52 protein-coding genes and 1 pseudogene (1 of these 53 running past the window's edge) are annotated in these 57671 nt (G+C 68.5%); 32 read left to right on the forward strand and 21 right to left on the reverse strand.

Features of this window, described 5'->3' with window-relative positions:
- Positions 1–228, reverse strand: a 228-nt coding sequence (locus NG1_RS19115) for a cyclodeaminase/cyclohydrolase family protein (protein WP_174554915.1), incomplete at its 3' end; no start/stop codon positions are given.
- Between the two features lie 147 nt (positions 229–375).
- Here NG1_RS19115 and NG1_RS19120 point away from each other — a divergent pair.
- A complete protein-coding gene (locus NG1_RS19120) occupies positions 376–1413 on the forward strand; it encodes an LLM class F420-dependent oxidoreductase (RefSeq protein ID WP_040867281.1) in 1038 nt (345 codons plus the stop codon).
- Between the two features lie 48 nt (positions 1414–1461).
- On the opposite strand, the gene NG1_RS19125 is transcribed toward NG1_RS19120, so the two are convergent.
- On the reverse strand, positions 1462–1800 hold the full coding sequence (locus NG1_RS19125; protein ID WP_062972869.1) for an STAS domain-containing protein: 339 nt from the start codon (positions 1798–1800) through the stop codon (positions 1462–1464).
- Between the two features lie 458 nt (positions 1801–2258).
- Here NG1_RS19125 and NG1_RS19135 point away from each other — a divergent pair, with 458 nt between their 5' ends.
- Positions 2259–2852, forward strand: a complete 594-nt coding sequence (locus tag NG1_RS19135; RefSeq protein WP_157114125.1) for a hypothetical protein — start codon at positions 2259–2261, stop codon at positions 2850–2852.
- A 202-nt stretch (positions 2853–3054) separates the two neighbouring features.
- Here the strand turns inward: NG1_RS19135 and NG1_RS19140 are convergent, their stop codons facing one another.
- A complete protein-coding gene (locus NG1_RS19140; protein WP_062972698.1) occupies positions 3055–4716 on the reverse strand; it encodes an FAD/NAD(P)-binding protein in 1662 nt (553 codons plus the stop codon).
- Between the two features lie 207 nt (positions 4717–4923).
- Here NG1_RS19140 and NG1_RS19145 point away from each other — a divergent pair, with 207 nt between their 5' ends.
- The gene (locus NG1_RS19145; protein WP_062972871.1) at positions 4924–6042 is read left to right on the forward strand and encodes a LuxR C-terminal-related transcriptional regulator; all 1119 of its coding nucleotides are present in this window, start codon (positions 4924–4926) and stop codon (positions 6040–6042) included.
- Between the two features lie 76 nt (positions 6043–6118).
- Positions 6119–6793 carry a PAS and ANTAR domain-containing protein gene (locus tag NG1_RS19150; protein ID WP_062972700.1) on the forward strand — a complete coding sequence of 225 codons (675 nt, stop codon included), beginning with the start codon at positions 6119–6121 and terminating at the stop codon, positions 6791–6793.
- 94 nt (positions 6794–6887) lie between these two features.
- On the opposite strand, the gene NG1_RS19155 is transcribed toward NG1_RS19150, so the two are convergent.
- Complete coding sequence (locus NG1_RS19155; RefSeq protein WP_062972702.1) at positions 6888–7886, reverse strand: helix-turn-helix transcriptional regulator; 999 nt, start codon at positions 7884–7886, stop codon at positions 6888–6890.
- 62 nt (positions 7887–7948) lie between these two features.
- Here NG1_RS19155 and NG1_RS38400 point away from each other — a divergent pair.
- Both NG1_RS38400 and NG1_RS38405 read left to right on the forward strand, forming a co-directional pair.
- A pseudogene (locus NG1_RS38400) lies at positions 7949–8533 on the forward strand (DinB family protein); the annotation flags it as partial.
- Entirely contained in the window at positions 8519–8917 is a 399-nt protein-coding gene (locus NG1_RS38405) for a RidA family protein (protein ID WP_084499039.1), read from the forward strand. The pseudogene NG1_RS38400 and the gene NG1_RS38405, both read left to right, overlap by 15 nt.
- A gap of 67 nt (positions 8918–8984) precedes the next feature.
- Here the strand turns inward: NG1_RS38405 and NG1_RS19165 are convergent, their stop codons facing one another.
- On the reverse strand, positions 8985–10163 hold the full coding sequence (locus NG1_RS19165; protein ID WP_062972704.1) for a DUF3089 domain-containing protein: 1179 nt from the start codon (positions 10161–10163) through the stop codon (positions 8985–8987).
- A gap of 560 nt (positions 10164–10723) precedes the next feature.
- Here NG1_RS19165 and NG1_RS19170 point away from each other — a divergent pair.
- From NG1_RS19170 to NG1_RS19225, 12 genes are all read left to right on the forward strand, one after another.
- On the forward strand, positions 10724–10948 hold the full coding sequence (locus NG1_RS19170) for a hypothetical protein (RefSeq protein WP_040867268.1): 225 nt from the start codon (positions 10724–10726) through the stop codon (positions 10946–10948).
- Entirely contained in the window at positions 10948–11136 is a 189-nt protein-coding gene (locus NG1_RS19175; protein ID WP_062972706.1) for a hypothetical protein, read from the forward strand. Before NG1_RS19170 ends, NG1_RS19175 begins: the two co-directional genes overlap by 1 nt.
- 345 nt (positions 11137–11481) lie before the next feature.
- Entirely contained in the window at positions 11482–12315 is an 834-nt protein-coding gene (locus tag NG1_RS19180) for an MlaE family ABC transporter permease (protein WP_040867357.1), read from the forward strand.
- Between the two features lie 2 nt (positions 12316–12317).
- Positions 12318–13181 (forward strand): ABC transporter permease, encoded by an 864-nt coding sequence (locus NG1_RS19185; protein WP_040867264.1) that lies wholly within the window; start codon positions 12318–12320, stop codon positions 13179–13181.
- Positions 13182–13189: 8 nt separating this feature from the next.
- Positions 13190–14641, forward strand: coding sequence for an MlaD family protein (locus NG1_RS19190; protein ID WP_062972708.1), 1452 nt, complete (start codon positions 13190–13192; stop codon positions 14639–14641).
- Positions 14638–15660, forward strand: a complete 1023-nt coding sequence (locus tag NG1_RS19195; protein WP_062972710.1) for an MCE family protein — start codon at positions 14638–14640, stop codon at positions 15658–15660. The genes NG1_RS19190 and NG1_RS19195 overlap by 4 nt, the downstream gene beginning before the upstream one ends.
- Complete coding sequence (locus tag NG1_RS19200) at positions 15657–16670, forward strand: MlaD family protein (protein ID WP_062972873.1); 1014 nt, start codon at positions 15657–15659, stop codon at positions 16668–16670. Before NG1_RS19195 ends, NG1_RS19200 begins: the two co-directional genes overlap by 4 nt.
- Complete coding sequence (locus tag NG1_RS19205; RefSeq protein ID WP_062972712.1) at positions 16670–17770, forward strand: MCE family protein; 1101 nt, start codon at positions 16670–16672, stop codon at positions 17768–17770. Before NG1_RS19200 ends, NG1_RS19205 begins: the two co-directional genes overlap by 1 nt.
- The gene (locus tag NG1_RS19210; protein ID WP_062972714.1) at positions 17767–18888 is read left to right on the forward strand and encodes an MCE family protein; all 1122 of its coding nucleotides are present in this window, start codon (positions 17767–17769) and stop codon (positions 18886–18888) included. The genes NG1_RS19205 and NG1_RS19210 overlap by 4 nt, the downstream gene beginning before the upstream one ends.
- A complete protein-coding gene (locus NG1_RS19215) occupies positions 18885–20063 on the forward strand; it encodes an MCE family protein (protein ID WP_062972716.1) in 1179 nt (392 codons plus the stop codon). The genes NG1_RS19210 and NG1_RS19215 overlap by 4 nt, the downstream gene beginning before the upstream one ends.
- Positions 20064–20072: 9 nt before the next feature.
- Positions 20073–20771 (forward strand): hypothetical protein, encoded by a 699-nt coding sequence (locus tag NG1_RS19220; RefSeq protein ID WP_062972718.1) that lies wholly within the window; start codon positions 20073–20075, stop codon positions 20769–20771.
- A gap of 280 nt (positions 20772–21051) precedes the next feature.
- Positions 21052–21960 (forward strand): oxygenase MpaB family protein, encoded by a 909-nt coding sequence (locus NG1_RS19225; RefSeq protein WP_062972720.1) that lies wholly within the window; start codon positions 21052–21054, stop codon positions 21958–21960.
- 262 nt (positions 21961–22222) lie between these two features.
- On the opposite strand, the gene NG1_RS19230 is transcribed toward NG1_RS19225, so the two are convergent.
- Positions 22223–23125 carry a PAS and ANTAR domain-containing protein gene (locus NG1_RS19230; RefSeq protein ID WP_084499040.1) on the reverse strand — a complete coding sequence of 301 codons (903 nt, stop codon included), beginning with the start codon at positions 23123–23125 and terminating at the stop codon, positions 22223–22225.
- Between the two features lie 356 nt (positions 23126–23481).
- On the opposite strand from NG1_RS19230, the gene NG1_RS19235 reads away from it, so the two are divergent.
- From NG1_RS19235 to NG1_RS19255, 5 genes are all read left to right on the forward strand, one after another.
- Complete coding sequence (locus NG1_RS19235) at positions 23482–24810, forward strand: APC family permease (RefSeq protein WP_157114126.1); 1329 nt, start codon at positions 23482–23484, stop codon at positions 24808–24810.
- 207 nt (positions 24811–25017) lie between these two features.
- On the forward strand, positions 25018–25563 hold the full coding sequence (locus NG1_RS19240) for a hypothetical protein (protein ID WP_062972724.1): 546 nt from the start codon (positions 25018–25020) through the stop codon (positions 25561–25563).
- Positions 25564–25781: 218 nt separating this feature from the next.
- A complete protein-coding gene (locus NG1_RS19245; protein WP_062972726.1) occupies positions 25782–26798 on the forward strand; it encodes a TIGR03617 family F420-dependent LLM class oxidoreductase in 1017 nt (338 codons plus the stop codon).
- A gap of 373 nt (positions 26799–27171) precedes the next feature.
- Positions 27172–27549: a PepSY domain-containing protein gene (locus NG1_RS19250; RefSeq protein ID WP_084499031.1), complete on the forward strand. Its 378-nt coding sequence runs from the start codon at positions 27172–27174 to the stop codon at positions 27547–27549.
- A 33-nt stretch (positions 27550–27582) separates the two neighbouring features.
- Positions 27583–28293 carry a DUF8020 domain-containing protein gene (locus NG1_RS19255; RefSeq protein ID WP_062972728.1) on the forward strand — a complete coding sequence of 237 codons (711 nt, stop codon included), beginning with the start codon at positions 27583–27585 and terminating at the stop codon, positions 28291–28293.
- A gap of 69 nt (positions 28294–28362) precedes the next feature.
- On the opposite strand, the gene NG1_RS19260 is transcribed toward NG1_RS19255, so the two are convergent.
- Positions 28363–29565: an AI-2E family transporter gene (locus NG1_RS19260; RefSeq protein ID WP_084499032.1), complete on the reverse strand. Its 1203-nt coding sequence runs from the start codon at positions 29563–29565 to the stop codon at positions 28363–28365.
- Positions 29566–30098: 533 nt separating this feature from the next.
- Between NG1_RS19260 and NG1_RS19265 the strand changes: the two genes are divergently transcribed.
- Positions 30099–31166, forward strand: coding sequence for a DUF4185 domain-containing protein (locus NG1_RS19265; protein ID WP_084499033.1), 1068 nt, complete (start codon positions 30099–30101; stop codon positions 31164–31166).
- Here the strand turns inward: NG1_RS19265 and NG1_RS19270 are convergent.
- The 6 genes from NG1_RS19270 to mftR all read right to left on the reverse strand — a co-directional run bounded on the left by NG1_RS19270 (position 31111) and on the right by mftR (position 36470).
- Positions 31111–33405: a SpoIIE family protein phosphatase gene (locus NG1_RS19270; RefSeq protein WP_062972730.1), complete on the reverse strand. Its 2295-nt coding sequence runs from the start codon at positions 33403–33405 to the stop codon at positions 31111–31113. The two genes, NG1_RS19265 and NG1_RS19270, sit on opposite strands and share 56 nt — an antisense overlap.
- Positions 33402–34031, reverse strand: coding sequence for a SpoIIE family protein phosphatase (locus NG1_RS19275; RefSeq protein ID WP_062972732.1), 630 nt, complete (start codon positions 34029–34031; stop codon positions 33402–33404). The genes NG1_RS19270 and NG1_RS19275 overlap by 4 nt, the downstream gene beginning before the upstream one ends.
- Positions 34024–34437 carry an ATP-binding protein gene (locus NG1_RS19280; protein ID WP_051020806.1) on the reverse strand — a complete coding sequence of 138 codons (414 nt, stop codon included), beginning with the start codon at positions 34435–34437 and terminating at the stop codon, positions 34024–34026. Before NG1_RS19280 ends, NG1_RS19275 begins: the two co-directional genes overlap by 8 nt.
- Positions 34427–34816 (reverse strand): STAS domain-containing protein, encoded by a 390-nt coding sequence (locus NG1_RS19285; RefSeq protein WP_039798459.1) that lies wholly within the window; start codon positions 34814–34816, stop codon positions 34427–34429. The genes NG1_RS19280 and NG1_RS19285 overlap by 11 nt, the downstream gene beginning before the upstream one ends.
- A gap of 12 nt (positions 34817–34828) precedes the next feature.
- Positions 34829–35734 carry an STAS domain-containing protein gene (locus NG1_RS19290; RefSeq protein WP_039798458.1) on the reverse strand — a complete coding sequence of 302 codons (906 nt, stop codon included), beginning with the start codon at positions 35732–35734 and terminating at the stop codon, positions 34829–34831.
- Between the two features lie 139 nt (positions 35735–35873).
- On the reverse strand, positions 35874–36470 hold the full coding sequence (gene mftR / locus NG1_RS19295; RefSeq protein ID WP_062972733.1) for a mycofactocin system transcriptional regulator MftR: 597 nt from the start codon (positions 36468–36470) through the stop codon (positions 35874–35876).
- A gap of 65 nt (positions 36471–36535) precedes the next feature.
- Between mftR and mftE the strand changes: the two genes are divergently transcribed.
- Together mftE and mftD are read left to right on the forward strand one after the other, a co-directional pair.
- Positions 36536–37237: a mycofactocin biosynthesis peptidyl-dipeptidase MftE gene (gene mftE / locus NG1_RS19300; protein ID WP_062972735.1), complete on the forward strand. Its 702-nt coding sequence runs from the start codon at positions 36536–36538 to the stop codon at positions 37235–37237.
- Positions 37234–38466, forward strand: coding sequence for a pre-mycofactocin synthase MftD (gene mftD / locus NG1_RS19305; protein ID WP_062972737.1), 1233 nt, complete (start codon positions 37234–37236; stop codon positions 38464–38466). The genes mftE and mftD overlap by 4 nt, the downstream gene beginning before the upstream one ends.
- A 4-nt stretch (positions 38467–38470) precedes the next feature.
- On the opposite strand, the gene NG1_RS19310 is transcribed toward mftD, so the two are convergent.
- Positions 38471–38941, reverse strand: a complete 471-nt coding sequence (locus NG1_RS19310; RefSeq protein ID WP_040867239.1) for a MarR family winged helix-turn-helix transcriptional regulator — start codon at positions 38939–38941, stop codon at positions 38471–38473.
- Between the two features lie 277 nt (positions 38942–39218).
- Between NG1_RS19310 and NG1_RS19315 the strand changes: the two genes are divergently transcribed.
- The 3 genes from NG1_RS19315 (at position 39219) to NG1_RS19325 (ending at position 42781) form a co-directional block, all read left to right on the forward strand.
- Positions 39219–40895 carry a fumarate hydratase gene (locus NG1_RS19315; protein ID WP_062972881.1) on the forward strand — a complete coding sequence of 559 codons (1677 nt, stop codon included), beginning with the start codon at positions 39219–39221 and terminating at the stop codon, positions 40893–40895.
- Positions 40896–41033: 138 nt separating this feature from the next.
- On the forward strand, positions 41034–41498 hold the full coding sequence (locus NG1_RS19320) for a hypothetical protein (RefSeq protein ID WP_062972740.1): 465 nt from the start codon (positions 41034–41036) through the stop codon (positions 41496–41498).
- Positions 41499–42286: 788 nt separating this feature from the next.
- Entirely contained in the window at positions 42287–42781 is a 495-nt protein-coding gene (locus NG1_RS19325) for a M15 family metallopeptidase (RefSeq protein ID WP_245659957.1), read from the forward strand.
- Positions 42782–42872: 91 nt separating this feature from the next.
- Here the strand turns inward: NG1_RS19325 and NG1_RS19330 are convergent, their stop codons facing one another.
- Positions 42873–43643, reverse strand: coding sequence for an SDR family NAD(P)-dependent oxidoreductase (locus NG1_RS19330; protein ID WP_062972742.1), 771 nt, complete (start codon positions 43641–43643; stop codon positions 42873–42875).
- A gap of 84 nt (positions 43644–43727) precedes the next feature.
- Between NG1_RS19330 and NG1_RS19335 the strand changes: the two genes are divergently transcribed.
- Positions 43728–44042 carry an ArsR/SmtB family transcription factor gene (locus NG1_RS19335; RefSeq protein ID WP_062972744.1) on the forward strand — a complete coding sequence of 105 codons (315 nt, stop codon included), beginning with the start codon at positions 43728–43730 and terminating at the stop codon, positions 44040–44042.
- Positions 44043–44069: 27 nt separating this feature from the next.
- Here NG1_RS19335 and NG1_RS19340 read toward each other — a convergent pair whose 3' ends face one another.
- The 4 genes from NG1_RS19340 to NG1_RS19355 form a co-directional block, all read right to left on the reverse strand.
- Positions 44070–48260 (reverse strand): TIGR02680 family protein, encoded by a 4191-nt coding sequence (locus NG1_RS19340; RefSeq protein ID WP_062972746.1) that lies wholly within the window; start codon positions 48258–48260, stop codon positions 44070–44072.
- Between the two features lie 3 nt (positions 48261–48263).
- Positions 48264–49685 carry a TIGR02678 family protein gene (locus tag NG1_RS19345; RefSeq protein WP_062972748.1) on the reverse strand — a complete coding sequence of 474 codons (1422 nt, stop codon included), beginning with the start codon at positions 49683–49685 and terminating at the stop codon, positions 48264–48266.
- Entirely contained in the window at positions 49685–51397 is a 1713-nt protein-coding gene (locus NG1_RS19350) for a TIGR02677 family protein (protein WP_245659958.1), read from the reverse strand. Before NG1_RS19350 ends, NG1_RS19345 begins: the two co-directional genes overlap by 1 nt.
- Positions 51398–51504: 107 nt before the next feature.
- Positions 51505–52644, reverse strand: coding sequence for an NsdA family TPR-like regulatory protein (locus NG1_RS19355; RefSeq protein WP_062972750.1), 1140 nt, complete (start codon positions 52642–52644; stop codon positions 51505–51507).
- 331 nt (positions 52645–52975) lie between these two features.
- Between NG1_RS19355 and NG1_RS35790 the strand changes: the two genes are divergently transcribed.
- Positions 52976–53281, forward strand: a complete 306-nt coding sequence (locus NG1_RS35790) for a hypothetical protein (protein ID WP_083887588.1) — start codon at positions 52976–52978, stop codon at positions 53279–53281.
- Here the strand turns inward: NG1_RS35790 and NG1_RS19365 are convergent.
- Positions 53183–55771, reverse strand: a complete 2589-nt coding sequence (locus NG1_RS19365) for an AMP-binding protein (RefSeq protein ID WP_063910377.1) — start codon at positions 55769–55771, stop codon at positions 53183–53185. The two genes, NG1_RS35790 and NG1_RS19365, sit on opposite strands and share 99 nt — an antisense overlap.
- 102 nt (positions 55772–55873) lie before the next feature.
- Positions 55874–56758 (reverse strand): PAC2 family protein, encoded by an 885-nt coding sequence (locus NG1_RS19370; protein ID WP_062972754.1) that lies wholly within the window; start codon positions 56756–56758, stop codon positions 55874–55876.
- Between the two features lie 167 nt (positions 56759–56925).
- On the opposite strand from NG1_RS19370, the gene metH reads away from it, so the two are divergent.
- Positions 56926–57671 carry the 5' end (the start) of a methionine synthase gene (metH, locus tag NG1_RS19375; protein WP_157114128.1) on the forward strand. The gene runs 2851 nt beyond the window's last position, so only the first 746 of its 3597 coding nucleotides appear in the window; it begins with the start codon at positions 56926–56928; the stop codon falls past the right edge of the window.

Below are 57671 nucleotides of genomic sequence, written 5' to 3' on the forward strand. Positions count from 1 at the left end.
GGCTTCGATGATCCGGTCGATCACCGGCCGGTTCTCGGCGTCCTTGGCGCGAGTGGTGTAGCGCGCGACCATCGCGACGAGCGCGGCGCCCTGCGCGGCGTGCAACGCCGCCACCGCGCCGCCGCCCGGTGCGGGAATCTTGGCGGCCAGATCGCCCAGGTACTGCGCGAGGGTGACCTCGCCGGAGGACGGCGCAGTTTCCGTGGACGACGAGCTGGGCTGCGACACGTGCGTATTGCCTTTCGTTCTACGGCGAGGAAGGACTACGAGTAGACGCTACCCCGTGGCGCCGCCGCCTCGGGCGTGACCACGCCTTGCCGGGCTCGCACCCGGCCGGTGCGCGGCCGGGACGTACCCGCCGTTATGTTGAGTGCTATGCGGATCGGATTGAGCATCAACTACTCGGGGGGCTTCAAAGAGGCGGCGGCCGAAGTCGCCGACCTCGAGCGGGCGGGCCTGGATATCGTGTTCGTGCCCGAGGCGTACTCGTTCGACGCGGTGAGCGCGCTCGGCTACCTGGCCGCCAAGACCACCACCCTGCAGCTGGCCTCCGGCATCCTGCAGCTCTACACGCGCACACCGAGCCTGACCGCCATGACCGCGGCGGGCCTGGACTTCGTCTCCGACGGACGCTACGTGCTCGGGCTGGGCGCGTCGGGCCCGCAGGTGATCGAGGGCTTCCACGGCGTGCCCTACGACGCGCCGATCGGCCGCACCCGCGAACTGGTGGAGATCTGCCGGAAGGTCTGGCGGCGCGAGCGCCTGGAATATCAGGGCAAGTACTACCAGATCCCGCTGCCCGCCGACCGGGGCACCGGCCTCGGTAAGCCGCTCAAGCTGATCAACCACCCGGTGCGCGAGCGCATTCCGGTGCTGCTGGCCGCGCTCGGCCCGAAGAACGTGGAACTGGCCGCCGAGATCGCCGAGGGTTGGCAGCCGATCTTCTTCCTGCCGGAGAAGGCCAAGGAGGTGTGGGCGGACTCGCTCACCGCCGGTCTCGCCAAGCGCGATCCGGTCCTCGGTGACCTGGACGTCTACGCGGGCCCGGCGCTGGCCATCGGGGACAACGTCGACCCGCTGCTGGAGTTCGTGAAGCCGCATCTGGCGCTCTACATCGGCGGCATGGGCGCCAAGGGCAAGAACTTCTACCACACCTTGGCCACGAAATACGGCTACGGCGCCGAGGCCGACCGCATCCAGGAGCTGTACCTGGCGGGGGAGAAGGAGGCCGCGACCAAGGCGGTGCCGGACCAGCTTGTCCGGGACATCTCCCTGGTCGGCCCGGCCGGCTATGTCAAGGAGCGGGTCGCGGCCTTCAGGGAGGCGGGCGTCACGGTCCTCAACGTGGTCCCGATGGCGGCCACCGCCGCCGAGCGCGTCAAGCTGATCGAACAGTTGCGCGAACTGGTCTGAGACAAGACGCTGCCGCCGTCGCGGGTGCGACGGCGGCAGCGGCGGGGGTCATCTCTGGCGGAGCGCCGCCAGCGCGGCGTCCAGCGTCGAATGCAGGGCGAACACCTGATCCAGGCTGGTCATCTTCAGCTGCCTGCTGGTCGCCGGGCCCTCCGCGACGACCGCGATCGAGGTGGTCGAGCCCGCGCGCTGGTGGGCTGCCACGAGCGTCGCCATGCCCGCCGAGGCGAGGAAGCTGACCGAGGTGAGGTCGATGATCAGGGCCGCGGGCTTGCCGCTGAGAATGGCATCGATCGCGTTCTCCAGCGCGGGAGCTGTCGCCAGATCGACTTCGCCGGCCACCGTCAGCACCGTCGCGCCGTCGTGCGCCGCGACCGTGGTGGTCATCGTGTCCGCGAGGGGATACGCGTCTCCGGAAGTGTTGGTCACAACATCACAACACACAAATCGCGGCAGATTCGCAACCTTTGAGTGTTCATAGAGCTAACCATACCCCGTTGGCCGACCGGCTCGCCCGAGCAGGAGTCGGCCCCGCAACGGCCGTCGATGGCCGTGCGCGAGCGGATGAGCCGACCGGTGAACGGCGGCCCCGCCTCGGCCCTCGATGCCCTGACGTCGATGCAGTCGGCCGAACCACGGCTGGAGCTGCCGTCGATGTGCCCGGCGGTGGGCAACCGCGACGCCGAACTCCCGTCCGATCGAGGTCGGCGTGGTGCGCCCGATCCAGAATGCACTCACTCCCAGAGCGGCACCACATGATGTATTCGCTACGACGGATGGACGTGCTTCCTCGTACACGACATCGACGGGCCGACAACGAGAACGTCACCGACTCCGAGCAGGCCGTGGAGTTTCGCGACGCCCCGCTCGGCACTTCTGCGCACCGTCTGATCCCCCGGTTCGAACAGATCGCACGAGGATCAATTCTCGGGTCGGTGATCAGCCTCGGCCACTGCGGGCTATTCCTCTCAGTAGTGCTCACCGGCAGCAGTGTGGTTCTGATCGGCCAGGCCGGGGGCGTCAGCGCGCGGCTGCCGATCTTCGGCATCATGGTGGCCGCGCTCCTCACCGTCGACGCTGTCGTGCTCACGTTGCGGGCGGTGCGCCTTCGCACCGCGAAGCGTAAACGGCACGGGCGCTATCGCGGTCAAGCCCTGTTGTCCTTCGTCCAATTCATCGGCGGATCTGCTGTGCTGTTCGGGTCCGCGGTATTCGTGTGCCGCACCCACCAGTTGTCGCTGCGCCATGCTGGAACCGCCGGGGTAGCTGTCGCGCTCCTGTTCATGGTGGTCACCAGTTCCTCGGGCAGCTATTTCGATCAGCAGCAAGCCACCCTCCGGATCGACGGCCTCCTGAAGGACATCCGTGCCGCACCGGGGCGAATGCGCCGGAAGATCTTCGACACGACTGATGCATCGGCAGCCGCCACCGCTGCCTGAACGACCAGCGGGCAGGGCTGCCGAGCTGCCGACCGAAATCAGTTCGTAGACGAGTCGTTTGCCATCCGCATGGTCGATCTCGCTTCGGAGTCCGGCAAGGGGCGGCTCCGGCTCGAGTCCACGAGCCCGGTGTAGACGCCGCCACCGCTCCGCAGTCGGTTCGCCAGGGTCCGTCCCGCATTCGAGGCTCGGGCACGGCTGATCACTTGACGGAGGGAATCGTCAGGTGGTTTGCGAGGCTCGCGGCTTCGGCGGCGAGGCCGGGGGGATTGGTGGCGATGAACATCGAGTCCGCGGCCAGGTTGCCGAGGGCGTGCCAAGTGGGGTCGGGGTGGTCGCCGACGAGGAGGCGGCGGGTGCCGGACTCGATGCGCAGACCGCCGGTCGGCGCGAGTTCCGCTGCGCCGGTGGCGATCAGTGCGCCGAGGAGCGGTTCGGTCTCCTGCGGTGTGGTGTAGGCGGGTGGGTTGACGGCGTTGAAGACCATGTCGGCGGGCCGGTCGGCGCCGTCGAACACCGTGAAACCACCGCCGGGCCGGGCCGCCAGCTTCCTGACACCCGGTCGCAGCCGTAACTGCCCGGAGTCCAGCAGGCGCAGGATGATTCGCGCGTTGTGCGGCACCATCGGGGAGCTGAGGCTGCTGATGGTCCGGAAATACCTCTCGCGCAGCATCGTCCGGTCGTGCTCGGCGAGCGCTGGCCAGAGGATCGGACCCATGGTCCGGATCGCCATGGTCAGCAGGCGGCGGCCCTGGTGAGGTGAATCGACCGCGTCCAATTGGCGGCGCAGACGGGTGGCCGGTTCCTCGGTCTCGGTTTCCATGATCTCCGTGGCGAAGGATTCGAAATCCTGCCCCAGTTCCGCCAGTTCGGCGCGCATGAGTTCGACCAGCCGGGTGACGGGGACCGTGCCCTGCCCGGCCAGTTCCAGCGCCCGGGATGGGGTGAGGTGCTTCGGCGCCAGGGGCAACGGCCGCTGCTGGACGTACGGCAGCACGCCGCTGCGGGAAAGGAAGCTGATCGGCCCGGTATGGCCGTGGGCCGTCAGTGCCGCGGCGATGTCGACCGCGGTCAGTCCGCTGCCGATGATCGCGACGTGCGCGCTGGAGGCCACATCGGCCGTTGTGGTCGCCAGCGGGTAGGGCTCGTTCACATATCCGGGTGCGCCGGCCAAGCCGTAATGGTCGCGGGGACGGCCGCTTCCGACACACAGGACGGCGCGGTCCACCCGATGGCTGCCGCCGTCGTCGGTGTGCAGCACAGCGCCGCTCTCGCGGGTGAAGCCGGTAACCCGGGCGTTCACCACGCTCACTCGCCCGCCGCGGGCGCGCAACCGCGAGATCGCGGCGTGCGCGGTCTGCTCCAGATACGCGCCGTAGACACCACGCGGGACGAGGGGAACGCCCAGACCTTCATCGAGGTACTGCTCCAGATCGTCACCGCGCCACCTCCGCTCGACGACGCGGGCCGCGGATGCCTGGACCAGGCCGTCACCGACGCGTCGGCCGGTGTCCTCGTTCGGGTCGAACCGCGAGGTGGCGGTGCGCGCGGTCCGTTCCGGGTGTTCGCGGGGCGGCTCCTCCCCGACGAGGGGCGCGCCGGGACGTTCGTCGAGGCGCCCTGCCCCGTTGCCGCGGTCGCGCAGCCAGCGCTCGTAGTGGCCGCGGTCGTCGGCGCGTGCCGACATCAGGGCGGGCGGGGCGTTCACCCGCACCGCCTCCAGGTCCGGCTGGTACGGGCGGCCGCGCCATACGGCGGGGGAGCCGTCGAACACGGTGATACTGCCGGGCGCCCGGTCGGCGGCGGTGAGCGCGTCGAGCAACGCGACCGCCGCGGCGCCCGCGCCGATGATGCCGATACGCATGGTTGTGCCTTCTTTCGTCGAGGTGCGCAGTGCGCACGGCTGCGGCGTAGTGGCCTTTCCGTTCCGCCTCTGCCGTGCGCTGACCAGCCTCGGCGGCCCCCGGCCCGTACCGGCATCCCGCGATCGAGGGAATTTCGCCTCGAGCCTGCGGCTTATCCCTCATATGCGGGATGGCGGGTGAACGGGCGCGACAGCAGGATGACGAAGATGACCACCCCAACTCGGCGCGCCGTCGACGCGCTGTGCACCGGCATCGCGCAAGCGCCCGACGCGCACGCGCTGTTCGCCGAGACCTCCGACCGGTTGCGTCGGATCACGCCGTTCGATGCCGCTGTCTGGGTGGCCACCGATCCGATCAACGGGTTGACCACCGCGCCGGTGCGGGTGGAGAACCTGCACGAGGGCGGCTGCGGAACCTATTGGGAATCAGAGCTTTTCGCCGAGCATGTGAACCTCTTCCGCGATCTGGCGCTGGCTTCGGTGCCGGTGGCGGGGTTGCGGGAGGTGACCGGCGACCGGCCTACCCTCAGCCCGCTGTATCGAAGCTTCATGTGCCCGCGCGGTTTCGAGGACGAACTGCGTGCCGTGCTGCGAGTAGACGGGCAGCCGTGGGGGCAGCTGAGCCTGTTCCGGGAGCGCGGCCGCAACCCGTTCCGGGCCGCCGATATCGAGGTGGTCAACGCGCTGTCGACACCGATGGCCCGGCGGCTGCGCAGCTTCGCGCGGTCGTCTGAGCTGTCGGCCACGCACCTCGCCGACGCGCCCGGCATGCTGCTGTTCGACCAGACCGGCGGGCTGGTGTCACTGAACGACGAGGCTCGTCACCTGCTCGCCCAGATGCCGCCCGGGCCGACGACGCCGACCGCCACCGGCATCGCGCTCCCGCTGCCGGTCTGGATCCTCAGCACCGCGGGCCGGGCCCGATCGACCGGTGAGAACTCTCGCATCCGCATCCGCTCCAGCACCGGCCGCTGGCTGGTCTGCCACGCCTCTTGCCTGCACGGCGCCGACGGGCGTCCCGGGATGACCGCGATGGTGATCGCACCGGCCAAACCCTCCGAGGTCATGTCCCTGGTGGTCGCCGCCTACGAGTTGACCCCACGCGAACTGGAGGTCACCGAACTGATCGCCCGTGGCCTGGCCACCAGCGATATCGCCGCCCAGCTCTTCCTTTCCGCGCACACCGTCCGCGACCACGTGAAGGCCGTCTTCGAGAAGGTGGGGGTCGCCAGCCGCGGCGAACTCGTCGCCAAACTCTTCACCGACCACTACGAACCCCTCGCCGCCCGCGACACAGTTCGTGTGCTGGACGCTGGGGCGAGGTAGACGTGCCTCAGCGTTCGCCCCGACCGGCGCGCGATATTTCTCATCCCCGGTGCCCGAGGGAGGGAATGATCGAGTGGTGACGAAGACGGCGCATCTTGGCAGCGAAAGCCCGGCGGAGACCGCCGACGGTGAGCGGCAGGAGTTGGAGACCATCGGAAGCTTCCGATTCTGGTTCGCCGACCACCGTTGGGAGTGGTCGGACCAGGTCGCGAGGTTGCACGGGTACGCGCCGGGGACGGTGGAGCCGACCACAGAACTGCTGCTGGCGCACAAGCATCCGGACGACCGCGCCACGGTCGCGGAGACGCTGGCCACGGCGGTGCGGACCGGTGAGCCGTTCTGCAGCAGGCACCGCATCATCGATGTGGCAGGCCGGGTGCATCACGTGCTGGTGGTGGGGGATCGATTGCACGACTCGACCGGCGCGACCGTGGGCACCACCGGCTATTACGTGGATCTGACCGGTCGGCTGGACCAGAACCGGCAGGAAGTGCTGAAGGAGACGCTGCCGGAGGTCGTGGCCGCACGGGAAGTCATCGAGCAGGCCAAAGGCATCCTGATGTTCATCTACGGGATCAACGCCGAGCAGGCGTTCGGGGTGTTGCAGTGGCGCTCGCAGGAGACCAACACCAAACTGCGCGATCTGGCGGCCAAACTCGTCGCCGCGGTCGTCGCGCAGGGCGGCGGGCCGGTTCAGCAGCGCACCCGGTTCGATCATCTGTTGCTGACCGTCCACGAACGACCCGACTGAATCCGTCCGGCTGAACTCCGGCGCGGCGCTTCATCCGCGGTGGCTCGGCTGCAGCCCGACCAGCGCACGCGGCGCCGCGATCCCGCGAGCCGGTTCACGACTCCTCGACCTCCGGCGGTGCGATCGCCGCCCCGGCCGAGAGCAGCCGCTGCGCCAGCGCGTGACTGCGCCGCCCGAGTTCGGGAGGGTCGAGGATCTCGAAGTCGTGCCCCAGCAACAGCATGTGCACGAGCACGATGTCGAGGCTGTCATCGGCGCCGCTGAGCACTTCACAGCGCTCGCTGCCGCGTGGTCGCACCACCGCCGCCGACGCGGGGATCTGCGCGCGCACGGTGTCGGCGCAGGCGTGCACCAGGAAGCGGGCGCGATGCGGGTAGACCCGGCTCGCCACCCCTTCCTGCACGTACGCCGCCGCCTCGGGCGCCGTGCGGGGGCGGAAACGCCACGTCCGTGCGGACACATCGGTCATCCGGTCCACGCGAAAGCTGCGCCAGTCGTCGCGATCGAGGTCGAAGGCCAGCAGGTACCAGCGGCGGTCGGAGGCGACGAGGCGGTAGGGCTCCACCCGCCGCCGTCGCACCTCGCTCCCGGCGGGGTAGTCGAAGCCCGCCTCCACCTCGTCGCGACAGGCTCTGGCCAGGGTCATGAGCACGCCGGGGTCGACCGGGGCGCGGCCTCCGCCGAAGGACTCCACCGCGCCGGAGAGCGCGCGCACCTCGTGCCGCAACCGGGTGGGCAGGACCCGGTCGAGTTTGGCCAGCGCTCGGAGTGCGGCGGCGCCGGCGCCCGCGACCGCGCCACCCGCGCCGACCAGCAGTGACACCGCCGTGACGATCGCTTCCTCGTCGTCGAGAAGCAGCGGCGGGAGGTCCTGCCCCCGGCCGAGCCGGTAACCGCCGCCGACACCTTGGTCGGCATGCACCAGGTAGCCGAGCGTGCGCAAGCGCTCGACATCGCGCCGGATCGTGCGCGCTGTGACGCCGAGCCGGTCGGCGAGTTCGGGCCCGGTCCAGACCTCGCGTTGCTGGAGCAACCCGAGCAGCGTCAGCACCCGCTCGGTCGTGCCCCGCTCGCCAGCGCTCGCCGCCTCCATGTCGCTCAGCCTGCCAGAAATAGCGGACCGATTCTGTCCGCTGGGCATGTCAGGGTGGCGGCATGGACGCAGACGAACTCGACTGGAACAAGACGTTGCGCGAACAGTGGGAGTTCCACTGGACCCGGCAGCTCCGGCCCCGGCTCCACGGCCTCACCGACGACGAGTACTTCTGGTCGCCGGTGCCGGACGCCTGGAACGTGCGGCCGCGCGGCACTTCGACGGCGCCCGTGCAGGCCGGTGCGGGCGATTTCACGATCGACTTCGCCCTTCCCGAGCCGGTTCCCGCACCGTTCACCACCATCGCCTGGCGACTCGGTCACGTCATCGTCGGCGTGCTCGCCGCACGCAACGCGGCCCACTTCGGCGCGCCGGCGGCGTCGTACGAGACATGGGAGTACGCAGGCGACGCGGCCACCGCGCTCGACCAGCTCGAGGCCCAGATCGACACCTGGCTGGCCGGGGTGAGCGGTCTCGGACCGGCCGCCCTCCGGGAGCCGATCGGCGCGAAGGAGCCCTTTCCCGAGTTGCCCATGGCCGACCTGGTGCTGCACATCCACCGCGAGCTGATCCACCACCTGTCCGAGGTCTGCCTGCTGCGCGACCTCTACACGCATACCGGCCCCGCCACCATGAGGAGACCCGTGACCACGACGCATCTCGACCCCGAGGAACTGCACCGGAACCCGGCCTTCACGCAGGGCGTGATCGCACCCGCCGCCCGGACGCTGTACGTCGGCGGCCAGCTCGGCACCGACAGCACCGGAGAACTGCTCGACGGCATCGAAGCGCAAACCGTCCAGGCGATGCGCAACGTGCTGACCGTGCTCGCCGCCGCGAACACCGGTCCCGAGCACGTCGTCAAACTCACCATCTACCTGGTCGACGGAGTCGATGCCCAGGTGGGATACGCGGCGTCGCGATCGGTGTGGGGCGATCACCGCACCGCCATCACGGTCGTCTCCACCGCGGGACACGCCCGCCCCGGCGCACTCGTCGAAATCGACGCGATAGCGACAATCCCCGAATAAGACGGACTGCGAGTCGACGAGGTTTTCGCGCTCTTCCGAGGTTCGTCGGCGGTCGCAGCTCGTATGTTCAGCGATGCCCGGCGCGCTGGGCGCTGCTCTGGGACGCCACGATGCGGACCAGATCGCCGAGTGCGATCTCCACGTCGGTGAGGTGCAGACCCCAGGTCGCGTCCGGGACGGGATACAGCTCGGGGCTGCCCGGTTCGGGAGTCGCCATCAGCGCCGTCGCGTCGTCGCCGCGCACACACTGGAGCCGGTACTTCTCGGCGGGGACCAGCCACGGTGTCGGCGCGACGACGGCGGACGGCCCGTGGCGAAGCGCCACTTCGACGCCGAGCGGGCTGGGCACCGGATTGCTCCGGAGCACGGTCGCCGCGGTGCGGGATTCGTTGCGGCTCAACGAGGCCGGATTGGTGCAGGCGATCTCGTAGCCGGGGCCGTACGGTCGTGGCAGCGGCTCCGGGGTCATCGGGTTGCGGCCGAATCGGCTGTCCGGCGGCGGGGTCGCGCCGAAGGTCTGCCAGGCGAGCACGCATCGCGTCTGATCCTCGCTGCGGCACAGCGGCAGATACCGGAAGTCGCCGCCCACGTCACCGTGCTCGGGCACCACCACGTTGCCACCCAGCAGGATCGCCGACAGGATCCGGTCTCGTACCGCCTGCTGCGGTTCGATCTCCTCGCGGATCAGTTGGCGCAGCATGCGCGCGCCCTGTGAATGCCCGATCAGCACGACCGGCCGTCCGCTCTCGCGCTCCGCGAGGAACTGCCGCCATGCCCGCAGGACGTCTTCGTAGGCGATCCGCGACATCTGCGCGCGCTGCTCGGGGGTGTAGGTCCGCTCCGTCGCCAACGCGGTCAGGGTCCGCTGCCGGTACACCGGCGCGAATACCTGACAGACCTGGGAGAATCGGGCCGCCTGCTGCTCGGCGACTGCCCGTACCTCCGGCGTCACGACGGTATCGGAGTTGGGCGTCGGCTCCGATGACACCGTCGGATACACATAGAAGCAGTCCACCCCCGGATCCTCGGCAGGCGCCGGGTCCTCGCGCACATCGGGTCGGCCCGCCTGGCGCACCGTCGTCGCCGCACTCCCCGCGCAGGGATCGTCCACCCGATCCGGCCTGCACAACCACACGACACCGGCGTCATCGACGGTGTCCGCCGCCGCGCTCACCGACGACCCCGCCGCCAGTCCGACTCCGCACACGACTGCCGCGACCGCCCGCTGCCACCGACTGTCCCGCATCCCGCACACCTCACTGCTTCCGCGCCCGACCACGAGCGCCGTTCCGCGACACCGCGACCGGTGTTGCGGCGCTCTCGTCGGCGTCAGCCTAGTGGCGATCGCACGCGATGGGACCTCGATCGCTCGGCACGGTTACCGCCGCCTCAGCGGTCTCGAGGGGCGGATGTGCCGCCTCGGACTCCGGGCTCGTCTTTCATGAGCTGGGCGAGGCGGTCCCACGCCGGTGACGAAGCTCCGGGGAGGGACTGCGCGGCCAATCGGGCCATGGCCGGGTCGGCGACGGGGCGGCTCTCGGATCGGCTGTGGTACTCGGCGAACCAGTTCCGGGTACGGTCCGCGAGGCCGGGGAGCCGGGGATCGTTCGGTGACCAGTCGTAGGCGGCCCCGCGCAAGCGCTAGGGAGAATCGCCATCAACATGGCGGCCGCGAAAGACCGGCGTCGGGGTCCTATGTACTGCTCGGATTCGACACTTCAGCGCCTGATTGCCGGAAAGACTTCCTATCCAATGAGAATTGTGACTAACATAGCTGCGGATCGAAGCGAAAGGATGCATCGACGCATGCTCAAGAGACTCGACCGGATACTCGGTTACGAGATGAAGGTCTCCGAGTTCCTCGGCACCCTCATCATCATCGGCGTTCCCTACGGGGTGGCGGGGGTGATCTGGACGCTCACCCACACCGGCCATCTCCGCGATATGCACGGCATCGACCTGGTGATGTCGTTCCTGGGATCCATCGTGTGCTGGCCGGTGCTCACCTTCTCGAATGTGTGCATGACCTGATGATGGCTGTGGTGTGGCTCATCGACGTTCTCGTGATCGTGGTGAAGATCCTCGGTGGGCGGATGAAGGTGAATCCCGTCCTTCGCGCCGGGATGTGGGTGGCTGTGCTCAGCCTCTTGCTGGCCGGCTGTGTGGTGCTCGTCGCACTGGTGGTGCTACTGCAGCGGTGGTTGGAGGGCCTCGCGTAGTGCGTCATCCGCCTGGTCCATCCTTGTGGACGGTGAGGAATGTCCGATTACTTACTGTCTCGTGGAGGCCTGCTCTGGAGTGGGCGCCTGCCTATAAATAAGGCATTTGTGCAGTTCAGGCGAGTGTATTCGACTGAGGGCCAGCCCGGTGAAGGCCCGCGGCGGTAGTGGATCGTGGAAGAAATTGTCAATCACTTATCCCTTGTATGACGTCTGTGCGGTGTGTAACACTTCACCCGCTCCGCGCCATCGGAGGGGCGGCCGCTGGTGCGGCGGACGAGAAATCGAAAGGAACGGCCACCAGTGACTGCCTCGCTGCGATCGCCTGCCGACAAGCAACCGCCACTGGAACCGGGCGAGATCGAGAAGTTGGTTGCCGGCGCTTCGGGATTGTGGCGACGCCACCCTCAACGCTCGCTGGAAACGCTGGGCCGTCAAGTCACTCTGGGCCGCGAAGCGATTGTCCAACTGTTCGTTTCGCTGGTCCGGGGACGATTTCCCTACCAGGAGTTCATCAAGCAGTGCGCGTTCATGGCCGGGGTGTCGGCGGCGCCGACGGTGTTCGTGGCCATTCCGATCGCCGTCGTTGTCTCCATTCAGGTCGGCGCCCTGGTGAATCAAGTGGGCGCCACGACATTCATCGGCGCGGTCGCGGGATTGGGCATCATCCGCCAAGGCGCGCCACTGGTGTCGGCATTGATGGTCGCCGGTGCGGTCGGCTCGGCTATCTGCGCCGATCTGGGATCGCGCACCATCCGGGAAGAGATCGACGCGATGATGGTGATGGGGGTCGACCCGGTACGCCGCCTGGTCGCGCCCCGGCTCGCCGCGGCGGTACTGGTGAGCGTCTTGCTCTGCGGGTTCGTCGTCTTCGTCGGCTTCGCGACCGCCTACATGTTCAATGTGTACGCCCAATCCGGCACGCCGGGTTCGTTCATCAGCTCGTTCGCCTCCTTCGCGGTGGCCGACGACCTGATCATCGCCCTGGTGAAGGCCGCGATCTTCGGCGTGCTGACCGCGGTGATCGCCTGTGACATCGGTCTGCACGCGCACGGTGGTCCCGGCGGTGTCGCCAACGCGGTGAACTCGGCGGTGGTCAGTTCCGCACTGATGCTGTTCGCCACCAACATCATTCTCACCCAGCTGTACAACACGTTGTTTCCGGCGAAGGTGGTGTGAGGGTGGCGAGCAGCTACACACCCCCGGCGCTGAAACCGCTGCGCACCGTCGGACGAGCCGCGCTGGCGCCGGTGCACGCCAATCAGCGCCTGGGGCACCAGGCCATCACATTCTTCCAGGCGCTCGCCGCCATCCCGTTCGTCCTGCGGCACTACCGCCGTGAGGTGACGCGGCTGACGGCCGATATCGGCTGGGGCAACGGCTCGCTCATCGTGGGCGGCGGCACGATCGGCGTCGTCGTCATCTTGTGCGCGTTCGGCGGGATCATCGTCGGCATGGAGTCGTTCACGGCGCTGAACCTCCTCACGATGTCGCCGCTCACCGGCGCGATCTCCGGCTTCGCCACCACCAGGGAACTCGCGCCGATTCTGGCGACCTTGGCCTTCGCGATTCAAGCGGGATGCAGATTCACCGCCCAACTCGGCTCCATGCGGATCTCCGAGGAAATCGATGCGCTGGAGTCCATCGCCATCCGCCCGCTTCCCTATCTGATCAGCACGCGCATGATCGCCTCCACCCTGACCATCATCCCGCTGTACAGCATCGGTCTCGCGACCGCCTATCTGGCCACCAAGATCACGGTGCTGTTCCTGGGCGGAACGGCGGCCGGTACCTACGATCACTACTTCTTCCAGTTCCTGATCGGCACGGACGTCTTCTTCTCCCTGCTCAAAGTGGTGGTGTTCGTGATGCTGTCGACGTTCATCCAGTGCTACTACGGCTATGTCGCCACCGGCGGCCCGGAAGGTGTCGGGGTCGCGGCCGGGCGTGCCATCAAAATGGTGATCGTCGTGATGGTGTTCGCCAATCTCTTCCTGACATTGACCATCTGGGGTATCGATCCCGGATTCCGGATCTCGGGGTAAGGCCGACAATGATTCTGGACCCCAGTGGCCGCGGACCGAGCGCGAAGCAGTTGACCCTCGCCGGGCTGGCGGTGCTGACCACGGCCGCGGTTCTGCTGTACCTGCTGGCGCTGCGCTACACCGGCTACTTCGAGGACAAGGTGCCGGTGACCATCGTGCTCACCAGTACCGGCGACGGCTTGCCGGGCCGGGCGGACGTCAAGTTCCGCGGCATGGTCGTGGGCCGGGTGGCCGCGGTGGACGTGGTGGCCCGTGGCGCCAGGCAGCAGGCGAGCGTGGATCTGAAGCCCGGTGTGGCCGAGACCATTCCGGTGAATGTGACCGCCCGGGTGATTCCGAACAATCTGTTCGGCGTCACGGCGATCGAACTCGTCGACAACGGGCCGGAACCGAAGACGCTGCGCGCCGGTGCGACGATTCCGGAGGACACCGGCAGCGAGACGGTGGCGTTGCAGACCACGTTGAACGTGCTGCGCAACGTGCTCGACAACATCCAGCCCGAGAAGCTGGGCCGCGTGCTGGCCACCCTCTCGGCGGCGCTGGATCCCTCGGCGCGCGTACCCGGCTCGACGATAGAGCGCCTGGACAACTGGCTGACCGAGATCAGGGCGACTCCCGGCGTCGACGCGCTGTTCGGGGATCTCGGGCGGGCGTCGATCGCGTTGAGCCAGTCGGCTCCCGAACTGGTCGGGGTGTTGTCGGAGTCGGTGACCACCGCGCGGACGCTGGCCGAACGGCGAGCGAAACTAATCGACCTGCTGGCCACCGGAAACGCGACGGTCGAAACGGTCAACGCGCTGTTCGCGCGTAATCCCGACGCGGGCAAGTTCCTCGTCTCCGGACTGGACGATCTGTTCGGTGGTCTGGCCAAGGATCCGGAAGCCATTCCCTACACCGCCGCGAACCTCAACGTGGCACTGCGACGGCTGGCCACCACGTTCCACTTCGGCCCGGCCAGACAGATGGTGTGGAAGATGGATGTCTCGTTCACGCCCTTCCAGCAGTACACGGCGAAGGACTGCCCGCACTACGGTGACCAGTACGGTCCCCGCTGCGGCGGAGCCTCCGTCCCGGAGGTGGCACCGGAGCAGAACTATCCGCCGCAATTGACGCCGAAGTGGCTCGATGCGGCAGGGCCCGCACCGGTACCGGCCGCGCCCGCGCCACTGGGTGCCATGGGGCTGGTGCTTCCGAGCCTGCCCGCGATTCCCGGTCTTCCCTTCATTCCGGGTCTGCCGTCCATCCCGGGTCTCTCGCCGACGCCGAGTGCCGTCGCACCGACGGAGCCCGGCACGCAGGAGCCCGGCACCACCGCGAAGCCGATCGCGCTGCGCGGATCCGATGCCGTGGCGGCGATCGTCGGAACGCGGCCCACCGTGGCGCAGTACCTGCTGCTGAGCCCGGTGCTGGCCGGCGGATCGGTCACCGTAGCCGCCGACGACGAAGGGCCGGGTAAATGAAATCAGCCAAGGCCCTTGCGGGATTCAGTCTGTTCGCGGTGGTCGCGGTCGCGCTCACCTTCACCATCTGGTCCACCTTGCAGCGGTCGGTCGAGGGCGACACCCATCGCTATTCGGCGATCTTCTCCGATGTGCTGGGGCTGCGCGTCGGCGACGACGTACGTGTGGCAGGCGTGCGGGTCGGCCGCGTGGACAAGATCGATTTCACCGACGGCTACCGTGCCCAGGTCGATTTCCGGATCGATGAACGCCAGCATCTGACCACTACGACCAAGGCGCTGGTGCGCTACCAGAACCTGATCGGGCAGCGCTATATCGCCCTGGCGCCGGGCAAGGAAGCGGGCACCGTGGTCGCCCCGGGGACCCGCATTCCCTTGGAGCGAACCGAGCCGTCGTTCGACGTGTCCGCGCTCCTGTCCGGATTCGAACCGCTGTTCAGCGTGCTGCAACCGGACCAGGTCAACTCCCTGTCCGAAACGCTGATCCAGGCCCTTCAGGGCAATCAGGTGTCCCTCGGCAACCTGATCGTGCAAGCATCCCAGCTCGCGGGCACCTTCGGGCAGCGCGACAAGATCCTGGGGGAGGTCTTGGGCAATCTGAGCTCGGTGATCGGTGGTCTCGCCCATCGCAGCGGCGAGCTCGAGACCCTGCTCACGCAGGCAAGGGCGCTGGTGGAGGCCCTCTACTCGCAAGGAGAGAGTCTGAAGCACTCGGTCGACCGGGTAGCCGACACGACCGACGCACTGACCGGGCTGATCATGCAGGTCGAGCCCGGCCTGGCGAAGGCGCAGAACGACGCCACGACGGGTGTCGCGTTGCTGCTGCTCAACGGCGCCTCGCTGGACCGCGCCGCGGTCGAACTGCCCGCCGTCCTCAACGGCGTCGCCCGCTTCACCAGCAACGGCGCCTACGGAAACGCCTACCTGTGCAGCCTGGACGTGTCCCTTTGGGGTGTGCTGTTGCCTCCCGGACTGTTCTCCCAGGTGGGCGGCAACTCGCATTCGGAGGTGTGCCGATGATCAAAAGCATTCCAGCGCCGGGATTCCTGCGGAATCGATATCTGCGGCTCGGGCTGATCGCGGCGGCCACGGTGGCGGCGCTGCTGATCGGATCGAGTGTCTTGACTCAGGCCCGGCTGGGAGACAAGACCGTCCACGTCGAATTCGCCCAGGCCGCCGGTCTGCGTCCCGGCGCGACGGTCGACGTATCCGGAATCGAGGTCGGCCAGGTGCACTCCGTTCGCCTCGAGGGCACCAAGGTCCTGGTGGATCTGAAGGTCCGCCGCGATCTGCGCTTGGGGCCGGATGCGCGCGCGGCCATCAAGATGTCGACGATCCTCGGCCGATTGCACGTGGACTTGGTGCCGGGCGATGGAAAAGGACTCCCGGGCAACCGCATCCGGATCGAGAACACCTCGGTGCCCTACAACCTGAGCAAGGTCATCCAGGACCCGAAATACAAGAACTCGTTCGAGCGCATCGAGCGCATCGATCCGCAGAAGCTTCGCCAGGCGCTGGATCTGGTCGACCAGCAGATGGGGGATTCCCCGCAGTTGGCTGTCCAGGCGCTCGACAGTATCGGTGCGCTCGCCAAGGTCGTCACCGATCGCCGGGACGAGGTGGATTCGCTGCTGAAGAGCATGGACCAGGTGTCCCAGCTCGTCTCCGACAACCAGAACAGCGTGCTGCTGTTGCTGACCCGCGGAGAAGCGATCGGCAATGCCGTACGGCAGCGGCAGGATCTGCTGAGGCGATTGCTCGACAACGTCGCGGCCCTGTCGAGATTGCTGCAGCAGATGGGTCTGGAGAACAACGGACAGCTCGCGCCTCTGATCCACGATCTGAACACCATGTCGGAGGGCCTGGAGAAGAACCGCGACAACCTGGACCGCCTCTACGAGAACATGCCCATCGCCCTGCGGCAGTTCAACAACGCCGTCGGCAACGGCCCGTACGGCGACGTGTGGGCGCCGTGGTTCTTCCCGGACAACTGGCTGTGTTTCGCTCGAGCCGTACAGGGGTGCAACTGATGAGAACACGACAATTCGCCCAGATCGGCGGGCTGATCGTGGCCGCGCTGGTCACCGCGAGTTGCGCGCTGGTACCGGACAGCCTGACCTCGCTGCCCAGGCAGTACCTCGGCGAGCACGTGCGCATCAGCGCCGACTTCGAGAATGTCGCCGGGCTCTACGCGGGCAACGAGGTCGCGGTGCTGGGCGTTCCGGTCGGCCGGGTCGACACCGTGACGGCCAAGGGCAGCTACGTCCAGGTCACCATGAGCTTGGAGAAGGGAACGAAGATCCCGGCCGATGCCATCGCCGCCCTGGTGTCGCCGCAGCTGATCACCAACCGCCATGTCGAGCTGGCGCCCGCCTACGGCGGCGACGGACCGACCCTGGCCGACGGCGCGCACATCCCGCTGGCCAGGACTCGGACACCCGTCGAGCTCGACCGCATCCTGCAGAACTTCGACCAGCTCGGCGCGGCCCTGAAGGGCGACAACGAGAACGGCCCCATGGCAAGCCGGGTCCTGTTCCCGCTCCTGGACGGCAGCGGCGACCGACTGCGCGAGACATTGGACGCACTGTCGTCGGCCTTCGAGGTGACCTTCGCCAACAAGGACCAGATCTCGAACACCATCATCAAACTCAACGAGATCACCCAGATCATCGCCCAGAACGACCAGACGGTACGCGATTTCAGCGGCCGCCTCACCGAGCTGGTGCAGCTGATGGGTGACCAGGCGCCGGGCCTGCAGGCGGTACTGCAACAGCTGGACCAGTTCGTCACCAACACCGGCAGCCTGGTGGGCGAGAACTCCGATCAGCTCGCCGGTGCGCTGGAGCGATTCACGACGATCACCGAGCAGATGCGCGCCAACGCCCGCGGACTCACCGAGATCGTCGACATCGGACCACTGCTGTTCGAGAACCTGTCCAACTCCGTCAGCCGGGAGCATCAAGCGCTGCGCCTGCACGCGCTGACCGACAAGGTCCTGCTCGACAACGAAGTCGTGTCGCAGTTCTGCGAGCGGATCCAAATGCGCCTCGACGGCTGCCGTACCGGGAAGATCCAGGACTTCGGGCCCGACTTCGGCCTCACCGCAGCACTTCTGGGGATCACGAAATGATCGGTACGCATGGGCTTCGACGCACCGCGATGGCGGCAGCGCTGGTCGCGACGGTGAGCACGGCCACCGGCTGCACCATGACGGTGTCCAGTCTGCCGATGCCCAAACCCGGCATCGGCGCCCCGGGCTACACGATTCGCGCGGCATTCCGTGACGCGCTGAACCTGCCCGATCACGCGCACGTGAAGATCGGTGGGACCGACATCGGAGTCGTCACGGCGATCAGCACGACCAACTTCATCGCGGAGGTGGAAATGCTGATCAGGGAGGATATCGAGCTCCCACGGGGCACCACCGCCGAACTGCGTCAGGCGACGCCGCTCGGAGACATCTTCGTCGCGATGACATTGCCCGCGGCGGCAGCGGAGGGTGCGAATCTGCGCGCCGGTGACATCATCGGCACGGAGCACACCTCGGCCGCCGCGTCCGTCGAGCAGCTGATGATGTCGGTCTCGATGCTCATCAACGGCGGCGGCATCAATCAGGCCGCGAAGATCACCTCCGAGATGGATTCGATGTTCGCCGGTCGCGCCCCGCAGCTGGCGCACTTGATCAGCGAGATGACCGCCGTCATCGCCGCGCTGAACCAGCGAACCGGAGACATCGACAACACCCTGACCGGCCTCAACGTGCTGACCGGCGAATTGGCCGGACGTAAAGCCGAACTGGGCGCCGCCGCCGACACGTTTCCGGCGTTGTTGGCGCTGTTCGCCGAGAACAACCAGTCCATCGTCGACCTGCTCGACAAAGTGTCGACGACGATGACCGCGCTCGGCGATTTCACCGAGACCACCGGCCCCCAAGCCGTCAGCCTGTTCGACAGCATCCAGCGATTGATGTCGGGCTTCACCCAGATGGGTGACGACCTGGGGGGAACCTTGGACGGCCTGCACACCCTGTACCCGTCGTTGATGGCGAGCCTGGACGGCCCCGCCTTGGCTGTCGCCGCGACGGTGTCCTATCTCAGTGTCGGCGCCTTGACCGATCCCAGCGGAAGCAGGTTGCCCGAGATCGGCGACGTGCCCGCGTTCATCGGCAGCTTGGCGCAGGTCATCGAGAAGGTGATCGGACGGGTCACCAGTCCTCCGCAACAGCCGCGGCAAGGGGGAGAACGATGAATCCTCCTCTGTGGCAGTGGCTCGTACGGCACCGCGTCGCGCTCGCCAATCTGGGATTGGTCGTGGTGCTGGTTCTCGGCGCGGTCTACCTCGGCGCGGAAGTCCTGCGGATCAATCCGCTGCCGAGCAACTACGCGGTGACGGTGGAACTCCAGTCGTCGGGCGGATTGTCGGCAGGCAACGACGTCACCTTCCGCGGCACCAGGGTGGGAAAGGTGCGTGAGGTGAAAGTCGCGGGCAGCGGCGTCGCGGCCGTCGCCGAGATCGACTCCTCGGCGAAGATCCCGGTGGGCGGCACGGTCGCCGTCGGCCGGTTGTCGGCGGCGGGCGAGCAGTACCTGGACTTCCGCCCGGACTCCGATACCGGTCCCTACCTCACCGACGGGGCGTTGGTGGAACGCTCCCAGACCACCGTCCCGGTGACGGTGCAGTCGGTGCTCACCAACCTCAGCGGCCTCATCGGCGGCATGAACCCGGACCGGCTGAACATCATCGTCGATGAACTCGACAAGGCCTTGGCAGGCGGTCCCGACCAGTTGCGGAACATGGTGTCGGGCATCAGCCGTGCCATGGCCGGGTTGACCGAACTGCTTCCGCAGACAAGGCAGTTGATCGAGAACCTCGAGGTGATCGCGGAGACGACCTCGCATGCGCAGCCGGACCTCGCGACACTCACTCGCACGGGCGGTGTGCTGTTCGAGCAGCTGACCGCGGCCGACCGAGAGGTGCGTCACCTCCTGGACGAAGGGCCGGTCCAGCTCCGTACCCTCGGCGGTTTCGTCTCCCGCACCCAGGACCCCCTCACCGACCTGGTCACGAACTTCGTCGCGATCACCAAGGCCGCCAAGCTGCGCGCACCGGCCATCTCGGCCCTGTTCCCGGCGCTGCGGGTCGGCTCGGAGGCGCTGGGCATACCCGCCCACGACAACGCCTTCTACACGCTGGTCGACATCTGGCCGCGCCCCACCTGCGAGTACGACACCATCCCCGTCGTGCCCACGGACAAGATGACCGACACCCGGATCCGGCTCTACAACTACTGCGTCACCAGCGATCCCGCCCTGCAGGTACGCGGTTCGGCGAATGCGCCACGTCCCGACATCCCGGACAACGGGTCGACCCGACCGCCCGGCGTCACCGGCGACGAGCTGTCGCGCCCCGTCCCCGGCAACTAGGAGATCCCGATGAAGAGTGAAGACGCCGAGCCGACCGCCGAAGCCGAGCCGCGCGCGAGCCGATCGGAAGAGCGCGCTGCCGAGGCGGTGAAAGCCGGCTCCGAGGACACGACCGCTGAGCGGGGGGACGGCGGCACGGAACCCGAAACGGGCGCCGCGGCATCCGCCGGTCGTTGGAATCGACTGCGCCGTCTGCCGATCGGGCGTCCGGGGTCGATCGCGCTGCGCTCGGCTGCCGCGATCCTCGTGGGCGTGTCGGTGGCCTGCGCCTGCTATTGGTACATCCAGAACGACAACAGCAAGGACCTGCTGGCGGCGCAGGAGGACGCGCGCGCCGCGGCCTGCCGTTACGCGCCCGTCCTGGCCAACTACGACTCGAAGAACCTCGACGCCTACTTCGCCGCCGTCGGTGACGGCGCCACCGGTGACTGGAAGAAACAGTTCGAGTCCACCAGCGCCGAACTCCGTGAGGTCCTCGGCCAAGGCCAGGTCACCTCGGCCACGCGCGACGTGCAGTGCGCGATCCGCGCCGGTGACGAGCACTCCGCGGAAGCGATCGTGATCATCGGCCAGACCATCACCAGTCTCGGCACCAAGGGCAAGCCCGCCCCGGGACAGCTCTCGATGGTGATGCGCCTGGAGAAGGTCGGTGACCGGTGGTTGGTGAACAAGGTCAACTCGCCGTTGGCCTTGCCGCCGCAGCCCTGACCGCGGGGGCCGGGCTCGTGTGGAACCCGGCTTCGCGGTATGACCGCAGAGGGACCCGGACGGTTGCCCGTTCCGATCCACACAAGAACAATCGACCACATATATTTCCCAGATCTGCGAATAAAACAGCCGTACAACCCGGTTTTTTTACTGTTGATACTTGCCGCTAAATCAGTAGAATGATCAGTAACATAAATGCACGGTCCGGTGTTCGACTGGGGTCGGTGCGACTGATTCACCTGGTCGCGCGACGTGCGAACGCAGATGGAAGGACATTCCGATGACCGCAGTGGCTCCTCGATCCGATCGCGACCACGGTGTGCCGCTGACCAAGGACCGCACCCGGATCGGTATCAGCGTCACGCATCAACCGTTCACCAAGCGGCCCCTCGCGCTCACCGACGCTCTCGACTTCTGGTCCTTCGCGGGCGCCGCGGCGAACGTCGTCATGCAGATGGCCCGGCCGGGTGTGGGTTACGGGGTGGCCGAGAGCAAAGTGGAATCCGGATCGCTGATGAAGCATCCGTGGAAACGCGCGCGTACGACGACGCAATATCTCGCAGTCGCCATCCTCGGCACCGAGGAAGAGCGTAAGGCCTATCGCGAAGCGGTGAATGTGGCTCACCGGCAAGTGCAATCGGCGCCGGGAGCGCCGGTCAAGTACAACGCCTTCGACCGCAACCTCCAATTGTGGGTGGCCGCTTGTCTTTACATCGGCTTCGAGGACACCTACCAGCTGTTGCACGGAAGAATGAACGACGAGCAGGCCGAAGCGTTCTATGCCTCATCCTCGACCCTGGGCACCACCCTGCAGGTGACCGAGGACATGTGGCCCGCCACCAGAGCCGAATTCGACGAATATTGGAACACCGCGTGCGAGCAGGTCGTGCTGGACGACTATGTCCGGGACTACCTCGGGAACTTGCTCGAGCTGCGCATGATCCACTGGTATCTACGGCTGCCTTTCCGCAACCTGCTCCGGTTTCTCACCATCGGATTCCTGGCCCCGATCTTCCGGGAACAACTGCGGGTGGAATGGACCGCCGCCGACCAGCGGCGCTTCGAGAACTTGTTCGTGTTCGTATCCTTCGTCAACCGCTTCATTCCGCGCTTCATCCGCCACGGCGGATCGCACGGGCTGATGGTCGACCTGCGACGGCGCATCCGCAAGCAGAAGAACCTCATCTGAGGTCGGGCAGCTAAACCATTCGGCCGCTGCGGGACTCGGATTTGGCGATATCGCGTGCTACCCGGTACATTCGTGTGGTCAAGCTACCGAGCGATCGGTGGACAGGCACGAATACCCCCGAGCGAGCCCCGAACCGATGCAGACCGGTGCGGGGCTCGCTTGGTTGACACGGACTGTTGGTTCACACAGGCTTCGGGCAATTCGGGCCTGCGCACGCTTTCGTAACGGCCTGCTCCGGTACCGCTGTCCGAGGTCGAGAAAATCAGTCCGGCGGTTCTTGCGCCTCATCGGTGGTCAGTTCCGGGGCTATCTCCCGGGTCGCCATTCCGCCGTGGCGGTCCTGATCGGTCGGGCCCGGCCTGCCTCCTTTGGGCTCGCCGCTGTTCTGGTCGTCCTTGTCTTTCTCGCGTGCCATGACAAACCCCTTTCCGTGTTGCTTCGATCTACCCGCCCCGGTCAATTTCAATCGGGCGGGGTGGTTATGACCGGCGCGATCATGTCGGCGGTGGTCTCGGATCGGGCGTTCATGCACGGTGAGCAGCACGTGGTCGAAGCGGGTACGCGTCTGCACCCCGGCGCCACCGAATTCGATCAGCGCGGCAACCAGCTGCTCGGCCACCACGCGCAATTTCGTATTCGTCTCCTGCGAGCGCCAGGTCAGCACGCGGAACGCCTGTTCGGCCGAGATCCCGTACACCAGCATCAAGGCGCCCTTGGCCTGCTCGATCACTTCACGAGCGGCCACCATTTCCGGCAGGGTCCCGTCGATGACTTCCTGGCGTTCCTCGTCGACGGTGTCGGTGACATCGATATAGAACCCGGCCGTACCGACCACCGCACCGGTGGAATCACGCATCTGATCTCCCACCACCAGCACGTGGTGCACGATTCCCGCGGTATCGATGATGCGGTGGCGGCCGCTGAACGGCAGCCCCGTTTGCACCGCCGTCGCCAGGGTGTCGGCGACCTCGGCTCGATCGTCGGGATGTTTGTGGGCCAAGAGCAATTCCGTGGTGGGCGTCACCTCACCCGGCGCGTAACCATGCAGGGCCGCGACCTCGTCCGACCATGTCCAGCGTTGGTCGGCGAACCAGAATTGGAAACTGCCCGTTCTCTTCGAGATCGGGACCGTCGGCGCCGGTCCCGATGGCGCGTTGTTCGTCACCGAATCGGTTTTCCCCGGTGCGGAATCGATATGCGCCACGACCGGCACGGCAGCGCGTGAACCGCCTCACGAGCCACACTCGCGCGTCGTACACGCGCATTCGGCGTCCACGCACCGGCCGCCCTCCTCCGGTTTCGATGGTGCGGCGTTGTGGCGCAGCGAGCCATTGCGGGCACAGGCGCGGTCGATGGCGGCGTGGGCGGGGCGAGTGCACCTGCGGTCACCACTACGGTCTCGGTGTCGCGGCGGGAGGGATCTGTTCGATCTGCCCCGGCGCGACAACGGTGTGAGGATCATCGCGACAGGGCGCCGTCAGCGGGAGCTTCAGCGCCGGTAACGCGGGTATCCGCCGCTCTGTGGTGGATTCTTTGCGACGGGCGGTCAGCACGCGCCTGCTGTTCTTCTTCATCCTCGGTGACATCCTGGGTGCGGGCGTCTACGTGCTTGTCGGGGCCATCGCACGGGAGTCCGGCGGCGCGATCTGGTTGCCGCTGCTGGTGGCGCTCGGTCTCGCCTGCCTCACCGCCGGTTCGTACGCCGAGTTGGCGACCAAGTATCCGAAGGCGGGCGGCTCGGCCCATTACGCGGGCCGTGCGCTCGGGCCTGCGGCCGGGTCGCTCGTCGGGTTCTGCATGCTCGCGGCGGGCGTCGTGTCGGTGGCGGCGCTGAGCAGGGCGTTCGCCGCAGATTATCTGCGCGCCTTGGTGAGTCTGCCCACCGCGCTCGTCGTGGTGGTGTTCCTCACCGCGTTGGCACTGCTCAACGTCTCCGGGATCAAAGAGTCGCTGGGCGCCAACGTCGCCGCTACGCTGGTCGAACTCGGCGGGCTCGTGCTGGTCATCGGGCTCGGCGCGTGGGTGATGGTTCGGGGGGACGCCGATCCGGGCCGGCTCACCGAGGTGGGGACAGCGGAGCAGGGTGTTGTCGGCGCGACTCTCGCGGGTGCCGTCCTGGCCTTCTACTCGTTCGTCGGGTTCGAGACCTCGGTGAATCTGGCGGAGGAAGTCGCCGACCCGCGCAGGTCCTATCCACGCGCGCTCTTCGGCGCGTTGCTCACCGCCGGTGGCGTGTACTTGCTGATCGGGGTGGTGGCCGGTGCCGCGATGCCCACCGATCGGCTGGCGAACTCGAGCGGTCCGCTGCTCGAGGTGGTGCGCTTGGCCGGAGGCGTACCGGACAAGGTGTTCGCGGTGGTCGCCTTGGTGGCCGTGGCGAACGGCGCCCTGCTGACCGGCATCATGTCCTCGCGATTGGCCTATGGCATGGCTCGCGAGGGCCTGCTTCCGCGGGCGCTGGGCCGGATCCTGCCGGGCCGCCGGACGCCGTGGGTGGCGATCGGCGTCACGGCGGCGGTGTCGTTGCTGCTCGCGCTGACCGGGGAGGTGGCCTCGCTCGCGGAGACGCTGGTGTTGTTGCTGCTCGTCGTTTTCGCGGCGGTCAATCTGTCGGTGCTGATCCTGCGGCGCGAGGGCGACGAAGCGGAGCACTTCCGGGTGCCCGGCGTCGTGCCTTGGCTCGGGCTGGCCTCCTGTCTGTTCCTGTTCACCCGGATCGACGGTGAGGTGTGGTTGCGGGGTGGCCTCCTGATCGGTATCGGAGTGCTGTTCGCGGCCGTGAACGCGATCCGGGCCCGCCGCTCCGAACCGAACGGTCGTGAGGCCTTTCCGGCCCGGCGCGGAGCATGATGATCGGCGACACGACCATGTCCTTGCACGCACCATGAGGCCGGTGGTACACAAAATCTGTGATTACCTAGGTAGATTTTCTTACGATCACAATCGGTGGCCAGGCGTCGGGCCTGGACGCCATCGCCACGGCGCCATGGGCGCCGATCGCAGTACGGAGATCGGATCGGCAATCCCCACCCGCACCCATCTCGGAGGTTCCCACGCATGACCTATCCAGCGCACGGCGGCTCCTTGCTCGGCAGCAGAGTCCACGGATACACCCCACGTCGAGACAACCCGTTCCCGGCGGCGCATCGCGTCCTCGCCGTACCGGACCGTCCCAGCGAATGGCAGCCGGGAATGCTCTGGTGGGACGCGAGCACAGTGCGGGTGACCTACCCGCGGCCGGAGGCATCCGGACACTGGAATACCGTGCCGCACTTGGTGTTACCGGTCGAAAACGGACGCCTGGCCTTCCGGATCTCCTCGCATTCGAGCGAGGCCGGGCACCTGGCACGCGACCGCCGGGTCATCGTGCAGGCGGGGGACTGGCACGGCGAGCCGGCTCTCGGGTCGCGCCAGCACCAAGGTATGGCCGAACTGCTGCGGATCGGACCGCTGGTGGACCAGGTGCGGACCGGCATGGACACCAAATACGGAAGACGGGTCGGCTTGGCGCGCCTCGCGCACAGACTGGCCATGGGCGCGGCTCCCTATGGAGACATCGTGGTCGTGGTCACGCTGCGGGAGAACCGGCTCCCCGGTCTGTGACCGCGCTCGAACCCGCCGTGGCATCGCGGAATACCGGGCTCGCGAGGACTCCGCGGCACGTCAATCCCGGGAGCCCGGCGCCGGTCGGTCCATAGCCCGGTCCGCGGCGCGCGGCGGCGGATTCCCGTCGGACTGGACACATGCACGGAGTGCTGTCCATACGATGGGGTCGTCGTGTCGCGGAAGGCGTGGCGCGCCGATGACCGACGGAGGTCGAAGTGAAGGTCCACCTACAGGTCACCGGAGCGCCACGGCAGGTCGCGACCGACGCGCGGGAGCTGGCCGAGACCGGGGCAGACGGCCTGTTCACCTTCGAGGGCCCACACGACGTGTTCTTCCCCCTCGTCGTCGCGGCAGGCGCGACTTCGCTGGAATTGATGACGAACGTGGCGATCGCCGGACCGCGCAGCCCGATGCACCTGGCGCACGCGGCCTACGACCTGCAGGTCTACAGCGAGGGACGGTTCCGGCTGGGGTTGGGCTCACAGATCCGCGCCCACATCGAAAAGCGCTACGGCAGCACGTGGGGCGCGCCCGCGGAACGTACCGCGGAGAGCGTGGCGGCGGTGCGGGCCATCTTCGCCGCGTGGGAAGGCCGGGCGCCGTTGAACTTCCGCGGCAAGCACTACACGCACACTTTGCTGCCGCCCACGTTCGATCCCGGACCGAACCCCTTCGGTCCTCCGCCGGTGCTGATGGGCGCGCTCGGACCGGTGATGACCCGCAAGGCCGCCGAGGTCGCCGACGGACTGCTGGTGATGCCGTTCAACAGCGAACGTCACTTCACCGAGCGCACCCTGCCCGCCATCGCCGAGGGCCTGCGCCGGTCCGGCCGGACCCCGGACGGGTTCCCGGTGATCGCGCAGGTGATGGTCGCACTCGGACGCACGGAGGAAGCGCTGACCGCCGCGATGGACGGGGTGGGCTCCCTGATCGCGTTCTACGGGTCCACCCCGGCCTATCGTCCCGTGCTCGAGGTCGAGGGCTGGGAACAACTGCACTCCACGCTCAACGCGCTGTCCAAGACAGGCGGTTTCGCCGAGATGCGGGCGCTGGTGACCGACGAGATGGTGCGCACTATCGGGGTGGCGGGCACACCGGAGGAGTGCGCCGCGCAGATCCGCACCCGCTTCGGCGCCGGAATCGAGGAGGTGTGCTGCTATTTCCCGGGATACGCGCCGAACGCGGCGGACGTGGCCGATCTGGTCGAAGCCTTGCACGACCGGAAGGACTGACGCGCCCCCGTAAGGGTCGAGGAGGAACGCGACACCGGATGGTGCGGCCGCCCGGTACCTCGCGCGGAGGCGATTCGGGAAGGTGGGTGCAGTCGGAGGGGATCGAGCGCACCCACCCTCGCGCCTCGGCGTCGGCTGAGCAGCGGGCACGGCCGACGCGGGCTGCGCCGGGACTGACCGACGGAGACGAATGCGAAAACCCCCGGAAACCCCGACCCGAGACCGACCTTAACTCCGGCGGTCCGGCAATGGCGGGAAAAACCGCAATTCGCCATTCCTGAAACGGTTTTCAGGTGACTTCAGGCTGCCTTAAGCCGCTGCCTGCGAAGGTGATCCGCATCTTCGGATCACAACTCGCATAGGAGGTTTCAGGATGAAGGCCACTGTTCGCCGGGCACTGTCCGGTCGGCGCGGGCTCCTCGCAGGCGCCGTTGTCGCCGCTGTCCTCGTCGGTGGGCCCGTGGCGCTGTACGCCGCCACCGATGATCAGGCGCCCGGCGGGCACCGCGTCGCCGCCTATCTGTCCGATCACGACTGGGAACTCACCGCGGCTCCCGCGATCGGCAGGCAGCAAGCCGTCGACGAGGCGCTCCGAGCCGTGCCCGGTAGCACCGTGGTCTCCGCCGAACTCGACGCCGAGGGACCGACGACGGTGTGGGAGGTCGAGCTTCGCACGCCCGACGGCATCGAGCACGAGGTGACGATCGACGCGACCAGCGGGGCCGTCCTCGGCACGGTGAAACAGGACTGACGGCAGCACAGCGAAGGACGAGGATCCCCAGACATGGTTTTGCGCAAGATCGCCACGGTATCGACGCTCGCAGTCGCGATTGCCTGCGTCCCGGCCGGACATGCCGTCGCCGCGGCTCCGGACGCCGGTTCGGAAGTCGTCAACTACACCGCCACCACCTCCGCCGAGGGCGTGGTCGTCCAGATCGACTCGGGCTCCTTGCAGGCCGAGAACGGGGTCTTCGAGATCGAGGCGACCGACGGCACACTACTGGCGGGCACGCCCCTGGAATTCCGTGTCGACGATTTCGTCTTCCCGATCGCGGCCGACATCAGCGGCCGGACCGCAACGCTCACACCACTGTTCGACCTCGAGCACGCCACGTACCGGCCCGTCGCCCTTCCCTTCGAGGACTCGGCACACTGGAGGACGCCGTACGAGCGCGAAGTCGCGGCGTTCACCCGGCTGAAGGACACCATCGCGACGGGTGCCGCGATCGGCACCGTCGTCGGCGGCCTGGGCGGTGGCCTCGTCGGATGTGTGCTCGGTGGCATCGCGGGCGCCACGGTCGCGGCCGCGACGATAGTGGGTATGTTCGGTCCGTTCATTCCGGCCGCGGCCGTCGGCTGCCTGGGCGGCATCCTGGCAGTCGGCGCCCTTGGCACGCTCGCCGGACAACTGTTCATCACCGCGCCCGTCGCCGTCGCCGCCCTGGTCCAGTACTTCAGCACGGTCAACCAGCCCTTCATCCCCCCGGCCAAGTAGGTCTCCGGCTGGACGCACCCTCGAGCCGTCATTCGCATGCTCCGTCGGATGTGATGACACCGCGCCCGGTCAGCGCTCGTCGAGCGAGGGCAGCACGGTCTCGCGCATGATCAGCAACACGGCCGCGGCGACGGGAATCGCCAGCAAGGCGCCGATGATGCCCAGGAGCGCGCCCCCGAGCAGCACCGCCACCACGGTGACGAGCGCGGGCACGTGCACCGCGCGGCCGATGATGCGCGGCACCAGAACGTAGTCCTCGACCAGGCGCAACGCGATGAAGAACACCACGGTCGCCACCGCGACGGGTAGAGAGACGGTCAACGCGACGAGCGCGACGATCACACCGGCGAGGGTGGAACCGACGACGGGGATCAGGTCGAGCAGGGCGACCAGCACCGCCAGCAGCAACGGGTAGGGCACGTCGAAGATCAGCAGCCAGACGCCGGTCAGGACGGCGGTGATCAGGGAGATCACCAGGTTGCCCAGGATGTAGCCGCCGACCTTGGCGAAGATCTCGTCGCCGATCAGAATCGCGCGGGCACGGCGGGAGCGCGGGAAGAGCCGGTAGACCGAAGCGCGCACCTGCGTGAAATTCGCCATGAAATAGGCGGTGAGCACGGCGACGATGATCGTGCCGCTGACGATCGAGAACACCGCGCGCCCCGCGTCCAGCACTCCGGTGGTCAATCCGGAGGAGTCCGATTCGAGCGTCTGCTGCAACCGCTGCTGTAGGTGGAATCGCTCGTCGAGGGTGCGGATGAGGGGATAGCGGTCGGCGAGATGGGTGACGTAGTGCGGCGCGTTGTGGGTGAGCGCCTCACCTTGGGTGATCAGCGGTGGTATCGCCGCGGCGAGGAAGCCTGCGAACAGCCCGAGCCCGACGAGGTAGACGGTGGTCACCGCCGCCCAGCGCGGGAACCGGGGCCGTACCAGCCGCGACACCAGCGGCTCCATTCCGATGGCCAGGAACAACGCCACCACGATCAGGATCAGCGTCGCTCCGGCGGCGAGCACGGTGCGAATGGCGGCGTAGGTCAGCGCGACACCGGCGGCTCCGGTCATCCCGACCATGAACGGCGAGCGCCGATCGAACCGGCGTCCGGGCCGGCCGAGCGGAAATTCCGCACTGCGCGCCCGCGCGGCTTCGGCCTCGGCGGCGACGATCGGACCGGTTTCGCCGGCGCCGTGGGGTTGCGCGATGTCGCCGCGGTGGCCGGCGTCGGCGGTATCGCGTGCCGGACGTTCGTCGTCCGGAGTGTCTTTTTCGGACATGCTTTCCGTCCGATCGATGAGGGAGCTGGTCCGGGATGCAGAGCGCGGCTTACCCGCTGCATGCTCGGCCAAACGCGGCCGATACCGAGGCGGTTCGCGCTATCGGCCGGTCGAGCGGCGGATTCGGCGATCACCGGGGGAGCCGGGCCGTACTCGCGGTCCGCCGCCAGGGGTTCTCCGGACGACGATGGGCGCCGAATCGCGTGTTCGCGGCGGGGGGCCTCGTCGGAAGCGGGAGCATGCCGGGTACCTACACGTCCCGCGAATCCGGTACCGGCGAACACCGTGCATCGCCGATCCCGCGATCGGCAATGGATCTCTATCACCCGAGGCACCAGGCGCGATGAGGTGGCGAGCTGCCGAAACACAAGCTGCGCAGTCGGTTTCCCCATTTCCTTTCGGCCTCAACCGGCCGAAGCAGCAACATCGCAGCCATCGGCGGCCGATACTGGGGAGTAGCCCTTCCACACCTCGTGGTGATTCCTACGAGCCGATCTGGTAAGCGACGCTCCGAGAATCGACAGGATCCGGCGATGCCCAAGATCAAGAATTTGAATCCGCTCCCGATGGCAGATATCGGCGGCTCGGATCTCTTCATCCCCTTCCGCATGCCTAGTGGCGAAATCGGATACGTCCTCGGCGACACCTTCTCCGGCACCGAACCGAGAGTCGGAGGCCCGAATTGGCGTTCGCCGATGCTGTTGCGCAGCGACACGCACGATATGTCCTGGCCGATCGAATTCCGCTCGGCGGCGCGGGACGCCCGGCAACTCTGGGATTACGTGCACGACAATCCGCAATACTCCACGATCCTGCCCTGCGACGCGATAACGATCGGCGGCCGAATCTATCTGTGGGTGATGGTCACCCAGGGATTGGCGAACGAGCGATGGTGCGAGATCCGTTATTCCGACGACAACGCGGAGAGCTGGACCGATACCGGGGTCCGCTGGTCGACCAGTGCCTACGGCGGCAAACGCACCATGATCTCCTGGGAACGCGGCGGCGACGGCTACGTCTACATCATCTCCACCGGCGGGCTCGCGCGGAACAAGAACATGCTGTTGTGGCGAGTTCGCGAAACCCATGCCGCCCTGGTCGACCCGGCGGCCTGGCAGGGATGGGGCTGGAACGGGCAGGACTGGGGCTGGGGCCGGGATCCGGGCGGCGACCCGCGCTTCGGGATCCTGGCCGACGGCACGAAGCTCGGCGAGATCGGATTACGGCGGATCCAGGGGAATTGGGTGATGTCCGGGTTCGACGCCGGGGCCTACGGCGCGTTCGTCAAGGTCGCCGCGAGGATCACGGACAACTGGCGCACGGCCTTGACCTATCGTCCGGTCAAAGGGTCCTTCTGGGCGCCGGGCGGCCCGGATATCGTGCCGCGTCTCTACGGATGTTATGTCCATCCGGACAGCAGATTCGACGGTGCGTTCGGCATGATCGTGAGCGAATGGGCGGAATCCGGTATCCCGTACCGGGGCATGCAATTCCGGATTTACGGAGTGCGGCCCGCCGTTCCCATTCCATTCGCGGCGCGCACCGTCAGCCGGGAACTCGGCGGTTCGTCCCGCGCAACGGATTGGCCACCGGGAACGTGATCGCGGGCAGCGTCACCGACATCCGCACGGTCGTGCCCGATTCCGAATGGTCGATATCGAGTTCCTCGGTGAGCGCGCGCATCATGTCGATGCCGCGGCCACGATAGCCGGGATCGGATGCCCGCGGCTTCCAACTGCCGGTGTCGGCGACCACGATGACGACGGTGTCGATGTCGCAGGTGGCCGACATCCGCACCCGACCGGCGTCGTTGTTGTTGCGATAGGCGTGCTCGATGCTGTTGCTGCACGCCTCGTTCGCCGCGGCGACCAGGTCGGCGGCCAGGTCGTGCGGCACCGCCGCGGCGGCCAGCCACCCCTTCAGTGTGCGCCGCAGCATCGCGAGTTCGTCCGCGCGCGCGGGCACGTCCAGCCGCAGCGGCGCGGGCGGCTGGCGGTAGACCACCATGGCGACGTCGTCGTCGTAACCCGCGGCGGGCCGCAGGCGAGAGAGCACCGCGTCGGCCACCTCACGGGGTAGGCGTCCCGAGGTGTCGGCGAGCACCGCGGCGATCTTGGCGAACCCCTCGTCGATGTCCACGCCGCGCTGTTCGACCAAGCCATCGGTGAACAACACCAAGGTGGAACCGGGCGTCAGCGCCGTGGTGGCCTCCGGCCTGCGCGGCGTATCGAACGTCGCCAGCGGCACCGCGCGCCCGCCTTCCAGCATCCGGCCGGTCTTGCCCACGTCGGCGAGGATCGGTGGCATATGACCGGCGTTGCTGTAGCGGACCAGTCCACGCACCGGGTCCAGCACGGCGGCGCACACCGTGGTGCACATGGCGCCGGGGATGCGCGCGGCGACGGTGTCGAGTTCGGCGAGCAACTGCGCGGGTCCCGCGCCGCGCAGCAGCAGCGCACGGGCAGCGGTCCGCAATTGGCCCATCACGACCGCGGCCGACAGGCCACGCCCGACGCAGTCGCCGACCACCACGCCGATGGTGCCGTCGCGCAGCGGCACCACGTCGTACCAGTCGCCGCCGATCTCCAGCGGCGGCAGGGCGGGCTCGTAGTGCACCGAGAACCGCGGCGGCAGTTCGATCGGGCCGAGCATGGCGCGCTGCAGGGTCAGCGAGGTGGCGCGGGCCTGGTCGAAGTTGCGCGCCCGCTGGACCGCGAGACTGAGATGGCCGATCAGCAGGGAGAACAGCGTCCAGTCCGCGGCGCTGATCGCCCGGGGCGCGGCGAAGCGCAACCACATCGCCGCGTCGCCCGTCTCGCCCAGCGGCGCGACGATGCCCTCGGAACTTTCCGCACCTTCCGGAATGGCCAGCAGGCTGCGCGGCGGCCTGCGCCTGGCCCGATCCAGCAGTGCGCGCGACCGGTCGTCGAGGGAGGCGGCGCCGTCGTGCGACGCGCCGTCGGCGCCCACCCCGGAGATGTACACCTCCGGTACAGCGTTGCGGCTCGGCCACACGGCCACCACGGCGGTCTCCGCGCCCACCGTCCGGCGCACCTCGTCGAGCCCGACGGCGAGCACCTCGACCACACTGGTGGCCGCGCCGACGGCGGTGGCGAGCCGGGATGCGGCCTGGTCGCGCGCCTGCGCGTCGTGTTCGGCGGTGATGTCGCGCAACGTGCCGACGAAGATCCGCTCGTGGTCCTCCGGCTTGATCAGCGCGCTGGTGCTCACCGCGAGCCACACATTCCGGCCGTCGCGGTGACGGATCGGGATCACGAAGCGCTGCGCCTCGGTACCGAGGTCGGGGTAGCGCGGACCCTCCGGGCTCGACCACGGATGCGGCAGCGTGTAGGGGAGCCCCGCGGCGCCGTAGCCGGTCAAGGCGCCGAAAGCGGTGTTGACCTCGATGATGGTGCCCTGCGCGTCGGCGACGAAGAAGCCGTCCTGTAGCGATTCCACCAAGGCGGTACGGAACGCGTCGCGTCCGGCGAGATCGTCGGCGCGAGAACGCTGCTGCTCGTAGCGGCGGGTGCCGTCGAGGTAGCCGCGGGTGGCGATATCCAGCGGAACGAGGGTCTGCAAGAGGAATTCCAGCGCGGTCTCCGCCAGGCGGGCCCCGGATTCGCCCCCTTCGGCGGAAGTGTCCTTCTGCCGCTGTTCCTCCGCGTCCTGGACCACCCGGAAGTGGTTCTCGGTGAGATCGAGCAGGCTGATGCCTTCGACCAGTGCGCGCCTGCCCAGCTCGTACCCCTCGGCGAGGCCGGCCTGGGTTTGCGAATCCATGTGCCGCCGTAGCGCGTCGGCGTAGGCGTCCAGGAACTCGGCCAGCAGGGCACTCATCTGGCCGCCCCTGCCGCACCGCGGTGCCGCGCCGCGAGCACCAGCGCGTCGTCGGTGTCCTTGGCGTGCCGGGCGAGCATGTCGGCGGTGATGTCGGCGGTGGACTTGGAAAGGTCGATGTCGGCGGCTTCGGTGACGATGCCGTCGGTGGACATCAGCAGCAGGTCACCGGGGCGGACCGCGACGGTCTGCGGTTGGAGGGTCGCCGGAAGGCGATAGCCGACGATGCCCGCGGTCAGCAGGACGGTCGCGTGCACCCGCAGGCCCGCGGGACCCGCGGTCAGCACCTGGGATTCGACATTGCCGACGCCGAGCCAGCGCACCTTGTCACCCTCGTCGAACAGGGCCAGCGAGATCGCCGCCCCCCGGGTGTCGGCCATCGCTCGGTGGCACAGCACCATCAGCACGTCCAACGGTTCTGCGCGGTTCTCCGACAGCACGCGGGTGGCGCGATCGGCCGCGTCCGCCGCGGCGGCGCCGTGCCCGAGTCCGTCGAGGACGGCGAACAGGACGGTGCCGCCGCCGGTGTCGAGGACGACGCCGCGGTCACCGGAGACCTGTTGACCGGGCAGTGCGCGACCGGCCACCGCCCACTCGATCCGGCCGATGAACCCGTCGTCATGCACCGTTCGGTACCCACTTCCACATTTCCACCAGCGTGCCGCGACCCGGCGCCGAATCCACGGTCAGCCGGTCCATCAACCGCCGGGCGCCGGGAAGGCCGAGCCCGAGCCCGCGTCCGGTGGAGTAGCCGTCCTCCAGAGCCCGGGCGATGTCGATGATTCCGGGCCCTTGATCCTCGGCCTGCACCACCAGGGCTTGACGTCCCTCCCGGTCGTCGACGAGCAGGCGGATCTCCCCGCTGCCCGCGTAACTGGTGATGTTGCGGGCGATCTCGGAGATCGCCGTGGAGATCATCGTGCGGTCGGTCAGGGTGAATCCGAGCTTTGCTGCCAGTTCGCGTCCGGCTTGACGTGCGGTCACGATGTCCCCGGACACCCTGACCGCGATCACCACGTTCTCAGCGGCCACTGTCACGACCGTCTCGCTGGCGACGGGCTGGGATCTTTCGGTCCAACCAGGCGAGTCCCTCTTCCAGATCGAGGGCGGTGTGCATGTCCTCGAAGGTGAGACCGAGTTGCACCATGGCGAACGCGACTTCGGGTTGCAGACCGACGATCACCGTTTCGGCGCCGCGCAGCTGCGTCATGTGCGCGATGGTACGCAACGATCTCGCGGCGAACGAATCCATTACGTCGATGGCGGTGACGTCGACGATGATGCCGTGCGCCCGATATTTGCTGACCTGTTTCATCAGGTCGTCCTGCAGGCGCTCGGTATCGGCATCGGTGAGTGCGGACTGAACCGACGCGATGAGGTACGTACCCTGTTTGAGAATCGGAACCGGCATGGGGGCGCCTGATCAGCGGCCGTCGCGTTCGGTAACCCGTTCGGTGACGCGGGAAACCTCGTAGCCCAACAGCCGTTCCGCTTCTTCGATGCCTCCCTGCAGGTCGCCGACCGCGTTCATCTTCGACAGGTCCAGACCGATGGTGACCAGGGTGAGCGCGATCTCCGAGGACAAACCGGTGATGATCACGTTCGCGCCCATCAGGCCGGACGCGTCGACGGTCTGCACCAAGTGGTTGGCCACGGTGGAGTCGATCTGGGGCACACCGGTGATATCGATGACGACCACTTTCGCCCGGTTGGCGCGGATGGCGCGCAGCAGCTGCTCGGTGAGCTGGCGGGCCCGCTGGCTGTCCAGCACGCCGATGATGGGAAGGATAAGCAGCTGCTCACGCACCTGCAGCACCGGCGTGGACAGCTCGCGGATGGCTTCCTGCTGCTGACGGATGACGCGCTCGCGCTCCTGCACGAAGGACACGGTCACGGTGTTGGCGATGCGGTTGGCGGCCGGTTCGTAGGCGTCGAGCACCTTGTTCAGCAGTTCGAAGTCCGACTGATACTTCTCGAACAGGCTGCGTGCGAGCACGTCGCGCAGCAGCAGCACGATGCCGATGACCTCGTCGGTCTCGACGCCTCTCGGGATGATGCGTTCGGACAGGTCGCGCGCGTAGGCCTGCAGCGCTTCCACGCTACCGGTCTCGAGCACGTCGACGTAGCCGTCGTAGATCGATGTCGCCTCGGAGAAGATCTCCTCCGGGGTCATCGCGGTGAGCAGCTGGGCGTCGGCGATGCGGCGGGCCCACTCTTCACGCAGCGCGGTGCGGTTCTGTCGCAGGTGCTCGACGAGCTGCGGCAGCAATTGGTCGATCGGTCCCGCGGTCAGGGAATCCGCCGAAAGGCTCATGGACACCTCGGACATGGAAACTCCTGCCCCTTTCGACGGTTGAGTCGGGAAGTTCGTGCGTTCGGCGCTAGCCGATTCCGAGCCTAGTCATACCCCACCCGAGTCACCCGCGAAACCTGCCGGTTGTTCGCCTGATGTTCGAGCGCGGCGGACCTCACGGCACCGTAGCGAACCCGCGTTCCAGCGCTGCGAGCGCCTCGTCCAAATACACCGTGAGGTCGGCGTCCGCGCGGGCGAGCCACGCGTCGAAGGCGGCGCGCGCCGCCGCGAGTGTGGTGCGTCCGACGGCCAGCGGGATGAGCCCGTCCTCCGGTTCGCCCAGTCGCCGGGCGGCGAAGGCGCTGACGGTGCGCTCCCAGGTGTCGTAGTGCGCTCCGGCGGTGGCCGACAGCGCGGGCACGGTGGCGGCCAGATGCATGCGGGTGCGCAGTTCGGGGACGTCCTCGGCGCGATATTGGTTGGCGCTCACCACGACTCGGCGCACGGCGGTCATCATCGGAACGTCGTCCGGCACCGTCGCGAAGGCGGCGCGCAGCGCGGCGACCTCGTCGTCGAACTGCCACCAGAGCACCTCCGCCTTGCTGGGGAAGTAGCGGAAGAAGGTGCGTCCGCTGATGCCCGCGGCGGCGGCGATCTGTTCGACGGTGGTCTCGTCGAAGCCCTGTTCGGTGAACAGCCGCATGGCGATCACTTCGAGTTCGCGTTTGGTGGTGCCGCGTGGGCGGCCGCGCGCGGCCCGGTTCTCCAGCATCGTCTGATTGTGCTCGGCCGCCTCGGCCCCTTGATTATGTCAGTGACTGACGATAATCTCGCCGCATGTTGGCGGATCTCACCTGGCCCGAGGCGGGCGCGCGCGCCTCGGCGGCTGCGATCCTGGCCGTCGCGGTCGGCGCGACCGAGCAGCACGGCCCGCATCTGCCGCTGTCCACCGACACCGACGTCGCCGCCGCGTTGTGCGCGCGGCTGGCCGCGGCGCGGACCGACGTGCTCGTCGGGCCGGCGATCCCGTACGGCGCCAGCGGCGAGCACGCGGGTTTCCCCGGCACGCTGTCGATCGGGCAGGCGGCGCTGGAACTGCTGGTCGTCGAGCTGTGCCGCTCGGCGACCGACACCTTCGACCGGATCCTGCTGGTCAATTGGCACGGCGGCAACATCGAACCGCTGCGCAGGGCGAAGGATCTGCTGCGGACCGAGTCCCGCGACGTGCGCGTATACCTGCCGCGCTTCGACGGCGACCCGCACGCGGGCCGGTCGGAGACGGCGCTGCAACTGGCCCTGGCGCCAGAGCGCGTGCGCGAAGACCGCGCGACGGCGGGGGACACCCGTCCGCTGACCGAACTGCTGCCGCTGCTGCGCACCGGCGGAGTGCGCGCGGTGAGCGCCAACGGTGTGCTCGGTGACCCGGCGGGCGCGACCGCCGCCGAGGGCGCTGCCCTGCTCGAGCACCTGAGCACCGATCTGCTCGACCGAACCCGGCTCTGGTGGCCGGAGAACTCCCCGGAAAGGACCGGAACATGAATCCGTGGTTCGAGACCGTCGCCGAAGCGCAGCGCCGGGCGAAGAAGCGCCTGCCGAAGTCGGTGTACGGCGCGTTGATCGCCGGCTCCGAGCGCGGCCAGACCATCGAGGACAATCAGCGGGCGTTCGCCGAACTGGGTTTCGCGCCGCACGTGGCCGGGCCGATCGGCGAGCGCGATCAGTCGACGACGGTGCTGGGGCAGCAGATTTCGATGCCGGTGCTGATCTCGCCGACGGGCGTGCAAGCGGTGCACCCCGACGGTGAGGTCGCCGTCGCCAGGGCGGCCGCGGCGCGGGGCATCGCGATGGGCTTGAGCTCTTTCGCCAGCAAGCCGATCGAAGAGGTGATCGCGGCCAATCCGGCCACGTTCTTCCAGTTGTACTGGTGCGGCGGCAAGGACGAGATCCTGCAGCGGATGGACCGGGCGAAGCGGGCCGGGGCGGTCGGGTTGATCCTGACGCTGGACTGGTCGTTCTCGCACGGGCGGGACTGGGGCAGCCCGGTCATCCCGGAGAAGCTGGACCTGCGCACGATGCTGAAGTTCGCGCCGCAGACCCTGGCGCGTCCACGCTGGCTGGCGACCTATGCGCGGTCGGGCAGCATTCCGGACCTGACCGCGCCGAACATGGCCATCGGTGGCGCCGCGGCGCCGGGTTTCTTCGGCGCCTACGGTGAGTGGATGGGCACACCCGCGCCGGATTGGTCCGATGTGCGGTGGATCTGCGAGCAGTGGGAGGGCCCGGTGCTGCTCAAGGGCGTCATGCGGGTCGACGACGCGCTGCGCGCGGTCGACGCGGGTGTGGCGGCGATCTCGGTGTCCAACCACGGCGGCAACAATCTCGACGGCACCCCGGCCGCGATCCGCGCGCTGCCGGTGCTGGCGGACGCGGTGGGCTCGCAGGTCGAGGTGCTGCTCGACGGCGGCATCCGGCGGGGCAGCGACGTGGTGAAGGCCGTTGCGCTGGGTGCGCGGGCGGTGCTGATCGGGCGCGCCTACCTGTGGGGGCTGGCCGCCAACGGGCAGGCCGGTGTGGAGAACGTGCTGGACATCCTGCGCGGCGGCATCGATTCGGCGCTGCTGGGTCTGCGCAAGACGCGCGTCACCGAGCTGGATCGTTCGGACGTGGTGGTGCCCGCCGGTTTCGAGCGCGCGCTCGGGCTGCCCGAAACCACCGCCGCGGCAAGCGCTCCGGCCGATCACGCGGAGACGGCGGGCACACCCGCCTGAGCGGTCAGCTCTCTGCCGCCGATCGGCGGTGATGCGCGAGCAAGGTGTCGTAGATATCGGCCAAGGCGGTCAGCTGCTGGCGGTCGAGGATGTCGATCATGTGCCTGCGCACGCTCTGTACGTGCGCGGGCGCCGCGCCGGTCAGCACTTCGGCGCCGCGCGGAGTGAGCTTGGCGGCGGTGCGGCGGGCGTCGTCGGGGATCGGCTCGCGCACGACGAGCTCCCGCTTCTCCATCCGGGTGATCTGGTGGGAGAGCCTGCTCTGCGACCATTCGAGTGCGGCCGCGAGGTCGGCGAAGGTGAGCCGATGGTCCGGCGACTCGGCCAGATAGGCCAGTACCGAGTACTCGACGTAGGTGAGGTCGGACTCCTTGGTGGAATCCCGCCCGACCGCCGCGGCGATGAGGTCGCGGGTGCGCACGAAACCCAACCAGGCGCGCATCTCGACGTCATCGAGCCAATGGGGATCGGTCACGATAGCGCTCCAAACTCTGCTGTGTCCCGAGATCGTGGCGCGTCGCGACATGTGCGGCGCGCGAACGGTCTGCGCGCGTCCGGACTCGGGCGCCCGGGCGCTTTCTCACCAGACGAGAGGTAGCATCACCGGGGTTGAACGTGCAACCTTTTCGGGCAACTGTCCGAGATAGGGTTGCCTAACCAGCAGGGGGGTGCGCGATGGTGGCTAGGCTCGCTGTGCTCGTGACCAGCCCGGCCGTTCATGGCATCCGGGCCCATGCAAAGGAGTGCGACTGGTGACCGCGCCGGACTTCCGTTATTCAGACCTGCTGCCCATCGGCGCGGACGACACCCCCTACCGGCTGCTCACCACCGAAGGCGTCAGCACGTTCGAGCACAACGGGCGCACCTTCCTGCAGGTGGAACCGGAGGCGCTGCGGCTGCTCACCGAAACCGCGATGCACGACATCAGTCACTTCCTGCGCCCGGCGCATCTGGGTCAGTTGCGCAAGATCATCGACGACCCCGAGTCGAGCGGCAACGACCGCTTCGTCGCGCTCGATCTGCTCAAGAACGTCAACATCTCCGCGGGCGGCATCCTGCCCATGTGCCAGGACACCGGCACCGCGATCGTGATGGGCAAGAAGTCCGAGGGCGTGCTGACCGGCGCCGACGACGCGGAATGGATCAGCAGAGGCGTGTTCGACGCCTACACCAAGCTGAACCTGCGTTACTCGCAGCTGGCGCCGATCACCATGTGGGACGAGAAGAACACCGGTTCCAACCTGCCCGCGCAGGTCGAGCTGTACTCCACCGCAGGCGATCCGGCGAACCCCTCCTACAAGTTCCTGTTCATGGCCAAGGGCGGCGGGTCGGCGAACAAGTCGTTCCTGTACCAGGAGACCAAGGCCATCCTGAACCCCACGCGGATGCTGGAGTTCCTGGACGAGAAGATCCGCTCGCTGGGTACCGCGGCCTGCCCGCCGTACCACCTCGCGGTCGTGATCGGCGGCACCAGCGCCGAGTTCGCCTTGAAGACGGCGAAATACGCCTCCGCGCACTACCTGGACAGCCTGCCCACCGAGGGGTCGCTGTCCGCGCACGCCTTCCGCGATCTGGAACTGGAGGAGGAGGTCTTCAAGCTGACCCAGTCCTTCGGCATCGGCGCGCAGTTCGGCGGCAAGTACTTCTGCCACGACGTGCGCGTCGTTCGCCTGCCCCGGCACGGCGCCAGCTGCCCGGTCGCCATCGCGGTGTCCTGCTCGGCGGACCGGCAGGCGCTGGCCAAGATCACCGCCGAGGGCGTGTTCCTGGAACAGCTCGAGCGCGAGCCCGCGCAGTACCTGCCCGAACAGACCGATGCCATCCTGGGCGGCGACGTGGTGCGCATCGACCTGAACCGGCCGATGGACGAGATCCGCGCCGAATTGTCCAAATACCCGGTCAAGACCCGGCTTTCGCTGAGTGGTCCGCTGGTCGTCGCCCGCGACATCGCGCATGCCAAGATCAAGGAGCGGCTCGACGCGGGCGAGCGGATGCCGGACTATCTGCGCGACATGGCCGTCTACTACGCGGGCCCGGCCAAGACGCCGGAGGGCTACGCGTCCGGTTCCTTCGGCCCGACCACCGCGGGCCGGATGGACTCCTACGTCGACCAGTTCCAGGCCGCGGGCGGCTCGTTCGTCATGCTGGCCAAGGGCAACCGGTCCGCGCAGGTCACCAAGGCGTGCAAGGAGCACGGCGGCTTCTACCTCGGTTCGATCGGCGGACCGGCCGCCCGGCTGGCACTGGACTGCATCAAGTCGGTCGAGGTGCTCGAGTACCCCGAACTGGGCATGGAAGCCGTCTGGAAGATCGAGGTCGAGGACTTCCCGGCGTTCATCGTCGTCGACGACAAGGGCAACGACTTCTTCGCCGAGACGCAGAAGCCGATCGCGCTGCGCGTGCGTACCCGCTCGAAAGAGCGCGTCTGAGGTCTCCCTCGACCCGGATGCGGCAGGACGCGGACACGCCGATGTCCTGCCGATCACCGGGTTCTCGGCATCGCCGCAGCGGGCACGCTTAGCGAAGTACACCGTTGATTCCGGCACCGATGCAGGTCGAGGAGAGCTATGAGCACGTCCAGACCAGTACCGACGGCGTTGTGTATCACCGAGTCGGCCGCCCTCCGGTTGGCCGATCGCGCTGCCCGAGAGGGAACCAGCTGTACCGCATTGCTCGACCGGCTGATCCGTGAGGGCGTCGACCAACTCGAACACCCCGGGATCGTCTTCCGCGGTCCGCTCGACGATCGCCGCGCCGCGCTCGCCGCGGGCCCGGAGATCTGGGAAGTCGTTGCGCGACTGCGCGAATTGGGCGGCCCTGCGGAACACCGGATCGCCGTGCTCAGCGCGAAGTCGAACCTGAACACGGGCAAGATCAGGCTCGCGCTCGCGTACGCGCGGGCGCACGACGGCGAGATCCTGGAACGGATCGCGCGCAACAAGCAAGCGGCGGAATCGATTCGCCGAGGACGCGCGCGGATGGGTGCGCCGCCGTGGCGTTCGAGCGCGCTGAACAGTCCGCCGTACGCGTAGTTCGGCCGGATTGTCCGAGGCACTCGGTCTCCACATAGCTGGGGATGGAATGTGAAATTCCCGACATCTGGATCACCCACTATCGCGGGCGGCTGACGACAGGAGTCGACAGCCGCCCGCACTGTGTTTGCAACGCAGTGGTGTTCGCCGCGCGCGGGCTGTCGGCGACCACCCGGAGTGCGTGGCCGCAGGGTCGAGTTAGGCGCCGGGGGAGGCGCGACATACAGGCCGAAAGGGACACATCGCTTCGCGAAAGTTCCTTTCAACGGCCGGAACTCGACGACCCGCCGACCACGGGACAGCGCAAAACACTCGAACTCCCACGGATTCCGGCATTTCGGGTGTGGTAGCTCCGCTGGAGCGGATGTGATCCACAGCACTGGAATAGATTGTGGACAGTGCGTCTTCCAGGTGGGGCGAAATGTTTGCTCACTGAGGGAAATTGGACGCATAACGGACATATCAGATCACTATTATCCCAAGGTGTGGAGTTTTCTGTGGAATTCGCTGAGAGTTGTCCACACGGCGGCCGCGTCCTGTGGAGCGGACTCGCGGGGGAGTGCGCGCACGTCGTGTCGGGCCGCGTACTCGCAGACTTACGCTGACCGCCGCGAAGAGGCATCCTCGGGCCGCCGCGGGATGCCGCGGACCCACCTTCGAGTTGCGGCGCTCGATACGGTCCTCGCTCGTGCCGCATGAGGCCGTCCTGCGATCGGGGCATATCCGGCATAGGTGACCGCAGGCGATAGCATCGGCGCATGGTGTTTGGGATCGCTGGTCGGAGTCGGATGCTGGTCGGTCTATCGGTGGCGCTACCCGCGCTGGTCGCGACCGGCGCGCAGGCGGGGCAGGCGCAGGCCGACGCCGCCGCGGTCATCGAGCAGCGGGGGTCGGTCGGGTCGGCGGCCGGGACCGACGGGCTCGATCCCCCGCTGGCGCTCGCGTACACCCTCGCCGAACGCGAGGCGCACGCGCAGGGTGTGCCCCTGTCCATCACGTCCGGATACCGGACGCCCGCCGAGCAGCAGGCGCTGTGGGAGGACGGCGTGGCGACCTACGGTCCGGACGCCGCGCGCCGGTGGGTGCTGCCGCCGGAGGAGTCCACCCACGTCTCCGGGCAAGCGATCGATGTCGGTCCGCAGCAGGGCGCGCGGTGGCTCGAGGTGAACGGCTACCGATGGGGGCTGTGCCGGACGTTCGAGAACGAGTATTGGCACTTCGAGTTGCAGACGGTGCCCGGCGCGCCGTGCCCGCCCATGCTGCCCGACGCCAGCGTGCGGTAACCGGCGGGTTCACGTCGGCCACCGTGCCGGGCTGCCCGCCGATGACGCCGGACGCGAGGGCGCGCCCACACCGCCCGGCCGGCCGAGCGCGCTAGACCATCGGGTCGGGAGCGGCGGTGATCAGGCCTCCGTCGACGAGCAAATCCTGCCCGTTGATATACGACGCCTCGCCGGACGCGAGGAAAGCGACGGCGTCGGCCACGTTCTCGGCGGTGCCGACGCGCCCCGCCGCCACCGTGGCACTGATCGCGGCCTGCGCCTCGGCGGAGACGTTCGCGCGGAACGACGGCGTCGCGATGTAGCCGGGACTGACGGAATTCACCCGGATGCCGCGGGGCGCCAGCTCGGCGGCGAGGCTGCGCGCCAAATTGTGCACGGCCGCCTTGGTCGCCGAGTAGAGGGACGCGCCCGGTACCCCGCGATGCAGCGCCCAGGAGGCGTTGACGACGATCGCCCCGTGCTCCGCCACCAGGGGGAGGGTCTTCTGGATGGTGAAGAACACCCCTTTGAAGTTGGTGCCCACCACACGGTCGAACTCGGCTCCGGTGATGGTCTCGGTCGGCTGGAACGCCGCGATGCCCGCGTTCGCGAAGACGACGTCCAGCCGTCCGTGCCGTTGCGCCACGGCCGAGACGAGCGTGTCGAGATCGCCGAGGTCGGCCGCGTCACCGGCCACCGCGAGTACGCGGTCGGCGCCGCCGAGCTCCGCGGCCGCGGCGTCGAGGCGGCCCTTGTCGCGGCCGGTGATGATCACGTGCGCGCCTTCGGTGAGCAGGCGTCGTGCGGTGGCCAGGCCCATGCCGCTCGATCCACCGGTGATCAAGGCGATCTTGCCGTCGAAGCGATCGATGCCGGCACCCATGAGAACCTCCCAGAGATCATCTAATTGTACGAATACTCACGTACAGTTCGACTGTATGTCAACTGTCGCGCTAACCTGGTTCGCGTGATCGCGGCACATCCCGAGCGAGCGCAGATCCAGCTGACGAATGTGCTCACCGCCCTGGGCAACCCGCTGCGGCTGCGGGTGGTGCGGATACTGGCCGACGGCGGCGAGCACACCTGCGGCTCGGTGCTGCCGGGCGTCGCCAAGTCGAACCTGACCCACCACTGGCGGGTGCTGCGCGATGCCGGAGTGATCTGGCAGCGGCCCTCCGGCCGGGAACTGCTGCTGTCCCTGCGCCGCGATGACCTGGACGCCCGCTTTCCCGGCCTGCTGGACACCTTGCTCGACGCCGCCCGCCGCGAAATATCGGCCTGATCGCCGCCGCTCGGTGATCCCGGACGGCTAGGTCACCGGCGTGAGTTCCAGGCCGCCTTCGATCGCGGTGGGTACCCGGCGGCGATCGGGCGAGCCGAGCGCGGCGGTGAGGTCGGTTCCGTCGTGTTCGGCGAGCAAATCGCCGCTGTCCCACACCAGCAAGGTCGCGCTGACGGTGTTCTCGGCCGCCGCGTGCGCCAAGTCGTAGTGCGCGCACGCCGGGACGTGCGGATAGGTGATCCACAGGTCGTAGCCGGTCATGAAGAGATCGAGGTCGAATTGCACACTCAACCCCAGCAATTCACTGCGGCCGTTGTCGTCGACGCCCGCGAACGCCTCGTCCAGCGCCAGCAGGCGCGGGGCCTGCGGGTCGGCCGAATCGAGCATGACGTGCGCCGCGGCGAACAGCGGCAGGTGCAACGACACCGACTGCTCCCCGCCCGAGAGCGCGCTGTGCCTGGCCACGGTGAGTTTGTCCTCGCTGCCGTCGGCGGAGATCAACGTGAACGAGAACACCCGCCAGGTGCGGTAATCCAGCGTCGCGGCCAGGATCTCGGGGTAGGAGCGTTCCGGGTGCGCGGTCCGCGCGGCCCGGATCTCGGCGGCGAAGTGCGCCCGGATCGCGGCCAGGTCCTCCGCCGTCAGCGCCGAGGCATCCCGGTCCAGCAACTTGCACGTCGCCCGTGCCGCGTCGGACAGGCTGTCGGCGAGCACCCAGTGCACGCCGATGGTGTTGCCAGAGGACATCCGCCGCTGCTTCATCTCCGCGCCCATCCTGGCGATGAGATCGCGTGCGTCGCTCGTGCGTTCGTGGATCTGCTGGGCCAGGCCGGTCAGCAGCGCATCCTCCAGGATGCGGCGCTCGGCGTCGGTGAGCAGAAGTTCCTGGTCACGGCGCGCGGCGTCGATGCGGGTGGCGAAGTCGGCCAGGGCGGAGACCCCGTGCTCGTCGTGCACCTGAACGACGGTGAGGCCGTCGGCGGCGTCCCATTGCAGCCGGTAATCGCGGCCCGAACCGACGAGCGCGGCGTCGAATTCCTGCAACGCCGCGGTCACCGCCGTGCGCGTGGACTTGCGCGTCGCCTCGCCCGCGCGCACCGAGGCCGTCGCCACGGTGAGGCTGTCGAACAGCGCGTGAACTTCGTCGGGCAGGACGCGCGGTGCCGCCTCCGGTCCCGCCGTCGAGATCCGGTACAGCAGTTGCTCGGCTGTCGACCACGCCGCGTCGCTGCTGGGCCAGCGGCCCTCGGGCGCCGCGCCGAGCAACCTGAGCAGATCCGGCTGAGCGTAGGGCGCGAGAGCTCGAACCTCCGCCAGCACCTCGGTGAGCGCGGTGGCGAGGGACTCGTGCGCGGTCCGGTAGGCGGCCTCGGCGTCGCCGACCGCCTCGATGGCCTGGTTGGCGGCCTTGCGGGCGGCTTTCTGCTCGGACTTGGTCGCCTCGATCCGCTGCCGGGCCTGTTCCAGTTCGCGGTCGATATCGGCCGCGCCCGCGCCGAGGGCATCGCGCAGGGTCTCCAGTTTGCGCAGTTGTTCCTGGTAGCCGGTGCGCGCGGCCTCGGCCTCTTCCGTGAACGCCTCGGCCAGGTCGGCGGCCTCGGTCAAGCGGTCGGCGGCCTCGCGTTCGCGCTCCCGTTCCCGTTCGTGATCGCCGCGCAGCCGCAGCAGTCCCGTGCCGGTGTTCTCGAAGTGCCGGATGGCGGCGGCGAGGGCGTCGATCTCCTGGGCCGTGCGCGGCGTGCGGTGGGTGGTGGCGGCGGCGCGCAGCTTCTTGTCCGCGGCGGACAGTTCCGCGACCGCTCGGTCGAGATCGCGCTCGGCGTGGGCGGCGGCCTCCGCCCGTGATCGCAGCACGCCTGCGGCCTCGGATACCGCGCGCAAGGCCGTGGTCACCGTGGTCGGGCGGGGAAGCGCCTTGGCGGCGGCGGAGATTCGGGCGAGTTCGGCGTTGGCGGCGGCCTCTTGCTGTTCGGCGGAGCGCCGGTCCTCGTCCGCGGCCGCCACAGCCGCGGCCAACTCGGCCGAGCGGAGCTCGCGGCGCCTGGCCCGCGCGGTGGCGCCGATGAATTCGGCGTCGGTCTTGCGGTGCCTGCCGATCTGCACGCCTTGCCGGAACGCGCCGTCCGCTCCGATCGTCACCGGTCCGCTCGGCTCGCCCGGGCCCTCGTGCAGGGCGATGGAGGCGAGCACGTCGGCGACGACCTGCCGCGGCACCGTCATGGTGCCGGAATCGTCTTCTATGACCAGCACGTCGGCGAGTGTGCGACCGTTCGGGCGCTCCGGCGCGGGCAGCGGTACCAGGAACTGATCGGAGTCGTAGTCCGGTGGCAGCTCGCCCTCCGGGCAGACCCAGGCGTCCAGCAGATTCGCGGCGTGCAGTGCGGCCTCGATGCCCGCCGCGGACTCGGGCGTCACGCCGTCCGCGAAGCGCACCAGCCGCCACAGTGGGGCGCCGGGCCGGTCGCCGGTCCGGCCGCGGCGGCCCGCGAATGCCGGTGGCGCGTCGTCTCGCCGGGCCGTCACCCGTTCGTGTTCGGCGCTCAGCTCACTGCCCCGCGCCGCCGCCGCGGCCACGCGGGCGCGTGCGTCCTGGCGGCGGCCGCGAATCTCCTCCAGCAGCGGCTCGGTGCGCTCGGTCAGCACCTCGCCGATGGTCGGCGCATCCGAACCGGCCTCGGCCAGAGCCGAGTTCAACGCCTCGAAAAGGCCGGCGCGCACCGGGGTGTAGACCTCGTTGTGCTCGTCCCACCAGGCGCGCAACGCGGCCGCGGCCTCGGAGCGGGTCAACGCGACCTTCGCCTCGGCGTGCGCGACCTCCGCCGCGGCCGCGTCGCGCAGCTCGTTCGCGCGCTCGGACAGCCGCTCGGCCCTGGTGCGTTCGGCGGCGGCGGTCTCCATCGCCCCCACCGCCTTGCGGACCGCACGCACGTCGGCGTCGCGTTCCTCGGCGTGCCCGCGCACCGCCGCGGTGAGCTGCTCGGCCCGGATCGATTCCGGCAGCGGCGCCCACGCGATCCCCGCCTCCTGCGCGGCGGCGCGCAGGTCGTCCTCGCCGCGGGCGAGCGCGGCCGCGGCGGTGCGCACCGCGGTTCCCGCGCGCTCGGCCTCCACGGTCCGCTGGTCCAGGGTCTGGCGGGCCTTGAGCGCCTTGTCGGCGTGCACACCCGCCGAGGTCTCCAGGCGCCGCACCGCGTCGGCCAGGTCGTCGAGCTGCTGTTTGCCCTCGTAGGCGCTGGAGCGCTGGAGGTTCTCCCGATCGGCGAGGGCCTGCTCGTAGGCGCGGTCGGCATCCTCGGCGCGGGCCTCGGCGGCGGTGCGCTCGGTGTCCCTGCGCTCACGCAGGGCCGTGGCGGCGAACAGCGCCGTGCTGGCGTGGGTCACCGCGTCCAGCCGCACGCGGACCTGGTCGACGTCGGTCTTCGCTTGGACGGCAAGGTATTTGCGGTACACCTCGACGAAGGCCCGCGTCGCGGTGTCGGCGTGCACCAAACCCTCCAGGGTGCGCCCGACCTCCTCCATATCGCTGAACGACCGGGCGGCGTCCAGGATCAGCTGCTCGTCGAGCGGGCGAAGGCCGTCGGTGAGCGCCTGCGACAGCCCCCGCGGGTCCAGGTTCTTGGCCAGCTGCGGGCGGCGGAGCGTGAGGATCAGATTGATCAGCTGGTCGTAGCGCTGCGAGCCGAGACCGAACATGCGCGCGTCGATGGCGTTGCGATAGTCCACCGGCCGGTCGACGATCGAGTCGGTGCCGATCTGCTCGGCGAGTTGTTTACGGGTGAACGGCCGGTCGTCCGGGCCGATCAGGGAGAAGTCGACGCCGACCCGTCCGTCGGCGACGAAATACCAGCGGGTCACCTTGTCCGAGGAACGGGTGGCGCGCATGCCGATGCCGACGGTGACCGCCTCGGGGTCCTCCCAGCGACCGCGCGCGAATTCCATCCAGACATAGGAATAGGCCGAGTCCTGCTTGCGGTAGAGCAGATTCGACTTCATCGTGCGTTCCTCGCCGGCGAACGGATTGAGCCTGCGCGGCTCGATCCGGCCGTCCAGCACGAACGGGAACAGCACCTCCAGCGCTTTGGTCTTGCCCGACCCGTTCGGCCCGCGCAGCACCAATCTGCCGTCGGCGAAACAGAACTCCTGGTCGCGGTAGTCCCACAGGTTGACGATCCCGGCGCGGATCGGGGTGAACCGCACTCCGCCGTGAATGAGCGACATCCCTCAGTTCCCTTCCGTGCCGGTACCGTCGGGCCCGTAGGTGTCGGCCGCGGTGACGAACAGTTCCGCCGCCCGCTTGGTGCGGACCGTCACGACCGCGCCACGGTAGCGGGCCAGGGCAGGCAGCACGAGCAGTCCCTCCTCGATCGTCCGGACCAGCCGTAGTCGTTCCAGCAGGGCCACCACCTCGGTGGTGAGGCGCGCGACGTCGGCCTGCCACTGCGCGGCGAAGGTCGTGCCGTACCGGTCGGCCAGTGCCTGTACCGTCTCGCGCAGCCAGGTCCGCTCGATCAGCGGATAGCCGGGCGTGGGCCGGTCGTCCTGTGCCCGGAAGTCGTCCGGGGGATCGAGATCGTCGGCGGGCGCCGCCGGTGCACGCGTCTCGGCCAGCGGTGCGAACACCGTGGATTCGGGGATGGCTTCATCGAGCTGGTCGGCCAGGGCCGCATCCGGCTCCGCGACGGCGTGGCGTCGCGGCAACGGGTGGTCGATATCCAATACCCGGTCGGCGATCTCACCGGCCAGCAGCAAAGCGACCTGCGCGAGCGTACCGGTCCCCGGGAAACGGACGTCCGACAGCCGCCCCGAGGTGTCGATCAGCGCGACCCCCTCGGCGCGGCGTTCGGCGCGCAGCCCCGTGAACAGCTCGACCTCCGCCACCAGCCGCTCCTGGGCGAGGGCGGGGCGCTCTTCGGGCGCGAGGTCCTCGGCGTACACCACCGGCTGTTCGACCAGCGCCCTGCGCACCCGGCGCGCGATCTCGGCGCCGGTCGTCCCGGGGGCGGAAACGGTGGTGCCCGTGGCTTCCTCGCCGAGCAGCCCACGCACGCTGTGCAGATGCTGCAACGCCCGCGGCGGCCGGAACAACGCGAAGACCACCGGCCGATCGATGTCGTAGAGCGCCTCACCGGCATCCGGATCACTGGCCCACCCGCCCGCGTCACCGTCGGCCAAGGTGAGCGCTCCGCGCGCGGTCAGCCAGCCCACCGCGTCGACGAACGCGTCGCGGTCGGCGGCCCGGTCGGTGGCCAGCTCCAGGCCGTCCACCCGGCTCGCGTAGGCCGCGACCTGATCGGCCAGTTCCGACAACGTGATCTGGTCCCCGGCCCGCCCCAGTGCGGCGAGCGCGAGGGCCAGGTAGGCGTAGCGGCGGCGGTCGAAGACGCGCTCGGCGGGCGTGCGCGCGGGCCTGCCCGCGTCGAGGCGGTCCAGTACCGGGAAGACGCGTGCCGTCGTCTCGGTGACTTCGAGCCGATAGCCGAACAATTCGGCGAGGTCCTCGCGCAGCTCGGTGGCCCAGCGCCGGATCAGCGGCAGCGCGATCCGGTCCGGATAGGTGCGGGTCACCAGGTGGTTGGCCAGGATGACCCGGGCCGCGCGTTGATAATTGTCCAGCGCGAGTGCATCGATGGTGCGTCCGTGCATCAGCGGCGCTCCCCGCGCGGGCGCGACCGTGCTCCGGTCGTCTGCTCGATCTTCAGCGCCCGGTTGTTCAACCGCAGCAGCCCGCGGGTGGTGCGCACGACGGTCGGGCCGTCGTGCTCGGACACCGTCAGGGTGACGCCGCTGTCGGAACCGGTGGTGCCCGCCACCCGGCCGCGCACCGGAACCCACGCGGTCGATGCGGCGTCCAGCAACCGCAGCAGCACTTCGGTTTCCCGTTCGTCCAGCACCCGTTCGTGCACGTCGCCGGAAGCCAGTGACCGGGCGGCCTCGGCGCGGGCCCGCTGCGCGTCCAATTGCGCCTCGCGCAGACGCCGGATACCGGCGTCGTTGCGGTGGATGCGGGCGGGCGCACCCGCCGAGGGTGGGCGCCCGGTCTCGGCGAGCGTGCGTGAGATCTCCAACGGCGGTGCGTCCCACCAGGACCGGATCGCCGGGATCACGTCGGCGTCCGGGTGTTCCATCGCCAGGTGCCGCGGCTTGCCCAGCCCGAACACCGCGTCGAACAGCGCGTGGGCGCTGTCCGCGCTCGGCGCCGCGGTGAACCAGCCCGCCAGATGCCGTAGCGCCGACTCCCGGCTGACCCCGCCGCGCCGCGTCTCGGTGACCCGGCGCAGCAACGACAGCACCGCGGCGATGGCGCTCATGGTGGCCTCGCGCAGCCGCTCGGCCTCCGTGGTGCCCGCAGGCTCTCCGCCGCCGGACGCGACGAACCAGATCCGCAGTCCGTCCCACCTGGCCTGCCAATCCGACCGGCGTTCCTCGATGCCCAGCAGCACTCGTTCGTCGCAACGGGCCGCGCGGACGATCAGGTCCTCGACGCCGGTCTCCTCGATCTCGGCGATGGCGGACGCCAGCCGCGGGGTGAACCGGGCCAGGTCGAGGCTGAACTCACGCATGTGCGCCAGCAGCGCGTCCTTGTGCGCGAGAAACGATTCGGGGGTGATCTCGGTGGTGCGCACCAGGTCGCCGAGCCCCAGATAGAAGTGCGCCGCGCGGGCGGCCAGGTCGGACAGCGCGGTGTCGAGGCGGCGCAGCGTGCGGTAGACGCGTTCGGCGTCGCCCGCCCGGTTGGCCTCGGCCAAGGTGTGCAGATCGGCCAGCAATTCCGGCAGGACCAAGCGCGACAGCGAGGCCTCGTCGAGGCGCGCGCTGAGCACCCCTGCGACCGCCCGGTATGCCTGGAATCCGGCCTGGGAGAACTGGTATACGTAGTGCCGGTTGCGGTATTCGGCCAGCGTCGCGGCGCGGGTTCCGTCGTAACTGCGCTCCAGCACGCCCCACTGGTGCAGCTGGTCGAGCAGCGGACCGATCTCGGCGGCCGTCAGGCGTGGGCCCGCCGCCGGGCAGCTGGTCTCCGGAAATCGGTCCGGCGCGCCGGTCTCCGGTTTTGGCGGGCCGCCTTCGTGCGGGCCCGCGGACCTTCGCGATTCCCCGGCGTGCTCCTCACCACCGGCCATCGCGACCGGTTGGTTCGTAGCCACCAGATCGGGCGTGCGCAGCGAATTCCCGTTGCGTCCGATCCACTCCGCGACGTCGTCGGCATGCAGCAGCACCACGTACGCCGCGCGCGCACTGTCGAACGCGCGCAGCACCCGCAGGTAGTCGGCGCGCCGCTCGGCGGTGGCGAAGGAGAACAGCCGCAGCCGGTCGTCCCAGCGGGTATCGGCACAGCTGTCAGCGGAGTCGGTCACCGGGAACAGGGTAGTAGCGGGCTGATCGCCGCCCGCACGACGTTCCGGTGTCCGGCGTGGCCGCGTCCGGTTCGGCACCGTTCGCCGCGGTCGCGCAGCGGGCCGGCTCATTCGACGGACATCGAACGCATCTGGTCCAGGTACGCGCGCGTGCGCGGGTCGCCGGGGAAACGCTCGATGATCTCGCGCGCGACTTCGCCCGCGATCCACATCAGCGAGGGCAGGGAGCGCCTGCTGCCCGCGAACGCGCGCATGCCCTCGGCCACCGCCAGCTCCAGGTCGCGGTCGCGCACCGCGACCACGGCCAGCGTCAGGTGTGCCTCGGAGACCCGCATCGGGTTGCGCACCGTGCCGTCGGGCCGGGTCGCGTTGCGAATCACTTCGCGCGCGTAGCTTTCGGCGAGCCGATCCTCGCCCGCGACGCGGCAGCAGTCCATCGCGTAGAAATCGAACTTGTTCGCATCGATCACGAAGTGGTTGTCCAGATTCGCCGGATGTTCGAGTCGCTCCAAGATAGCTCGACCCTCGTCCAGCGCGGTCTCCACCTCGCGCGTATTGCCGAGCCTGGCCCAGGCTTTGGCGCGCTGGGCGGCGAGTTGGACGCCGACGCGCAGGTGCTGGCTTACTTCCAGCGTCGGCTGAACGGCCTCGATGACGCCGCGGTAGTTGCCCTGGGTCAGTGCGAACCACGCGGTCATTTCCGCCGTCCACGCGGCGATTTCGACGTTCTCCGCCTCCTGCGCCAGCGATTGAGCGGCGCGGCGGGTCGCCTCGGCGGCGGTTCGCCGGCCGAGGTCGTAGTCCACGCAGCCGACCAGCAGCGCGACCCATCCGGCGAGAACGAGGATTTCGCGGTGCTGGGCCAGGGTCAGGCGACCATCCAGCAACGAGGTGATCCTGCGCAGCCACGCCGTGCCCTCGGCGTGCAGGTCGTGCGGGTCGGCGTAGGAGTATTCGCAGCACAGGCGTTCGGCGGTGATGCGGATGGCCTCCAGCGTCACCGAGGACACGTCGGACATGCGCAGTCGTCCGATGAACTCGAGCGTGTCCATGCCCGTCGCCGAGAGCAATTCGTCGTCCCGGTTCGGTCTGGTCTTGGGGAAGAACGCCGCGGGCACCGTGTCGAAGGTGGCGGCGATGATGGGCGCGTAGAAGTCGTCGGGGCGTGATTCGCCCGATTCCCAACGGCGCCAATTACGTAGGAGAGTACTGTCGGTCGGCAGGTTGTGCGAAGACTTTCCACGCATTACGCGAACAGCGTCGGCTTGCGACCACCCCCTCGCGTCACGCTCGGAGCGCATTCGGACAGCCCAGACGGGTCGATCGTCGGTAGCGGCCACGTCTGTAGTATCGCACCAGTTAACGTTTGGTGGCCCCAAGAGGGCAGGCAGATGTCCGTGTGTTGACAGCTACATTCGCGCCGCCGCATTGTGCATGCTGGTCGTGGCGCCAGAAGTTAGCCAGCCCCTCCTGTAAGAGCACCTGCAAGTACATCTGCTCTTGCACGAAGCGCAAATACCCCGTAAAACGGGTGGATCCACATAAGAGAACAGCGATCCCAATCCAACGGAGGTTCGGGTGGAAGCGTTGATCTATGGATACTTGCGTGACGATCTGGCCGATGGCCATAGCAAGGAGCTCGAGGCCGCGATGAGCAGCCTCGCCCGCGAGGAAGGGCTGTGCTTCGCCGCAACGTTCCATGAATCGACCGGCGGCGACGGGACGGCTTTCGCCGAACTCACGGCGGAACTCAAGCGCGCGGACGCGCATCATGTTGTGGTTCCCTCACTCGATCACTTTGCCGGTCAGACGATTCCGCGCGACATCCTGATCGCCAAACTGGCCCAGGAGGCGGCGGCGCGGGTGTGGACCGTGGAGAGCTGACCGCCGCGACCGAATTGCCCGATACCGCACCGATCCCCAGCGTCGCAGCCAGGTAACCGTACCGCTCGCCAGCACACCCGCTGCCAGGGAAGCGAGCAGCCCCGCGAGCCGGTGCTGTTCGAACAGCGGGTACACCTGCCAGTGCAGCAGATAGACGAACAGCGATCCGTCGGCCAGCACCGCCGCGCAGACGGCGACGACGGCGGGAACCCGGACTGCGGACAACCACACCAGTGCGAGCAAGCCCGCCATGATCAGTCGCTCCCGCTCGGGAACGCCGAAATATCCGGGCACCGCGATCAGTACGACGGCACTCACCGTCATCCGCTGCCACACCGACGTCGCCTTCGCCGCCGCCCAGCCGAGCGCGAAGAGCCACACCGCCAGCGGGGAGAACGGGATGTCCTTCGGCGAATACAGACCGAACGCCTGGTATCGGAACACGAGACATATCGCGACCAGCGCCATCGCGAACCAGAACGGCTCGGCGCGTTGCCATCGGTCCAGCACGGGGACCCGGATCAGCAGCGCGGCGGCCAGCATGAAGTACACGAGCACCTCGAGGAACCACAGGTGCCCGGCGGTGGCGCTGTCGTGCGGGCCGAGAATCTTGTTCAGCAACAGGACATTCTGCCACCCGTAGTAGTCGCTGAAGGGCAGCGTCAGCGCGACCCAGAGCGCCGTGGGCGCCGCGATGGAGCCCGCGGCGCGCAGCGTGTGCCGCAAGCGCGCGGCGGGTGGCGCCGCGGTCACGGCGAACCGTGCGAAGTTGAATCCGGCCACGCCGAGCAGCACGTGCGCCGCGCCCCATCGCACGAACACCCCGGCGTGCGCGCTCACGATCAGCACGATGCCGAGCGCGCGCAGCAGCGTTCCGGTGTCGAGCGCCCGTCCGAACCTGCTGCGGCCCTCCGGTATCCGCTCCAAGTCCGCCACGGAGGTGTTCGGCCAGTCGGTGGGCAGGTCGCCGAGTGTTCGCTCCAGTCGTGCCGCGGTGCTCACGTAGGTCAGCGAATTCCCGCCGAGATCGACGAACGTGCTGTCGGCGTGGATCCGCGCGGGGTCGATGCCCAAGGTGGTGGCGTAGAGGGTGCGGATGTCACGCACCTGCGGCACGGCTCCGGTCAGCCGCCGGATCGCGGGATAGTCGGGTTTGCCATTCGGTAGCCGTGGCATTCGCTCGACCGGGCGGATCCGGATGGCGGCGGCGGGCAGGCCGGACAGGCGCGCGGCGATTTCGGTCGGATCGGACCGAGGAGTCTCCACCGCGACGACCAAGTGCGTGTCGTCGTCGGCGCAACACGCCGTGAAACCGGCCGCCGCCAGCCCGGATTCGAGCCGCTCCAGATCGATGCGCAATCCGAAGATCTTGGCGAAGCGGCTGCGCCTGCCGACCACCTGATACAAGCCCTCCGGTGTGCGCCGGGCCAGGTCGCCGGTGCGCAGGGCGTCGAGCGTGCGGCCGAGTGCGAGGTCTGCGGCCGACTTCGCGTAGCCCATCATCACATTGGCGCCGTGATAGACCAGTTCGCGCGGTTCGTCCCCCTCGTCGGCTTCCTCGATCGGCTCGAGGGTGAATTCGCCCCCGGGGATCGGTATCCCGATGCAGTCGGGATGCGCGCTCGCCAGATGCGCGGGCAGGTACGCCATCCGGGCGGTGGCCTCGGTCTGGCCGTACATGACGACGAAGTCCCAGCCGTTCGCCCGGCCGAGTTCGGCGTATTCGCGCACTCGCCGCGGCGCCAGCCTGCCGCCCGCCTGGGTGACGTAGCGCAGGTGCGGCAGGGTCATGCGAGCGAAACCGATGCGGTCGAGCAGATCGATGGTGTAGGGAACCGCGGCGAAAGACGTTGCGCGACACTCCCGGAACGCGCGCCAGAATTCCGTATCCAGTACCGACCGGTCGGTGAGCAGGAGACTCGCCCCGCGCAACAGATGACTGTGCACCACCGACAGGCCGTAGCAGTAGAACATCGGCAGGGTGGTGGCCGCGCAATCCTCCGGGCCGATGGCCAGGTACTCGGCGATAGCCGCGGCGTTGGCGCGCAGGTTCCTCGCCGAGAGCCGGACGAGCTTGGGCGACCCGGTGGACCCCGAGGTGCTCAGCAGCAGCGCGAGATCCGGATGCAGACGATGCGCCGAGCGCTCCCGCACCACGCGGGCGCGGCCTCCTTCGATGAGGACGTCCGGATCGTAGGTATCCCGCAACTCCGCAGTGATCTGCTCGGTGAGCAACACGACGCAGCCGGCGCTGAGCGCTCCGAGATACGCGACGAGTGAGGCGAGGTCATTGCGCGCGGCGAGCGCGACGAGGCGGCGGGCCGGGCCCAGCTCGGCCGCGTAACCCTCGACCAGCGCCGCAAGCCGAGCGTAAGTGACTTGCCGCGCGGATTCGGGCACGGCGCCGTCGGTGTCCGCACGGTCGGGGCACCGGACGGCGATCCGCTCGTCGAAGGTGCGCAGACGCTCGACGATCGGATGGACGGTCACCGGCGAAAGTGTAGGAGGCGGTCGTTCCCCGGCCCGAAGGTGGCCCCCTGGCGAACTTCCGGTGAACGGTCGTCCGTCCCGAACGCGCCCCCGCGCCGCCGATCAGAGACCGAAGCTGCCCGGACCTCGTCTGCGCAGGTACTTCTCGAATTCCGCCGCGATGGCGTCGCCGTCGATCTTGGCCATCGCCTCGTTCACGTCGACCGCCGCGTCCCCGCGCTCCTCCAGCGAGCGCACGTACTCGCTGATCTCCTCGTCGCCCACGGTCATCTCGTTGACCGCGATCTCCCAGTCCTCCGCCTGTTTGGGCAGCTCACCCAGCGGCACTTCGATGTCGAGCACGTCCTCCACCCGGTGCAGCAGCGCGATGGTCGCCTTCGGATTGGGCGGCTGGGAGACGTAGTGCGGGACGGCGGCCCAGAACGACACCGCCGGGACACCCGCCTTCACGCACTGGTCCTGCAGCACGCCGGTGATCCCGGTGGGGCCCTCGTAGCGGGTCTGTTCCAGGTTGAACCGCTCGGCCGCCTCCTTGCTGTAGGCCGAACCGGTCACCGGCACCGGTCTGGTATGCGGAGTGTCCGCCAGCAACGCGCCGAGAATGACCACCGTCTGCACCCCGAGCTGCTCGATGAACTCCAGCAGGTCGCCGCAGAAGCTGCGCCAGCGCATGTTCGGTTCGATGCCGCGCAGCAGCACCACGTCGCGGTCGCTTCCGGGCGGAGAGCAGACCGACAGCATCGTCGACGGCCACTGGATTTCCCTGGTCACCCCGTCCACCTGACGCACGGTCGGCCGGTTGACCTGATAGTCGTAGTAGTCCTCGGAGTCGAGTTCGGCCAACGGTTCGGCGTCCCAGATCAGTTCCAGATGCTCGACGGCGCCGCTGGCCGCGTCACCGGCGTCGTTCCACCCCTCGAAGGCGGCGACCAGTACCGGATCCCGCAACGTCGGCAGTTCCGGATCGGGAGTTTCACTGGCGTTCACTCGGTCAGCCTACGGCGTGCGGCGATATGGCGTGTCGTATGACGGCCGGACCGGGTGGCGTGTTTCCGCGAGCGGATGCGGCGGCGTCGCGCCGACCGTGTGGTCCAGGCCACCGAGCCTCGACGCGGTGGCCGGGAACGTCCCCCCTGCCCACTACGCTGGAACGCATGTCTGCGTCCATCCCCGCCGAGTTCGACACCACGCTACTCGACACGCTGCGCCGCCGTGTCGTCATCGGCGACGGTGCGATGGGCACCATGCTGCAAGCGGCTGATCTGACCCTGGACGATTTCCGCGGGTTGGAGGGCTGTAACGAGATCCTCAACGACACCCGCCCCGACGTCCTGCGCGACATCCACCGCGCCTATTTCGAAGCGGGCGCCGACGCGGTCGAGACCAACACCTTCGGCTGCAATCTGCCCAACCTCGCCGACTACGACATCGCCGACCGGATCCGCGACCTGTCCGAGCGCGGCACCAGGCTGGCCCGCGAGGTCGCCGACGAGATGGGTCCGTCCGCCGACGGTACGCCACGGTACGTGCTCGGTTCGATGGGGCCGGGCACCAAGCTGCCCACGCTCGGTCACGCCCCGTTCGCCGCGCTGCGCGACGCCTACACCGAGGCCGCCCTCGGCATGCTGGACGGCGGCGCCGACGCCATCCTCATCGAGACCTGCCAGGACCTGCTCCAGGTGAAGGCGGCGGTGACCGGCAGCAGGCGCGCGATGGCGAAGCTGGGCCGCCGGATTCCTATCATCACCCACGTCACGGTGGAGACCACCGGCACGATGCTGGTGGGCAGCGAGATCGGCGCGGCGCTGACGGCGCTGGAGCCGCTCGGCATCGACATGATCGGCCTGAACTGCGCGACCGGCCCGGACGAGATGAGCGAGCACCTGCGCCACCTGTCCCG

It is taken from the genome of Nocardia gamkensis NBRC 108242, from assembly GCF_001612985.1.
Lineage (GTDB): Bacteria > Actinomycetota > Actinomycetes > Mycobacteriales > Mycobacteriaceae > Nocardia > Nocardia gamkensis.

What these genes read in the sequence shown, in the direction of transcription:
- NG1_RS19225 (WP_062972720.1), top strand. Translation starts at nt 21,052, where the DNA reads ATGACCGCAGTGGCTCCTCGATCCGATCGCGACCACGGTGTGCCGCTG.
- NG1_RS19320 (WP_062972740.1), top strand. Translation starts at nt 41,034, where the DNA reads ATGAGCACGTCCAGACCAGTACCGACGGCGTTGTGTATCACCGAGTCG.
- NG1_RS19200 (WP_062972873.1), top strand. Translation starts at nt 15,657, where the DNA reads ATGATCAAAAGCATTCCAGCGCCGGGATTCCTGCGGAATCGATATCTG.
- NG1_RS19145 (WP_062972871.1), top strand. Translation starts at nt 4,924, where the DNA reads ATGACCACCCCAACTCGGCGCGCCGTCGACGCGCTGTGCACCGGCATC.
- NG1_RS19175 (WP_062972706.1), top strand. Translation starts at nt 10,948, where the DNA reads ATGATGGCTGTGGTGTGGCTCATCGACGTTCTCGTGATCGTGGTGAAG.
- NG1_RS19250 (WP_084499031.1), top strand. Translation starts at nt 27,172, where the DNA reads ATGAAGGCCACTGTTCGCCGGGCACTGTCCGGTCGGCGCGGGCTCCTC.
- NG1_RS19270 (WP_062972730.1), bottom strand. Translation starts at nt 33,405, where the DNA reads ATGAGTGCCCTGCTGGCCGAGTTCCTGGACGCCTACGCCGACGCGCTA.
- NG1_RS19290 (WP_039798458.1), bottom strand. Translation starts at nt 35,734, where the DNA reads ATGTCCGAGGTGTCCATGAGCCTTTCGGCGGATTCCCTGACCGCGGGA.
- NG1_RS19285 (WP_039798459.1), bottom strand. Translation starts at nt 34,816, where the DNA reads ATGCCGGTTCCGATTCTCAAACAGGGTACGTACCTCATCGCGTCGGTT.
- NG1_RS19165 (WP_062972704.1), bottom strand. Translation starts at nt 10,163, where the DNA reads ATGCGGGACAGTCGGTGGCAGCGGGCGGTCGCGGCAGTCGTGTGCGGA.
- NG1_RS19345 (WP_062972748.1), bottom strand. Translation starts at nt 49,685, where the DNA reads ATGCACGGACGCACCATCGATGCACTCGCGCTGGACAATTATCAACGC.
- NG1_RS19210 (WP_062972714.1), top strand. Translation starts at nt 17,767, where the DNA reads ATGATCGGTACGCATGGGCTTCGACGCACCGCGATGGCGGCAGCGCTG.
- NG1_RS19220 (WP_062972718.1), top strand. Translation starts at nt 20,073, where the DNA reads ATGAAGAGTGAAGACGCCGAGCCGACCGCCGAAGCCGAGCCGCGCGCG.
- NG1_RS19155 (WP_062972702.1), bottom strand. Translation starts at nt 7,886, where the DNA reads ATGGAGGCGGCGAGCGCTGGCGAGCGGGGCACGACCGAGCGGGTGCTG.
- NG1_RS19215 (WP_062972716.1), top strand. Translation starts at nt 18,885, where the DNA reads ATGAATCCTCCTCTGTGGCAGTGGCTCGTACGGCACCGCGTCGCGCTC.
- NG1_RS19120 (WP_040867281.1), top strand. Translation starts at nt 376, where the DNA reads ATGCGGATCGGATTGAGCATCAACTACTCGGGGGGCTTCAAAGAGGCG.
- NG1_RS19170 (WP_040867268.1), top strand. Translation starts at nt 10,724, where the DNA reads ATGCTCAAGAGACTCGACCGGATACTCGGTTACGAGATGAAGGTCTCC.
- NG1_RS19340 (WP_062972746.1), bottom strand. Translation starts at nt 48,260, where the DNA reads ATGTCGCTCATTCACGGCGGAGTGCGGTTCACCCCGATCCGCGCCGGG.
- NG1_RS19195 (WP_062972710.1), top strand. Translation starts at nt 14,638, where the DNA reads ATGAAATCAGCCAAGGCCCTTGCGGGATTCAGTCTGTTCGCGGTGGTC.
- NG1_RS19125 (WP_062972869.1), bottom strand. Translation starts at nt 1,800, where the DNA reads ATGACCACCACGGTCGCGGCGCACGACGGCGCGACGGTGCTGACGGTG.
- NG1_RS19260 (WP_084499032.1), bottom strand. Translation starts at nt 29,565, where the DNA reads ATGTCCGAAAAAGACACTCCGGACGACGAACGTCCGGCACGCGATACC.
- mftD (WP_062972737.1), top strand. Translation starts at nt 37,234, where the DNA reads ATGAATCCGTGGTTCGAGACCGTCGCCGAAGCGCAGCGCCGGGCGAAG.
- NG1_RS19325 (WP_245659957.1), top strand. Translation starts at nt 42,287, where the DNA reads ATGCTGGTCGGTCTATCGGTGGCGCTACCCGCGCTGGTCGCGACCGGC.
- NG1_RS19190 (WP_062972708.1), top strand. Translation starts at nt 13,190, where the DNA reads ATGATTCTGGACCCCAGTGGCCGCGGACCGAGCGCGAAGCAGTTGACC.
- mftR (WP_062972733.1), bottom strand. Translation starts at nt 36,470, where the DNA reads ATGCTGGAGAACCGGGCCGCGCGCGGCCGCCCACGCGGCACCACCAAA.
- NG1_RS19140 (WP_062972698.1), bottom strand. Translation starts at nt 4,716, where the DNA reads ATGCGTATCGGCATCATCGGCGCGGGCGCCGCGGCGGTCGCGTTGCTC.
- NG1_RS19355 (WP_062972750.1), bottom strand. Translation starts at nt 52,644, where the DNA reads ATGCGTGGAAAGTCTTCGCACAACCTGCCGACCGACAGTACTCTCCTA.
- NG1_RS19330 (WP_062972742.1), bottom strand. Translation starts at nt 43,643, where the DNA reads ATGGGTGCCGGCATCGATCGCTTCGACGGCAAGATCGCCTTGATCACC.
- NG1_RS19255 (WP_062972728.1), top strand. Translation starts at nt 27,583, where the DNA reads ATGGTTTTGCGCAAGATCGCCACGGTATCGACGCTCGCAGTCGCGATT.
- mftE (WP_062972735.1), top strand. Translation starts at nt 36,536, where the DNA reads ATGTTGGCGGATCTCACCTGGCCCGAGGCGGGCGCGCGCGCCTCGGCG.
- NG1_RS19205 (WP_062972712.1), top strand. Translation starts at nt 16,670, where the DNA reads ATGAGAACACGACAATTCGCCCAGATCGGCGGGCTGATCGTGGCCGCG.
- NG1_RS19240 (WP_062972724.1), top strand. Translation starts at nt 25,018, where the DNA reads ATGACCTATCCAGCGCACGGCGGCTCCTTGCTCGGCAGCAGAGTCCAC.
- NG1_RS38405 (WP_084499039.1), top strand. Translation starts at nt 8,519, where the DNA reads ATGAGGAGACCCGTGACCACGACGCATCTCGACCCCGAGGAACTGCAC.
- NG1_RS19265 (WP_084499033.1), top strand. Translation starts at nt 30,099, where the DNA reads ATGCCCAAGATCAAGAATTTGAATCCGCTCCCGATGGCAGATATCGGC.